This window comes from Isoalcanivorax pacificus W11-5, from assembly GCF_000299335.2.
Taxonomy (GTDB): Bacteria; Pseudomonadota; Gammaproteobacteria; order Pseudomonadales; family Alcanivoracaceae; genus Isoalcanivorax; species Isoalcanivorax pacificus.
This window is the reverse complement of record NZ_CP004387.1, coordinates 914716-972386: the sequence shown is the minus strand read 5'-3', so window position 1 is coordinate 972386 and position 57671 is coordinate 914716. Positions and strand designations below refer to the sequence as shown.

Annotated in this window: 53 protein-coding genes (2 of these 53 only partly in view); 29 read left to right on the top strand and 24 right to left on the bottom strand. The window is 64.8% G+C overall.

What is annotated here, in order from left to right; genetic code table 11:
* The 11 genes from S7S_RS04595 to S7S_RS04545 form a co-directional block, all read left to right on the top strand.
* A protein-coding gene (locus tag S7S_RS04595) for a calcium/sodium antiporter (RefSeq protein ID WP_008738288.1) crosses the window boundary here: on the top strand, positions 1 to 107 show its end. 835 nt of this gene lie to the left of the window's left edge; only the last 107 of its 942 coding nucleotides appear in the window; its start codon lies off the left edge, out of view; it ends in the stop codon at positions 105 to 107.
* 224 nt (positions 108 to 331) lie between these two features.
* The gene (locus S7S_RS04590; RefSeq protein WP_008738289.1) at positions 332 to 1303 is read left to right on the top strand and encodes a KpsF/GutQ family sugar-phosphate isomerase; all 972 of its coding nucleotides are present in this window, start codon (positions 332 to 334) and stop codon (positions 1301 to 1303) included.
* On the top strand, positions 1303 to 1842 hold the full coding sequence (locus S7S_RS04585) for a KdsC family phosphatase (protein WP_008738290.1): 540 nt from the start codon (positions 1303 to 1305) through the stop codon (positions 1840 to 1842). The genes S7S_RS04590 and S7S_RS04585 overlap by 1 nt, the downstream gene beginning before the upstream one ends.
* Positions 1839 to 2396 carry an LPS export ABC transporter periplasmic protein LptC gene (lptC, locus tag S7S_RS04580; protein ID WP_008738291.1) on the top strand — a complete coding sequence of 186 codons (558 nt, stop codon included), beginning with the start codon at positions 1839 to 1841 and terminating at the stop codon, positions 2394 to 2396. The genes S7S_RS04585 and lptC overlap by 4 nt, the downstream gene beginning before the upstream one ends.
* Positions 2377 to 2886 (top strand): lipopolysaccharide transport periplasmic protein LptA, encoded by a 510-nt coding sequence (gene lptA, locus S7S_RS04575; protein WP_008738292.1) that lies wholly within the window; start codon positions 2377 to 2379, stop codon positions 2884 to 2886. Before lptC ends, lptA begins: the two co-directional genes overlap by 20 nt.
* Positions 2883 to 3608, top strand: coding sequence for an LPS export ABC transporter ATP-binding protein (gene lptB / locus S7S_RS04570; protein ID WP_041025930.1), 726 nt, complete (start codon positions 2883 to 2885; stop codon positions 3606 to 3608). The genes lptA and lptB overlap by 4 nt, the downstream gene beginning before the upstream one ends.
* A gap of 229 nt (positions 3609 to 3837) precedes the next feature.
* The gene (locus tag S7S_RS04565; RefSeq protein ID WP_008738295.1) at positions 3838 to 5286 is read left to right on the top strand and encodes an RNA polymerase factor sigma-54; all 1449 of its coding nucleotides are present in this window, start codon (positions 3838 to 3840) and stop codon (positions 5284 to 5286) included.
* A gap of 97 nt (positions 5287 to 5383) precedes the next feature.
* Complete coding sequence (hpf, locus tag S7S_RS04560; protein ID WP_008738296.1) at positions 5384 to 5683, top strand: ribosome hibernation-promoting factor, HPF/YfiA family; 300 nt, start codon at positions 5384 to 5386, stop codon at positions 5681 to 5683.
* Positions 5684 to 5704: 21 nt separating this feature from the next.
* Positions 5705 to 6178, top strand: coding sequence for a PTS IIA-like nitrogen regulatory protein PtsN (gene ptsN, locus S7S_RS04555; protein WP_008738297.1), 474 nt, complete (start codon positions 5705 to 5707; stop codon positions 6176 to 6178).
* Positions 6179 to 6237: 59 nt separating this feature from the next.
* Positions 6238 to 7089, top strand: a complete 852-nt coding sequence (gene rapZ, locus S7S_RS04550) for an RNase adapter RapZ (protein WP_008738298.1) — start codon at positions 6238 to 6240, stop codon at positions 7087 to 7089.
* 48 nt (positions 7090 to 7137) lie between these two features.
* Positions 7138 to 7416 (top strand): HPr family phosphocarrier protein, encoded by a 279-nt coding sequence (locus S7S_RS04545; RefSeq protein ID WP_008738299.1) that lies wholly within the window; start codon positions 7138 to 7140, stop codon positions 7414 to 7416.
* 31 nt (positions 7417 to 7447) lie between these two features.
* Here S7S_RS04545 and S7S_RS18755 read toward each other — a convergent pair whose 3' ends face one another.
* Positions 7448 to 8254 (bottom strand): BPSS1780 family membrane protein, encoded by an 807-nt coding sequence (locus S7S_RS18755; RefSeq protein ID WP_008738300.1) that lies wholly within the window; start codon positions 8252 to 8254, stop codon positions 7448 to 7450.
* Between the two features lie 31 nt (positions 8255 to 8285).
* Positions 8286 to 9641: a metalloprotease PmbA gene (gene pmbA, locus S7S_RS04535; RefSeq protein ID WP_008738301.1), complete on the bottom strand. Its 1356-nt coding sequence runs from the start codon at positions 9639 to 9641 to the stop codon at positions 8286 to 8288.
* 62 nt (positions 9642 to 9703) lie between these two features.
* Between pmbA and yjgA the strand changes: the two genes are divergently transcribed.
* On the top strand, positions 9704 to 10243 hold the full coding sequence (gene yjgA / locus S7S_RS04530; protein ID WP_008738302.1) for a ribosome biogenesis factor YjgA: 540 nt from the start codon (positions 9704 to 9706) through the stop codon (positions 10241 to 10243).
* Positions 10244 to 10322: 79 nt separating this feature from the next.
* On the opposite strand, the gene S7S_RS04525 is transcribed toward yjgA, so the two are convergent.
* The 8 genes from S7S_RS04525 to S7S_RS04490 form a co-directional block, all read right to left on the bottom strand.
* Complete coding sequence (locus S7S_RS04525; RefSeq protein WP_008738304.1) at positions 10323 to 10784, bottom strand: cyclic nucleotide-binding domain-containing protein; 462 nt, start codon at positions 10782 to 10784, stop codon at positions 10323 to 10325.
* A 19-nt stretch (positions 10785 to 10803) separates the two neighbouring features.
* Positions 10804 to 12324, bottom strand: a complete 1521-nt coding sequence (gene tldD / locus S7S_RS04520; protein ID WP_008738307.1) for a metalloprotease TldD — start codon at positions 12322 to 12324, stop codon at positions 10804 to 10806.
* The gene (locus S7S_RS04515) at positions 12305 to 13150 is read right to left on the bottom strand and encodes a carbon-nitrogen hydrolase family protein (protein ID WP_008738309.1); all 846 of its coding nucleotides are present in this window, start codon (positions 13148 to 13150) and stop codon (positions 12305 to 12307) included. Before S7S_RS04515 ends, tldD begins: the two co-directional genes overlap by 20 nt.
* Before the next feature lie 20 nt (positions 13151 to 13170).
* Positions 13171 to 17130 carry a YhdP family protein gene (locus S7S_RS04510; protein ID WP_052269205.1) on the bottom strand — a complete coding sequence of 1320 codons (3960 nt, stop codon included), beginning with the start codon at positions 17128 to 17130 and terminating at the stop codon, positions 13171 to 13173.
* On the bottom strand, positions 17127 to 17723 hold the full coding sequence (locus S7S_RS04505) for a Maf family protein (protein WP_008738313.1): 597 nt from the start codon (positions 17721 to 17723) through the stop codon (positions 17127 to 17129). The genes S7S_RS04510 and S7S_RS04505 overlap by 4 nt, the downstream gene beginning before the upstream one ends.
* The gene (mreD, locus tag S7S_RS04500; protein ID WP_008738315.1) at positions 17724 to 18215 is read right to left on the bottom strand and encodes a rod shape-determining protein MreD; all 492 of its coding nucleotides are present in this window, start codon (positions 18213 to 18215) and stop codon (positions 17724 to 17726) included.
* The gene (mreC, locus tag S7S_RS04495; RefSeq protein WP_008738317.1) at positions 18215 to 19111 is read right to left on the bottom strand and encodes a rod shape-determining protein MreC; all 897 of its coding nucleotides are present in this window, start codon (positions 19109 to 19111) and stop codon (positions 18215 to 18217) included. The genes mreD and mreC overlap by 1 nt, the downstream gene beginning before the upstream one ends.
* A gap of 64 nt (positions 19112 to 19175) precedes the next feature.
* Positions 19176 to 20213: a rod shape-determining protein gene (locus tag S7S_RS04490; protein WP_008738320.1), complete on the bottom strand. Its 1038-nt coding sequence runs from the start codon at positions 20211 to 20213 to the stop codon at positions 19176 to 19178.
* A 236-nt stretch (positions 20214 to 20449) separates the two neighbouring features.
* On the opposite strand from S7S_RS04490, the gene gatC reads away from it, so the two are divergent.
* From gatC to S7S_RS04450, 8 genes are all read left to right on the top strand, one after another.
* A complete protein-coding gene (gene gatC / locus S7S_RS04485; protein ID WP_008738322.1) occupies positions 20450 to 20737 on the top strand; it encodes an Asp-tRNA(Asn)/Glu-tRNA(Gln) amidotransferase subunit GatC in 288 nt (95 codons plus the stop codon).
* A gap of 78 nt (positions 20738 to 20815) precedes the next feature.
* Positions 20816 to 22276: an Asp-tRNA(Asn)/Glu-tRNA(Gln) amidotransferase subunit GatA gene (gene gatA, locus S7S_RS04480; RefSeq protein ID WP_008738324.1), complete on the top strand. Its 1461-nt coding sequence runs from the start codon at positions 20816 to 20818 to the stop codon at positions 22274 to 22276.
* Positions 22273 to 23730 (top strand): Asp-tRNA(Asn)/Glu-tRNA(Gln) amidotransferase subunit GatB, encoded by a 1458-nt coding sequence (gene gatB, locus S7S_RS04475; RefSeq protein ID WP_008738326.1) that lies wholly within the window; start codon positions 22273 to 22275, stop codon positions 23728 to 23730. The genes gatA and gatB overlap by 4 nt, the downstream gene beginning before the upstream one ends.
* Positions 23731 to 23869: 139 nt before the next feature.
* Positions 23870 to 24694, top strand: coding sequence for a crotonase/enoyl-CoA hydratase family protein (locus tag S7S_RS04470; protein WP_008738329.1), 825 nt, complete (start codon positions 23870 to 23872; stop codon positions 24692 to 24694).
* Positions 24695 to 24870: 176 nt separating this feature from the next.
* Positions 24871 to 25653, top strand: a complete 783-nt coding sequence (locus tag S7S_RS04465; RefSeq protein WP_008738330.1) for a cyclic nucleotide-binding domain-containing protein — start codon at positions 24871 to 24873, stop codon at positions 25651 to 25653.
* Between the two features lie 14 nt (positions 25654 to 25667).
* Positions 25668 to 26477, top strand: coding sequence for a PhzF family phenazine biosynthesis protein (locus S7S_RS04460; RefSeq protein ID WP_008738331.1), 810 nt, complete (start codon positions 25668 to 25670; stop codon positions 26475 to 26477).
* A gap of 40 nt (positions 26478 to 26517) precedes the next feature.
* Entirely contained in the window at positions 26518 to 27063 is a 546-nt protein-coding gene (locus S7S_RS04455; protein WP_008738332.1) for a hypothetical protein, read from the top strand.
* 34 nt (positions 27064 to 27097) lie between these two features.
* Positions 27098 to 28204, top strand: a complete 1107-nt coding sequence (locus S7S_RS04450; protein WP_008738333.1) for an FAD-dependent oxidoreductase — start codon at positions 27098 to 27100, stop codon at positions 28202 to 28204.
* On the opposite strand, the gene S7S_RS04445 is transcribed toward S7S_RS04450, so the two are convergent.
* Positions 28185 to 29222 (bottom strand): phytanoyl-CoA dioxygenase family protein, encoded by a 1038-nt coding sequence (locus S7S_RS04445; RefSeq protein WP_008738334.1) that lies wholly within the window; start codon positions 29220 to 29222, stop codon positions 28185 to 28187. The genes S7S_RS04450 and S7S_RS04445 overlap by 20 nt on opposite strands.
* Here S7S_RS04445 and S7S_RS19540 point away from each other — a divergent pair.
* The 4 genes from S7S_RS19540 to mscK all read left to right on the top strand — a co-directional run bounded on the left by S7S_RS19540 (position 29221) and on the right by mscK (position 34514).
* On the top strand, positions 29221 to 29724 hold the full coding sequence (locus S7S_RS19540) for a hypothetical protein (RefSeq protein WP_144401589.1): 504 nt from the start codon (positions 29221 to 29223) through the stop codon (positions 29722 to 29724). The genes S7S_RS04445 and S7S_RS19540 overlap by 2 nt on opposite strands.
* Entirely contained in the window at positions 29721 to 30146 is a 426-nt protein-coding gene (locus tag S7S_RS04440) for a PA2779 family protein (protein ID WP_238582937.1), read from the top strand. The genes S7S_RS19540 and S7S_RS04440 overlap by 4 nt, the downstream gene beginning before the upstream one ends.
* A 19-nt stretch (positions 30147 to 30165) precedes the next feature.
* Positions 30166 to 31104 carry a PA2778 family cysteine peptidase gene (locus S7S_RS04435; RefSeq protein WP_008738343.1) on the top strand — a complete coding sequence of 313 codons (939 nt, stop codon included), beginning with the start codon at positions 30166 to 30168 and terminating at the stop codon, positions 31102 to 31104.
* A gap of 92 nt (positions 31105 to 31196) precedes the next feature.
* Positions 31197 to 34514: a mechanosensitive channel MscK gene (mscK, locus tag S7S_RS04430; RefSeq protein ID WP_008738344.1), complete on the top strand. Its 3318-nt coding sequence runs from the start codon at positions 31197 to 31199 to the stop codon at positions 34512 to 34514.
* Positions 34515 to 34531: 17 nt separating this feature from the next.
* Here mscK and S7S_RS04425 read toward each other — a convergent pair whose 3' ends face one another.
* The 8 genes from S7S_RS04425 to S7S_RS04390 form a co-directional block, all read right to left on the bottom strand.
* Positions 34532 to 35293 carry an ABC transporter permease gene (locus tag S7S_RS04425; RefSeq protein ID WP_008738345.1) on the bottom strand — a complete coding sequence of 254 codons (762 nt, stop codon included), beginning with the start codon at positions 35291 to 35293 and terminating at the stop codon, positions 34532 to 34534.
* Positions 35293 to 36237, bottom strand: a complete 945-nt coding sequence (locus S7S_RS04420; protein ID WP_008738346.1) for an ABC transporter ATP-binding protein — start codon at positions 36235 to 36237, stop codon at positions 35293 to 35295. The genes S7S_RS04425 and S7S_RS04420 overlap by 1 nt, the downstream gene beginning before the upstream one ends.
* Positions 36238 to 36252: 15 nt before the next feature.
* A complete protein-coding gene (locus S7S_RS04415; protein ID WP_008738353.1) occupies positions 36253 to 36708 on the bottom strand; it encodes an SgcJ/EcaC family oxidoreductase in 456 nt (151 codons plus the stop codon).
* Positions 36709 to 36969: 261 nt separating this feature from the next.
* Entirely contained in the window at positions 36970 to 37323 is a 354-nt protein-coding gene (locus tag S7S_RS04410) for a nuclear transport factor 2 family protein (protein WP_008738354.1), read from the bottom strand.
* Between the two features lie 185 nt (positions 37324 to 37508).
* Complete coding sequence (locus tag S7S_RS04405; RefSeq protein WP_008738356.1) at positions 37509 to 38153, bottom strand: hypothetical protein; 645 nt, start codon at positions 38151 to 38153, stop codon at positions 37509 to 37511.
* 57 nt (positions 38154 to 38210) lie between these two features.
* Positions 38211 to 40037, bottom strand: a complete 1827-nt coding sequence (locus S7S_RS04400) for an ABC transporter ATP-binding protein (RefSeq protein ID WP_008738359.1) — start codon at positions 40035 to 40037, stop codon at positions 38211 to 38213.
* A gap of 70 nt (positions 40038 to 40107) precedes the next feature.
* Positions 40108 to 42477, bottom strand: coding sequence for a penicillin-binding protein 1C (pbpC, locus tag S7S_RS04395; protein ID WP_035205227.1), 2370 nt, complete (start codon positions 42475 to 42477; stop codon positions 40108 to 40110).
* A gap of 47 nt (positions 42478 to 42524) precedes the next feature.
* Entirely contained in the window at positions 42525 to 48128 is a 5604-nt protein-coding gene (locus S7S_RS04390; RefSeq protein ID WP_008738365.1) for an alpha-2-macroglobulin family protein, read from the bottom strand.
* A gap of 44 nt (positions 48129 to 48172) precedes the next feature.
* Here S7S_RS04390 and uup point away from each other — a divergent pair, with 44 nt between their 5' ends.
* Both uup and S7S_RS04380 read left to right on the top strand, forming a co-directional pair.
* A complete protein-coding gene (uup, locus tag S7S_RS04385; RefSeq protein ID WP_008738367.1) occupies positions 48173 to 50056 on the top strand; it encodes an ATP-binding cassette ATPase Uup in 1884 nt (627 codons plus the stop codon).
* 80 nt (positions 50057 to 50136) lie between these two features.
* Positions 50137 to 51441 (top strand): succinylglutamate desuccinylase/aspartoacylase family protein, encoded by a 1305-nt coding sequence (locus S7S_RS04380; protein WP_008738369.1) that lies wholly within the window; start codon positions 50137 to 50139, stop codon positions 51439 to 51441.
* A 49-nt stretch (positions 51442 to 51490) separates the two neighbouring features.
* On the opposite strand, the gene S7S_RS04375 is transcribed toward S7S_RS04380, so the two are convergent.
* The 4 genes from S7S_RS04375 to S7S_RS04360 form a co-directional block, all read right to left on the bottom strand.
* Positions 51491 to 52024: a lipocalin family protein gene (locus S7S_RS04375; protein WP_035205202.1), complete on the bottom strand. Its 534-nt coding sequence runs from the start codon at positions 52022 to 52024 to the stop codon at positions 51491 to 51493.
* Positions 52025 to 52095: 71 nt separating this feature from the next.
* Positions 52096 to 52698 carry a malonic semialdehyde reductase gene (locus S7S_RS04370; protein WP_008738372.1) on the bottom strand — a complete coding sequence of 201 codons (603 nt, stop codon included), beginning with the start codon at positions 52696 to 52698 and terminating at the stop codon, positions 52096 to 52098.
* A 48-nt stretch (positions 52699 to 52746) separates the two neighbouring features.
* Positions 52747 to 53139, bottom strand: coding sequence for a DoxX family protein (locus S7S_RS04365; RefSeq protein ID WP_008738373.1), 393 nt, complete (start codon positions 53137 to 53139; stop codon positions 52747 to 52749).
* Between the two features lie 84 nt (positions 53140 to 53223).
* On the bottom strand, positions 53224 to 53925 hold the full coding sequence (locus S7S_RS04360; protein ID WP_008738374.1) for a pirin family protein: 702 nt from the start codon (positions 53923 to 53925) through the stop codon (positions 53224 to 53226).
* Positions 53926 to 54039: 114 nt separating this feature from the next.
* Between S7S_RS04360 and S7S_RS04355 the strand changes: the two genes are divergently transcribed.
* Positions 54040 to 54927, top strand: a complete 888-nt coding sequence (locus S7S_RS04355; protein WP_008738375.1) for a LysR substrate-binding domain-containing protein — start codon at positions 54040 to 54042, stop codon at positions 54925 to 54927.
* Positions 54928 to 55038: 111 nt separating this feature from the next.
* On the top strand, positions 55039 to 56367 hold the full coding sequence (locus tag S7S_RS04350; protein WP_008738376.1) for a hypothetical protein: 1329 nt from the start codon (positions 55039 to 55041) through the stop codon (positions 56365 to 56367).
* A gap of 558 nt (positions 56368 to 56925) precedes the next feature.
* On the opposite strand, the gene S7S_RS04345 is transcribed toward S7S_RS04350, so the two are convergent.
* Complete coding sequence (locus S7S_RS04345) at positions 56926 to 57504, bottom strand: HNH endonuclease (protein WP_035205204.1); 579 nt, start codon at positions 57502 to 57504, stop codon at positions 56926 to 56928.
* A 156-nt stretch (positions 57505 to 57660) separates the two neighbouring features.
* Here S7S_RS04345 and S7S_RS19535 point away from each other — a divergent pair, with 156 nt between their 5' ends.
* Positions 57661 to 57671: the 5' end (the start) of a hypothetical protein gene (locus tag S7S_RS19535; RefSeq protein WP_144401587.1), read on the top strand. Its footprint extends 229 nt past the window's final position; the window shows 11 of its 240 coding nt (coding positions 1-11); its start codon is at positions 57661 to 57663; the stop codon falls past the right edge of the window.

Genomic DNA, 57671 nt, shown 5'->3' with positions numbered 1-57671 from the left:
TGCTGGCGATGCTGCTGGCGCGGCGGCGCACCATGGGGCGAGTGACAGGGGGCGTGCTGCTGGCAGCCTATGGCGCTTACCTCGGCCTGCTGGTGATGCAGAGCTGATTGACGGATGCGTCCCGGCTTGCTGCCTCTCGACAGGTGCCCCTGGCCGGGCGCCTCCTGCTGGCGCCCCTAGCCGGGCGCCTCCTGCGGGCGCCTCATTTTGTAACACTTGTACGCCGGGCGCCCCTAGGCCGGTTTGCGCGCAGTGGGCACAATCTGACCCGATGGCAGCGTTGCGCATGGGCGCAGGCATGTATAATGCGCGCCCTTCCGCAGGAGACAACATGAGCAAACGCTTTCAGGATACCGCTCGCCGTGTGTTGCGCCTCGAAGCCGACGCTGTGGCTGAGCTGATCGACTCCATTGATGCCCATATCGACCGCGCCTGCGAGTTGATGCTGCACTGCAGCGGCCGGGTGATCGTCACCGGCATGGGCAAATCCGGACACATTGGCGACAAGATCGCTGCCACGCTGGCCAGTACCGGCACACCGTCTTTCTTTGTCCATCCGGCCGAAGCCTCCCACGGCGATCTGGGCATGATCACCCCCGACGATGTGGTGCTGGCGCTGTCCAATTCCGGCGAAACCAATGAAGTGCTGGCGATCCTGCCGGTGCTCAAGCGCCGTGGCATCCCGCTGATCAGCATCACCGGCCGGCCGGAGTCCACCCTTGCACGGCAGGCCGAAGTGCATATCCCGGTGACCGTGCGCGAGGAAGCCTGCCCGCACAACCTGGCCCCCACTTCCAGCACTACCGCCGCGCTCGCCATGGGCGATGCCCTGGCTATCGCGCTGCTGGAAGCGCGCGGTTTTTCCGCCGAGGACTTTGCCCTGTCACATCCGGGCGGCAGTCTCGGGCGGCGCCTGCTGCTGACCGTCGATGACGTGATGCACGCTGGCGAGCGCCTGCCCTGCGTGAGCCACGACACCCCGCTGCGCGATGCGCTGCTGGAAGTCAGCCAGAAAGGCCTGGGCATGACCGCCATCACCGACACCGACGGCCGTCTGGCCGGCATTTTCACCGACGGTGACCTGCGCCGGGTGCTCGACCAGCCGCAGGTTGATCTGCGCGAGAGCCCCATCAGCGCCGTGATGACCGCCGGCCCGGTGGTAATCCACACCGGCCACCTGGCCGCCGAGGCATTGAAAGTGATGGAACAGAAAAAGATCAACGGCCTGATCGTGGTCGACGAGGACGGGCGCCCGGTGGGTGCACTGAACATGCATGATCTGCTGCGCGCGGGAGTCGTCTGATGCACAGCGACGATAACGTGGGCATCGGCCCGGCCGCCCTGCGGGCGAAAGCACGGCGCCTGAAACTGATGGCGTTCGATGTGGACGGCATCATGACCAGCGGCGAGTTGCACTATGGCCCGGAAGGCGAGCGCGTGAAGATTTTCAACACGCTCGACGGCCACGGCCTCAAGCAGCTGGCCCGCGCCGGCGTGCAGCTTGCCATCATCACCGGCCGCAGCTCGCTGATGGTGGCCCGCCGCGCCAGCGACCTGGGCATCGAACACGTTATCCAGGGCCGTGAAGACAAGGGCGTGGCACTGCGCGCGCTGGCCGACCAGCTGGGCCTGGACGCCAGCCAGGTGGGCTACGCCGGCGACGATGAACCGGACGTGCCGGCACTGGAATGGGCCGCCGTGGCCTTCTCCGTGCCCAACGCCCATCAATGTGCGCAGCAGGTGGCCGATATGATCACCCGGCGCCGTGGCGGCGAAGGCGCCGTACGCGAAATGTGTGATTTCATCGTCTCCGCCCTGCCGCGCAGCGAGCCGGGCGCATGAGACGTCAGGGCCTGCTCAGCGCCACCGGCCTGATCCTGCTGGGGCTGATCGTCCTGATGACACTGCACGAGTGGGAAGACCGCGTACCGGAACTGCTCGGCTCGCAAGTGGACACGCCACTGGTGATCGCCGAGCAGATCAGCGCCCAGAGCTTCACCCCCGAAGGCCTGCTGGAGTACGACCTGCACGCCGAGGAACTGAAGGAGATGGACGGCCTGGGCGAAACCCTGCTCAAACGCCCGCGCCTGGCGCTGCACGATCCGGCACTGGCCTGGGAAGTGCTGTCCGAGGAAGGCCAGGTCACCGAACAGGGACGCCACATTCGCCTGCTCGGCAGCGTCAGCGCCCGCCACCACGGCGCGCAACCGATGCTGCTGGAGACCGGCGAACTGGTCTATCGCCCTGGCCAGGAGCAGATCAGCGCGCCGGGCGCGGTGCAGATCACCCATCCGTCGGGCAGTACCCGCGCGGGCGCCATGGAGGCCAACCTGGCCACGGGTGTCCTGAAACTGAGAGAACGAGTGGAAAGCCGTTATGAGATGCCTGCGTCCTGACCTGCTGCTGGCCTTGTTACTGCCCCTGGCCGCCTCCGCAGCGCCGCCGCAGGGCGAAGTCACAGTGACTGCCGACCGCGCCGAATTCCGCCAGCAGGACGGCATCGGCATCTATGAGGGCAACGCCGAACTGGTGCAGGGCAATCGCCGGGTCAATGCCGAGCGCATCGAACTGCGCCTGAAAGACGGCGCGCTACAGCGGGTCGAAGCCACCGGTACGCCGGTGCGCCTGCGCGAGGGTGACGCCCTGGACGCACGCGGTCGCACCCTCATTTATGATGTGGCCGCCCAGACGATCACCCTGACCGAAGATGCCTACATCCGTCACGAAGGCCGCACCTTCGAGGGCGCCAGCGTGCTCTACGACCTGGGCACCCGCAACGTGGAAGCCAGCGGCGGCGGTGACCAGCGCGTGCGCCTGGTGATCCCGGCCGGTGATACCCAGGGCAGCAGCGGCGACAACACACCCACGGAAGAGGGAACGCAGTGAATCTGCTCAGTGCCCACAACCTGGCAAAAAGCTACAAGGGACGCCGTGTCATCGAAGACGTCTCGTTACAGGTGGAAGCCGGCCAGGTGGTCGGCCTGCTCGGCCCGAACGGGGCCGGCAAGACCACCTGCTTTTATATGATCGTTGGCCTGGTGCCGCCGGACGCCGGCTACATCACCATCAACAGCGACAATATCACCGCCCTGCCGATGCACGGCCGCGCCCGGCGCGGCATCGGCTACCTGCCGCAGGAAGCCAGCATCTTCCGCCGCCTGTCCGTGGCCGACAACATCATGGCCATCCTGGAAACCCGCAAGGACCTGGACAAGCGTGCGCGCGAACAGCGCATGGAAGAGCTGTTGCAGGAATTCCACATCACCCACCTGCGCGACAGCCTGGGCATGAGCCTCTCCGGTGGCGAACGCCGCCGCGCCGAGATCGCCCGTGGCCTGGCCACCGATCCGCACTTCATCCTGCTGGATGAACCCTTCGCCGGTGTTGATCCGATCTCCGTGAACGACATCAAGGGCATCATCCGCCACCTGCGCGACCGTGGCATCGGCGTCCTGATCACCGACCACAACGTGCGCGAGACACTGGATATCTGCGACACCGCCTACATCGTCAGCGAAGGCCACATCATCGCCGCCGGCGATGCCGACACCATCCTGGCCAACCAGAAGGTGCGCGACGTTTACCTCGGCGCCGATTTCAGGCTTTGAAGCACGCCCGCCGGGCGTGCAGCCAGGGAGCTGCGAGCGGCGGGCTACGAGCTTTTGTTTTTGAGCCGGCAGCCCCCGCACACCTTCCGCACCACCCGCCAATGCACCACTTCGGTGCAAAATCAACGCCCTACCCCTTCCCCTTGTTTTTTTCAAGAATGGGCACGGAAATTGCTAGTTGCTATGCTGCCCCTCGTTTCGTACCACTTCGGGGGCAGTGCAAATCCGCATGAAACCGGGTCTGCAGATACAGATAGGTCAGCACCTGACCATGACGCCACAACTACAGCAGGCGATTCGCCTGTTGCAGTTGTCGACGCTTGACCTGCGCCAGGAGATCCAGGAAGCGGTGGACACCAACCCGCTGCTGGAACTGGAAGAGAACGACCCCTACGACCAGGACACCAGCGACGACACGGAGCTGGCCGAAGTCACGGGCGAAGACCCGGAGACCCTGGCCCAGCTCGACAGTGAAGTCGACACCGACTGGGAAGACCCGTACACCGAATCCTCCGGTGCGGGCGCCAGCGACGACGACATGGACGCCTGGGAAGAGCGCACCGCCGGCACCACCTCCCTCGATGAACACCTGCTCTGGCAACTCAACCTGGCCGTCATCAGCGACGCCGACCGCGCCATCGCCTACGCCATCATCGAATCCCTGGACGACCGTGGTTACCTGACCAGCACGCTGGAGGACATCGCCGAGGCCACCCGCCAGATGCTCGGCGACGACGCCCCCGACGACAGCTTCCCCGAAGAAGACGAAGTGATCGCCGTGCTGCACCGGGTACAGCAGTTCGATCCACCCGGCGTGGCCGCCCGCGACCTGGCCGAGTGCCTGGCCATCCAGTTGCGCCAGTTGCCCGAAGACACCCTCTGGCGCGAGCAGGCGCTGACCCTGACCCGTCACCTGCCACTGCTGGAAAGCCGCGAGTTCGCCACCCTGCGCCGGCACCTGGCTGTCAACGAAGACGAGATGATCGAGGTGATCCGTCTGTTGCGCAGCCTCAATCCACATCCCGGCGACAGCATCAGCAGCGGTGAACGCGACTACATCGTGCCGGACGTGATCGTGCGCCGGCGCGGCCGCCGCTGGCTGGTGGAACTGAATGGCGAGGCCCTGCCCAAAGTGCGCCTGAACAGCCACTACGCCAGCCTGGCCGGCAAGAGCCAGCGCGAAGAGGACAACAGCTACCTGCGCGCCCAGTTACAGGAAGCGCGCTGGTTCCTGAAAAGCCTGCAAAGTCGCAACGAGACACTGCTCAAGGTGGCCTCGCGCATCGTCGAGGTGCAGCAGGGCTTCTTCGAATACGGTGAAGAGGCCATGAAACCGCTGGTGCTGGCCGACATCGCCAGCGCCGTGGAGATGCACGAATCGACCATTTCCCGCGTCACCAGCCAGAAATACATGTTCACGCCACGGGGCATGTTTGAACTGAAATTCTTCTTTTCCAGCCATGTGGGAACGGACGGCGGCGGCGAATGTTCAAGTACCGCCATTCGTGCCATCATTAAGAAGCTGATTGCCGCCGAGAGTCCACGCAAGCCGCTGAGCGACAGCCGGCTTGCCAGCCTGCTCAACGAACAGGGGATTCAGGTGGCACGACGCACAGTCGCCAAGTACCGGGAGGCGATGAGAATTCCGGCGTCCAGCGAGCGCAAGCGGCTGGTGTAGCGCCTCAGGAGCGTCAGCGGTACCAAGCGCCTCAGGAACAGGCTACACTCCGGCCCCGCAGGACGGCGGATCACACAGCTTGTACAGGAGTCAGCCCATGCAGATCAATATCAGCGGCCATCACCTGGATATCACCGACGCCCTGCGTGAATACGTGAACGAGAAATTCAACCGCCTTGAGCGCCACTTCGACCACATCACCAGTATCCAGGTGATCCTGTCGCCGGAGCCGAAGACGCACAAGGCGGAGTCGACCATCCGCATCGCAGGCGGCGAGGTGTTCGCCACCGCCGAGGCGGAAGACATGTATGCCGCGATTGACATGCTGACTGACAAACTCGACCGACAGATCCTCAAACACAAGGAGAAGTCGGTCAACCGTAACCACGGCCACTAACCGACTCGATCAGGCACCATCATGCGCGTACGGGAACTGCTCACTCCGGAAAGAACCCACTATCACCTGCATGGCGCCAGCAAAAAGCGCCTGCTGGATCAGGTTGCCCAGCTTGCCGCACAGGGCAACCCGGAACTGGGGGAGCAACAGGTCTTCGAAGCCCTGATTGCCCGTGAGCGCCTTGGCAGTACCGGCATTGGGGAAGGCATCGCCATTCCCCATTGCCGTCTGGCTTCCTGCCAGCAGCCGGTCGGCATGCTGATCAGCCTCGACGAAGCGATCGATTTCGATGCCGTCGATGGCCGCCCGGTGGACCTGGTGTTCGTGCTGCTGGTCCCCGAAGACAACCCCGAACAACACCTCAAGACGCTCAGCCACCTCGCCGCCCTCTTTAACGAACAAAGCTTCCGCGACGGCCTGCGTGGCGCCAATTCCGCCAGCCATCTTTATCGCACCGCCGTCGATTCCGAGGCAGAACTGCAACTCGCTTCCTGATACCCTGACTGCCGTATGTCGTCAGCCGCCGCAGTGCGGCGTTCACGGGAGACTGCTGCATGAAACTGCTGATCCTCAGCGGCCGCTCCGGATCGGGCAAGACCACCGCGTTGCAGGCACTGGAAGACCTGGGCTTCTACTGTGTCGACAACCTGCCGCTGGGCCTGTTGCCGACGCTGGCCACGCAATTGCGCGAAGAAAACCACGATATCCAGCGCGTCGCCGTCGGCATTGACGCACGCAACCTGCGCAGCCAGCTCCCCTGCTTCGCCGAACTGCTGGCGCAGGTGAAAGCACAGGGCGTGGCGTGCGAAGTCATCTACCTCGACGCCGACCACGACACCCTGCTCAACCGTTTCAGCGCCACCCGCCGCCGGCACCCGCTGAGCGACCAGAACATGTCTCTCTCGGAAGCCATCGGACACGAAGGCGAATTGCTGGCCAGCATCCAGGGCGCCGCCGACCTGCTGGTGGACACCAGCCACCTGGACCCGCACAGCCTGCGCAACCTGATCCGCATGCGCGTGGCGCAACGTGAAGGCCGGCTGTCACTGCTGCTGGAATCGTTCGGTTTCAAGAACGGCGTGCCGCCGGATGCCGACCTGGTGTTCGACGCGCGCATGCTGCCCAACCCGCACTGGGACCCGGCGCTGCGGCCGTTCGACGGCCGCCAGCCTCCCATTATCGATTTCCTCGACGCCCAGCCCGACAGTGCGCAACTGCTGGACGACCTGGAACACTGGCTGCTGCGCTGGCTGCCGCGTTATGAAGCCAACGACCGCAGCTACATGACCGTGGCCATCGGCTGCACCGGTGGCCGCCACCGGTCCGTGTACCTGGTGGAACATCTGGCCGAACGTCTGCGCAAGGCCGGCTGGCCGGCCCAGGTACGGCACCTGCAACTGGAGTGACCGGCAACCGTTGCCCGTCCCGCTCATCCATTATTCAAGGAGCCCCAGGTGCCCGACGCCCTGCATGCCGAACTGCATATCATCAACCGCCTTGGCCTGCACGCCCGTGCGTCGGCCAAGGTGGTCAGCGTGGCGTCACGCTACAACGCCAGCATCCGCATACGGTTCAACAATCGGGAAGTGGATGCGAAAAACATGATGGGCCTGCTGACCCTGGCGGCCAGCTGCGGCAGTACCGTGGAAGTGATCGTGCAGGGCGAGCATGCCGCCGAAGCAATGGACGAATTGCGCGACCTGTTCGCGCGGCGTTTCGACGAGGAGCAATAACGGGAGGGAGTGGCTCCCTCCCGTTTTTCTTTCAGAGCGTGTCGGTGTAGATATCGCGGAACGAACTGTAATAGGTCACCACCAGCACCGGCAGCAGCACGATCAACCCCAGCCCCACCGGAATCATCGCCAGCACCAGCAACACCACCATGATCACGCTGTACCAGAGCATCGGCAGAATGTTGCGCAGGCAGCCGACCAGGCTGGCCTTGAGCGCCTGGCCCGGGCCGTAGTCGCCCATTACCACCAGCGCCGGCGCAAACCAGAAAGCCGCCATGACCGGGATCATCAGCGCCATCACAATCAGACCCAGCAATGCGATGTTCATCCACGCCATGTCCGGCGGCATGACACCCTGCTCCATGCCGGCAACACTGTCGGCCATGCCGGCAAGCGCATCGCCGAACATCAGATAGCCGATAACCCCGCCAATGATCAGCACACCGATGAACAGCCCGAGGTAAATCAGCCCCACCAGCAGCAGCGGTACAAAATGCGTACTGAACGGAGTGAAGATATCCCCCACCGTGGGGCCACGCTGTTCATCTGCCTTGTACAACAGCACCAGCAGCCCGGCAGACAGGAACGGCGCAATCAGAAAGCCGAGGAACATGCCCAGCAGCGGGACAAACTGCGCCGCCATCGACAACAACCAGGCCACCAGCAGCGCCAGCAAAATCGTACCCCAGGCACTCTTGAACACCCGCCAGGCGTCCGAGAACCAGCGCCAGCCGGCCCCGATATCACGGCTGCGCGGCGCATTGATCTGCAACAGTCGATCCCCGGCGGTGCCTTCCGGCATCAGATCGGCTGAAGGTTGTTGATATGGGTTGGTCATAAAAAACTCCGTTTTTTTGATGAAGCTGCTTTTATCTTCCTGCAATTTTCAGCGGTGCCAGCAGCAGGCTGCCGCAGTGGATGTGGCCGCGCTGGTCCACGTCGCTGCCAGAGGCCACCAGGGAGGCGAACATGTCACCGAGATGACCGGCGATGGTGAACTCTTCCAGCGGCTCGGAGATCTCGCCGTTTTCAACGCGGAAACCGGACGCGCCGCGTGAATAATCCCCCGTCACCAGATTCACTCCCTGCCCCATGACCTCGGTGACCAGAATGCCGTTGCCCATACGGCGGCACAATGCGGCCTGGTCTTCGTCACCGTGCGTGATGCGCAGGTTGCGCACGCCGCCACCGTTGCCGGTGGGTGCAAGCCCCAGGCGGCGGGCGGCGTACAGGCCCAGCGCATAGCGCACCAGCATGCCCTGTTCGACAAACGCCTGATCGCGGGTAGCGATGCCGTCACTGTCAAACGGCGCAGAGGCGGCACCGCCGCGCAGCCGTGGTTGCTCGGCGATAGTGACCCATTCCGGGAACACCTGGCTGTTAAGCCGGTCACGCAGGAACGACGCTTTCCGGTACAGGGCGCCGCCGCTGATCGCCGAGGTGAAATGCCCGATCAGCCCGCGCGCCACTTCCGGAGCGAACAGCACCGGATATTCCCCGGTAGCAGGGCGCGCGGCACCCAGCCGCGCGAGGGTGCGTGATGCGGCACGCTGGCCTACTTCCGCCGGCGCCATCAGCGCCGCCGGATCACGCTGGCTGTCGTACCAGTAATCACGCTGCATGGCGTCGTCCTGCTCGGCCACCAGCACACAGGAGCGGCTGTGGTGGGAACCGGCGTAGGCACCGAGAAAGCCGTTGCTGTTGGCGTAGACCCGCACGCTGACCGAACTGGACACCGAGGCGCCCTCGGAATTGACGATGCGTTCGTCGGTGCGCCCGGCAGCCTCGCATTGCTGCGCTTGCTCAATGGCGTCGGCGGGGGTCAGTGGCCATACATGGCACAAATCCAGGTCCGGGATGTCCTGGGCCAGCAGTTCCGGCTCCGCCAGGCCACTGTGCGGGTCCTCACCGGTCTGCCCGGCAATGGCCAGTGCCGCTGCCACAGTTTCGCGGATGCTGTCCTCGGAATCATCGCTGCTGCTGGCCGAGCCCTTGCGCTGGCCAACGAACAGGGTGACCGAGACGGCGCGGTCGCGGTGGAATTCCAGCGTTTCGATCTCGCCCAGGCGCACCGTCACCGACAGCCCCTGACCGGCGCTGATGCCGACCTCGGCGGCGGTGGCTCCCTGGCGCTCGGCCTCGGCCAGTACCCGCCGGGCACGCTCTCGCAGGGTATCAAGCTCACTTTCGTCAGGCTGGGCAAGGGTGGTCGCGGAGATGGACATTTCGTTCATGGGCATGGGCAAGTAAACTTGGCGGCCAGCGACCGCAGCAGAAAATGAAAGTTATGGACGAGTATAGCGACGACCTACTGCCCAGCAAATCCGAGCTCAAGCGCGAGGTCGACGCGTTACAGCAGGTCGGCGAGCAGTTGATGAACCTGAAACCGGCCGAACTGGCCCGGCTCCCCCTGAACGAACCCCTGCTGCGCGCCATCGACGAAAGCCGCCGCATCACTTCCCACGAGGCCCGGCGCCGGCACGCGCAATACGTCGGCAAGCTGATGCGCACCGCCGACGGCGACGCCATCCAGCAGGCCCTCGCCGCGCTCACCGATCCACTGCGCCACAAGCGCCTGCTGGACTGGATGGAACGGCTGGATGCCTGCGCCGACACCCGTGCCGCGCAACCGGTCCTCGACGAAATCATGACCACCTACGCCGCCGCCGATCGCCAGCACCTGCGCAACCTGCTGCGCAACTACCTGGCCAGCCGCGCTCCGGAAGGCGTCGAACCGGATAATGCGGCGAAAGAAAAATTCAAACGCGAGCGACGCAAGTTCTACAACTATCTCAATGAGCTTGAGCGTAACGCACCGCTCTATTGACGGCGCGCTTCATGACAACTGGTGGGTAGCGCCAGCGGCGCCACTCACCCGGTCCAGGCCCTGCAGGCCTGGCGGCACATCACCCCAACGGCAACATATACTGCGCCAGTTGCGCCGACGTGCGCCGCAAATTGCTGCTCAACAAACGCGCGATATTTTCCAGCACCACATTGGCCGCCCCTGGCGACCGCTTGCGCAGGTGCTCGAAGCCCTTGCGGGTCAGCACAATCACGGTGCTGTCTTCCGTGGCCTGCACCGATGCGGAGCGCGGTTCATGATCCACCAGCGCCATTTCGCCGAGTGAATCACCCGCGCGCAGATGCGCGATCACCACATCCTTGCCTTCCGCACCGCGCTTGCTGATTTCCAGCTTGCCACGCACCACAAAGCACATGAAATCGCTGTGATCACCTTCGCGGCAGACCACATCACCGCCGTTGAAGCGGTTGACGAATACGAGCTTTTCCACCTGCTGCAGATCTTCTTCGCTCATGCCATCGAACAGACGCATGCGCGCAAGGACTTCACCCACCTTCGACATGGTTACCTCAGAACAGGATTTACGCCGTGCCGCCCACCGTGAGCGCTTCAATGCGCAAGGTCGGCTGGCCAACACCCACCGGTACGGACTGGCCTTCCTTGCCGCACACACCGATGCCGGTATCCAGTGCAAGATCGTTGCCGACCATGGAAATCGCCTGCATCACTTCCGCACCACTGCCGATCAGCGTGGCACCGCGCACCGGCGCAACGATACGGCCTTTCTCGACCAGATAGGCTTCGCTGGTGGAAAACACGAAACGCCCGGAGGTGATATCGACCTGGCCGCCACCAAAGTTGACGGCATAGATACCGCGTTCCAGTGACGCCACGATGTCAGCCGGATCATCCTTGCCCGGCAGCATGTAGGTGTTGGTCATGCGCGGCATCGGCAAGTGTGCATAGGATTCGCGACGGCCGTTGCCGGTCAGGCGCTGCCCGGTCAGGCGCGCGTTGAGCTTGTCCTGCATGTGCCCGACCAGACGACCGTTTTCAATCAGCGTCGTGCAGGAGGTCGGCGTGCCTTCGTCGTCGACATTGAGAGAGCCCCGGCGCCCCAGCAGGGTGCCATCGTCAACCACGGTGCACAGGTTCGAGGCCACCTGCTCGCCCATGCGGCGCGCAAACATCGAGGTGCCCTTGCGGTTGAAGTCTCCTTCCAGGCCGTGACCGACAGCCTCATGCAACAACACGCCCGGCCAGCCGGGGCCGAGCACCACCGGCATGGTGCCGGCCGGCGCCGGCTGCGCCTCCAGGTTCACCAGCGCCTGGCGCACTGCATCGCGCACCCAGCCTTCGGCCCGGCCGCCGGCTTCGAGCCAGTCGTAATCAACCCGGCCGCCACCGCCGGACGAGCCGCGCTCGCGCCGGCCATTGCGCTCCGCCTGCACGGAAATGCCCAGCCGCACCAGTGGCCGCACATCCGCTGCCAGCGTGCCATCGGTCGCGGCCACCAGCATCACCTCATGCACCGCGTTCAGCGACACCGTGACTTCGGTCACCGCCGGGTCGAGGCTGCGCGCCAGCTTGTCGAGCCGTTCCAGGAAAGCCACTTTACGCTGTGCCGGCCAGGTGGCCAGCGGGTCAAAGGCGCCATACAGCGACGGTGCCGTCACCGCTTTCAACGCCGGTGCCGTGCCCTGGCCGCCGCTGCGGGCGATGGCGCGCGCAGCCCCTGTGGCCCGGTCCAGCGCCGGCAGCGCGATCTCGTCACTGTAGGCAAAGCCGGTGCGGTCACCACTGATGACGCGTACGCCGGTGCCGCGCTCAAGGTTATAGCTGGCGTCGCGTACCACGCCGTCTTCCAGCACCCAGCCTTCGTGGCGGCTGTGCTGGAAATACAGGTCGGCGTAATCCACCCCGGGGGCCAGCGTGGCACTGAGCAGGCGGTTCAGCGCGGTGTCGGTCAGTTGCGCGGGGGCCAGCAGTACCTGTTCGGCCACTTTCAGCGCATCCGCCGCAGACGGGGTGGGTGTCACATGCAGGGCCGCCGCGCTGTCGCGGGTGGCCAGGGAAGCAGGATCAGTTATCACGGATGTCATCAGGCAGACCTGTCAGCAATCTCTGGTGAGTGTGCACCGGAAGCCGGTGTCGTACATCGTCAATCTCGTTGTGCAGCACATCGCCGAGCAGCACGCCGGGGCCGTCGCCAAGCGTGGCCTGCACGCGCCCCCAGGGGTCCACCAGCATGCTGTGGCCGTAGCTGGCACGGCGTTCGCTGTGCTGGCCGCACTGGTTCACGCCAAGCACATAGCAGCCGGTTTCCACCGCCCGGGCGCGCAGCAGCAGTTCCCAGTGCGCAGCGCCGGTCACGGCGGTAAAGGCGCTCGGATACACCAGCAGGTTACTGCCGCGGTCCGCCAGTGCCCGCGCCAGGGATGGGAAGCGCAGGTCGTAACAGACCGCCATGCCCAGCGTGAACTGTTCCACCGGCACCGTCACCAGCCGGTCGCCCGGCTCGAACTGGCGTGATTCGCAGTAGCTGCCCTGGGCATCAGGCACCAGTGCGTCGAACAGGTGCAGTTTGTCATACCGGGCACGCAGGGTACCGTCCGGGCCGACCAGCAGCGAGGCGGCGCGGACACGGGGTGCCGGCACCGGCTCCCCGTCGGGCCGTACCGCCAGCGGCAGGCTGCCGCCGAGCAGCCAGATACCCTGTTCGCGGGCCTGCGTGGCGAGCCAGCCGGTCACGGTATCAATGCCGTGCCCGGCCAGCGCGCGGTAATCGCCGCCATAGCAGGCAAAGTTTTCCGGCAGGACCACCAGCCGGGCACCGCCCTCGACGGCCTCGGCAATGCGCGTACCCGCTTCGCGCAGGTTCTCCTGCACATCTGCTCCGGCGCAATACTGGATCGCGGCAAGACGCATGTGTACCTCTCGGGAGAGATTTATGGGCTCTGCGGTGATGTCTCAAGGCTGTCGACCCGCTCAGGGCTGTCGACCCGCTCAAGGCTGTCGACCCGCGAGCCCGCGCGTTCGAACATGCCCTGCACTTCCTCGACTTTCGGGTTGTCCCAGCTACCGGTCACGCGGTAGCCCATCGATGTCATCTTCTCCAGCCGGTCGCCCCACAGGCGCTCCACCACGAAGATACCGGCGCAGGCCGCCGGGCCGGCCAGGCAACCTGCATACAGGTTACTCGACAACGGCAGCGTCACTTCAATGCCGTAATCCATGGTCTGGGCATCCAGCGCCAGTGTCCCGGCGATGGCGAACTCCGCCGCCGGTGAACGGATGCGCAGGTTATCCGTGCTGATGCGCGGGCCATCAAAGCTGAATTGCCCACGAATGCGATCCGCCACCAGCCCTTCGCTGATCACATCGGAAAAATCCAGCCGCAGACGGCGGTTGATGGTGTTGCCGATGTTGATCAGGCCCAGCAGCCGCAGCGCCGAGGTGCGCCGGTCTGTGCTCGGCAGCAATGCGTTGGCGATGTCCACCGACAGCGCACCGCCCAGGCGACGGTAATCGAAATCCAGCGGCGAACCATGCCAAGTGACATCCACGCTGCCCGAGGCCTCCTGGCTTTCGATAAAGGATTCCAGCCCGAAATTGCCGAGCAGGGCAGCCAGGTTGCGGCTGTTGTAGGCACCCGTGAGCCCGCTGCGGGTGTTGCCATCCGCGCCTTCGCGCTGCCAGTCCAGTTCCCCGCTGAATGTCGTGTCCTGCCAGCGGCCACTGAGTGCCAGGATACGTGCCCCACCGTCGGTGGGCCGCACCTGTCCCTGCCACTGGCCGTAGTCGCGCCCCTGGATGGACACGTTGCGCAGGCTGATATCCGCCACCGGCACGCGCAGCGGGTCCAGCTGCTGCAGGGACAATTCATCCAGCCCACGCTCATCCGCCGGGACGGCATCCCCGAACGGCCACCGCAGCCGTTCGATATCGACCACCAGCGGTTGCTCGCCACGCAGCGTGTAATCACGCGGCAGAAACACTTCGCCGGCCAGCGGTGAACTGCCCAGCGCCAGGTGCCAGCCGGTTTCCAGTTGTTGCACCGACAGGCTGCCGTGCCCCAGGTCCTGGCCCTGCACCCGCAGGGCATTGGTATCCACCGCCAGGCTCAGAGGCGGCAACGGGGTGCCGCCATCACCGCCGGCGAATGGCCCCTCACCGGCAGCGATCATCAGCCCCCAGGGCACCGGGTCCAGGGTCGGCAGCCAGCCATCGATGCGCAGGCCGGTGTCCGGCAATGCCACACCCCGCGCGCCAAAGCGCAGCGCACCACGGCTGAGTGCGCCGCCCCGGTCCAGTTGCAGTTGTGCTGCCAGCAGGTCTGCCAGCAGCAGGTTGTAGCGCTGGACCCCGTCACGCACGGTCAGCACCAGTTGCGCGGCACGGCGCTCGCCGGCCGTCTTGCCCAGCGGCGACGGCAGCGCCGCGCTGACACCCTCCAGATCAGAATCCACCTGCAGCCGCACCGTGCCGCCACCGCGCGGCAGCGACAGCCCGGCACGGTAGCCCAGCGTGCCGTCCAGCGGTGCCAGCCAGGGTTTGTCCAGCCAGTTGCGCAGCACCGGCATCGGCACCGCACCCTGGGCGCTGATACGCAGCGCCTCGGCGTCGGTGCGCACACTGCCTTTCACCGGCGAGCCAAACAGCTCACCGGTCAGCGCCGGCAATTGCAGGCCACCGCGCAGGCTGAAACTGCCTGCGCCGGTGAGGCTGGTGGCCGCCAGCCGCCAGCCGCCGGAATGCAGGTTCACCTGGCTGGCACGCGCTTCCACCAGCACCTCGCGACGCGGGTCGCCGGCGCTCAGCGGCAAGTGCAGCAGCAGATGGCCAGCCAGGGCGCCGCCCCGGATATCCCAGTCGTTCAGCGTCTGCGGCACCTGTTCTTTCAGCGGCGTATCGCGGAGCAGGGTCTGCAGGTCCGTGGCCGGGCCGGACACTTCACCACTGATCACCAGCAGCGGCCGCGCTTGCGGCAGAATATCGACCACGTCGACGCTGGCATTCCGCACGTCGCTTTGCATATAGCGCGCCTGCAGGTCCCGGCCACTGATCTCCAGGCCGTTGATCAGCACCGTGCCCTCAATGCCCTGTACCGCCGGCCAGCCGTCCAGGAAATGCAGGCCCAGGTCACGCACCGTGAACGCCATCTGCTGGGTACGCTCCTGCTGGCGTGTCCGGTCATACCGCAGCGGGCCTTCGTAGAGAATGCGGCCCCGCTCCAGAGTGCCACCGATAAACGCCTGGCCAAGCCAGGCACTGAGGCCGTCGCTCATGCGTTCGCGGGGAATGTAGCGCGCGGCGCGGGCGGCGTTGCCATCCCGGATTTCCGCCCGCAGGCTGAGCTGCGGCACCTGCTCCGGCGCCAGCGCCAGGGACAGCAGCGCCTCGCCACTGGCGTCGGCGTTGTTGGCGCGCAGCACGCCGCTGCGAAGGATCAACCCGCCCTGTTCATCGCGTTGCCACTGCAACAGGCCACCCAGCGATGCCGCCAGCGGCTGCTCGAACAGGGCCGGCATATCCAGCACCAGCGAGGGGCTGCGCAGGCTCGCCACCCCTTGCCGGGGGGTGCCCGCGATCCAGCCGCTGACACCCTGAGCACCGGGCTGGCGGTCATTGGCCGCCACCGAAAGCGCCATGAAGCGGCCATTGAAGGCCGTAATGCGGGCGCCACTGCCGGCCAGATACAGCGCCGGCACCTGTCCGGACGGTGCCAGCGCCACCAGTTTTTCGCGCACGGTCGCTACGCTGGCGGGCAGCGGGAACGGCCAGGCCAGCAACTGTTCACGCAGCGCAGCGGCGTTCAGACTCTCCGCACGCAGGCGCCAGGCGGTATCGCGGCTGATGCGCCCGTCCCACCACAGTGCCAGCGGGCCGGCCCGCAACTCCCCGACCTGTTCGGTCTGGCCCCGTACTTCGTCGAGCATCAGTTGATACCCGTCTTCCACGCGGCGCACGGCAAAGCGCGCATTCAGCCGGTCGAGAATCCAGCTCTGCGGGTGCTCGTTGTGACGCAGCCTGACATCGCGCGTGGCCAGCACCGCGCTGGCCTCGGATACCGTGCCCTCGTGCAGCGCGCCCCAGAATTCCACCCGGCCGGCCGCCGCCTCCGGTTTGATCGGCAACGGCCAGCGTTCGGGCAGCCAGTATTCCAGTTGTGCGCCTTCGACCCGCAGGTAACCGTCGCCGCTCACCTCATTCAGCGCGTAGGCCTCTCCACGCAGCGTCAGCCGGGCATCAAGCCGGAACGGACGGTCCCGGGCCGAGAACCGCAGCGCCAGATGACGGCTGCGTCCTTCTTTTACCAGTGCCAGCGACGCATCTTCAGAGCGCAGCGGCGGCAGCCCCGGCCAGTCGACGCGGGCGCGGACATCATCCAGCACCAGCCGCTGCTGCCGGTAGACCAGATCAAGCAGGTCACGCACCCCTTCCGGGTTGTCGTTGTCACCGCCAAAGGCTTCCAGGCCCCGCAGATGGATACGGCCGTCCTCGTCACGCACCAGATGCAGGTCCAGGCCGGTAATCCAGAGCTGGTGCAGGCGCAGCTCACGCGCCAGCAGGGTGCGCCACAGGTCGATGCCCAGTTCCACATGGCGCAGCGTCAACGGCGCCCCATCGGCATCGGCGGCGGGCAGTTGCACATCCTGCAGGACAAACACGGGGGAAACGCCATCGAGGTAGCCACGCAGGCCACCGATGGTCACGGGGGTGCCGAGGCGGTCGGCCACCAGATTCTGCAACGGCTCGCGGAAATCCGGTGCCATGGTCATCAGCTGCCGTGCCAGCACCACATAGACAGCCAGCAACAGCAGCACCAGGGTGACCAGCCACCAGAGGTACGTGCGGAGTCGTTCAAATTGTCTGCGCAGCCGGTTGCGCGCAGGGGATCGGGTCACGCCGGGTCCTGCTGCCAGTAAGGAACATTCGCCCAGTGCAGCAGTGCACGGGTTTCCGCCAGGGGAAGCCCGACCACGCCGCTGTAGCTGCCGTGCAATGCGTCCACCAGCACCGCACCACAGCCCTGGATGCCATAGGCACCGGCCTTGTCAAAAGGTTCGCCGGTGGCCAGATAGGTGTCGATCTCCGCGCTGTCGAGGTCACGAAACCAGACCCGTGTGGTCGACAGCCGCGTCTGCTGGCCATCCGGCGTCAGCACCGACACCGCCGAGAGCACTTCATGCACGGTGCCGGAGAGCGCCTGCAGCATCTGCCGGGCGTCGTCACGGTCGGCGGGCTTGCCGAGAATCCGTTCGCCCAGCACCACCGAGGTGTCAGCGCCGAGCACCGCAGCCTGCGGCACGCCGTCCAGCGCGGCACGGCCGGCGATGGCCTTTTCGCGCGCCATGCGCTGCACATAGTCTGCCGGTGCTTCGCCCGCACGGGGAGTCTCATTAATACCGGGAAATACCAGGCGAGAGAACCGCACGCCAATCTGCGCCAGCAGTTCGGCACGTCGTGGCGAGGCGGAGGCAAGATACAGCGCGCGCACTCAACGCACCAAAAAGCGGCGACGGGTCCAGCGCAGCACGGCAAACACCGGGCGCCAGATCAGCGCCGACACCAGCGCCGGCAACAGCACCCAGACTGGCGGCAACAGCGCCCGCCCCACCGCATTCTGCACGATGTAGGCCAGCAGGCTGCCGGTGCCAATGAGCAGGAACACCACCACCGCCTGCTGAAGCGGCGGGAACACCCGCAGCCGCTTGTGCACCGCCAGCGCGATATAGGCGACCACCGCCAGGGCGACGGCATGCTGCCCGAGCACGCTGCCGGTCAACACATCTTGAAACAATCCAACCCCGAAACCCCAGAACACACCGATCCGCTGTGGCAGGGCAATGACCCAGTAGACCAGCACCAGGGTGAGCCATTCCGGCCGCCCGAGCGCCAGGGCATCCGGCAACGGCAGGATCGCCAGCAGGCCGGCCAGCAGAATGGTGACGAGGATGGCGCCGGTGCCGGACGCCTTGCGTTCACGCATCACGGCCTCTCTCCGGACTGGCCTTCGGCCATGATGGTGGGATCCTCAGACGACGATTGTGTCGGCGCCGGCACGTCACGCGGCGGGCCTTCCACCAGCAGCACATGGCTGGCGCGATCAATGCGTGCTGTCGGCCGTGCCTCCACCGTGGCGAATGACGCCGAGCGATCATGCTCCACACGTTCCACCTGCGCGACCGGATAGCCGCGCGGAAAACGCTGGTCCAGCCCCGTGCTCACCAGCAGATCGCCTTCCTGGATATCTGCGGTATCCGGCACAAACAACAATCGCACGCGGCCCGGCTGCCCGGAACCGGCGAGGATGGCACGCACGCCATTGCGGTTCACCTGCACCGACAACGCATGGCTGGCATCGGTGATCAACAGCACGCGCGCAGTGAACGGCCCCACTTCCACCACCTGGCCCAGCAGACCGCTGGCGTCCAGCACAGCCTGGCCACGATAGACGCCATCGTGCGTGCCTTTATTGATGACCAGTTCCTGACGCGACGGGTCCGGTTCAATGCCGATGATTTCCGCCGCCAGCACGCCGGAATCCAGTTGCGCCGACGAGTTGAGCAATTCACGCAGGCGCGTGTTTTCCGCTTCCAGCACGGCAAGCCGCTGCACGCGCTGTTGCAGGATCAGCAGTTGCCGGGTGAGCCGTTCGTTGTCGTCCATTAGATCGCCGCGCGAACGCGCCTGGCCGGACAGCCAGTTGCCGATTGCGCCGGGCATGTGCGCAAGGTAATGCACGGGAGCGGTGAGATAACCAATGCTGTGACGCACCGCATCCACACGGTCGGTGCGCTGATCCAGCAGCATCAGTGCCATGCCGATGACCAGTGCCACCAGCAGACGGTAGCCGGGATTGGGTGTTTCAGAAAAGAGATTCAACGACCGGCCTCCTGAATCCGTACAGCGGCGGCCTGCACGCGCTGGCCGCCGCGGCCGGGAGCGATCAGCTCAGCGCCAGCGTGTCGAAACCGCGCGTATCCATCAGCTCCAGCGCCTTGCCGCCGCCACGGGCGACGCAGGTCAGCGGGTCATCGGCGACGATTACCGGCAAGCCGGTTTCTTCGCTCAACAGCCGGTCGATATCACGCAGCAACGCACCGCCCCCGGTCACCACCAGCCCGCGCTCGGCGATGTCCGAGGCCAGTTCCGGTGGCGACGCCTCCAGTGCATTCTTTACTGCATTGACGATGCTGTTCAGCGGGTCTTTCAACGCTTCGAGAATTTCCTCGCTGTTCAGCGTGAAACTGCGCGGCACCCCTTCTGCGAGGTTGCGGCCACGCACGTCGATTTCGAGAATTTCGCCACCGAGATACGCGGTGCCGATTTCATGCTTGATGCGTTCGGCGGTGGATTCGCCGATCAGGCTGCCGTATTCCTTGCGCACAAACGACACAATGGCTTCATCGAAACGGTCACCGCCCACGCGCACGGATTCGGCGTAGACAATACCGTTGAGCGAAATGATCGCGATCTCGGTGGTGCCGCCACCGATATCCACCACCATCGAACCACTGGCTTCGTGTACCGGCAGGCCGGCACCGATGGCAGCCGCCATCGGTTCCTCGATCAGGAACACTTCACGGGCGCCGGCGCCATAGGCGGAATCCTGGATCGCACGGCGTTCCACCTGGGTGGATTTGCACGGCACACAGACCAGCACGCGCGGCGCCGGCGGGAAGAAGCCGCTTTCGTGCACTTTCTTGATAAAGTACTGCAGCATTTTTTCGGTGACTTCAAAGTCGGCGATGACGCCGTCTTTCATCGGACGGATGGCGGTGATGTTACCCGGCGTCCGGCCCAGCATGCGTTTCGCATCGGCACCGACTGCCGCCACACTCTTCTGGGCGCCATGGTGACGGATGGCAACCACCGACGGCTCGTCGAGCACAATGCCACGGCCGCGAACGTAAATGAGAGTATTTGCGGTGCCGAGGTCGATGGAAAGGTCGGTGGAAAACATCCCCCGAATACGCTTGATCAAGGACATCCTGGCCAGCTTCCTGAAATTTGGGGCGAGACGGGAATGCCGCACGGCGGCATCAGTGGCGCAACTCTAGCAATGGCGGGGGGTTTGGGCAAGCAGACGGATCCCGGCCGATATGGCCTCGATCGGGGCGAATGTGGTAGTTTTTGCGGTTTCCCCGGCACGGATCGTGACCCGTGCACGATTCGAATCAGGCGCCTCTTCTCAGGAGCCGCTTTTCAGGAGAAATTTTCATGGCCCTCGACCCTCAGGCCCTGGCACGCGTGGCCCATCTCGCGCGGCTGCACCTGGACCCGACCGACAGCGCTGCGCTGACCGACCGTCTCAACAGCATCCTGGACATGGTCAACCAGTTGCAGGACGCCAATGTGGGCGATGTCGCGCCGATGGCCCATCCCATGGACGTGGCCCAGACCCTGCGCGCCGACGTGGTGACCGAGGGGGATATCCGCGCCATCGTGCAGCCGCTGGCCCCGGCCACCGGGGACGGCTGCTACCTGGTGCCGCGCGTCATCGAGTGATGCGCCATCCGTGACACCTCCACCGCACCGCGCTGCCCCGATGCGCGCCGCCACTAAATAAAAGACGCTGGACACGACATGCACCGCAAGACCCTCACCGAACTACAGGCCGGCCTGGCCCGGGGCGACTATTCCGCCCGCGAGCTGGCCGAGCACTTTATCAAGCGAATTCAGTCACTTGACCCTGAACTGAACAGCTTTATCAGCATTACCGCCGAGCAGGCACTGGCGCAGGCCGACGCCGCTGACGCCGCGCGTGCGCGCGGCGAGGCCGGCCCGCTGACCGGCCTGCCGATCGCCCACAAGGACATCTTCTGCACCCGTGGCGTACGCACCAGCTGCGGCTCGCGCATGCTCGACAACTTCAACGCCCCGTATGACGCCACCGTGGTCGAGAAACTGCAGGCCGGCGGCGCCGTGGTGCTGGGCAAGACCAATATGGACGAGTTCGCCATGGGCTCCTCCAACGAAACCAGCTACTACGGCCCGGTGAAGAACCCGTGGGACCTCACCCGGGTCCCGGGTGGCTCTTCCGGCGGCTCCGCCGCTGCCGTCGCGGCCCGGCTGGTACCGGCTGCCACCGGCACCGACACTGGCGGCTCGATCCGCCAGCCGGCGGCCCTGACCGGTATCACCGGCCTGAAACCCACCTATGGCCGCGTCTCTCGCTGGGGCATGATCGCCTTCGCCTCCAGCCTGGATCAGGCCGGCCCGATGGCCACCAGCGCCGCCGACTGCGCGCTGCTGCTGTCGGCCATGGCCGGCCATGACCCGCGCGATTCCACCTGCGTCGACCGCCCGGTGGACGACTACAGCGCCGACCTGGACAAGCCACTCACCGGCCTGCGCATCGGCCTGCCGAAGGAATTCTTCCCGACCACCCTGGACGGCCGCATCGCCGACAGCACCCACGCCGCCCTCCGCGAGCTGGAAAAACAGGGCGCCACGCTGGTGGAGATCAGCCTGCCATCCGTGGACCTGTCGGTGCCGGCCTACTACGTGATCGCCCCGGCGGAAGCCTCCTCCAACCTGTCGCGCTTCGACGGCGTGCGCTACGGCTACCGCTGCAACGACCCGCAGGACCTGGAAGACATGTTCAAGCGCTCACGCTCGGAAGGCTTCGGTGCCGAGGTGAAACGCCGCATCCTGGTCGGCACCTACGCGCTGTCGCACGGCTACTACGACGCCTACTACCTGAAGGCGCAAAAAGTGCGCCGCCTGATCAGCGACGATTTCGCCCGTGCCTTCGAACAAGTCGATGTGATCATGGGCCCGACCTCGCCGGAACTGGCGTTCGGTCTGGGCGCCAAAAGTGATGATCCGGTCACCATGTACATGGCGGACGTCTTCACCATCGCCGTCAACCTGGCCGGCCTGCCGGCGCTGTCCATGCCGGCCGGCCTGATCGACGGCCTGCCGGTGGGCGTGCAGGTGATCGGCAACTATTTCCGCGAAGGCCAGATACTGAACGTGGCACACCGCTTCCAGCAGGCCACCGACTGGCATCAGCAACAGCCGGCCTTCGGAGGTGACGCATGAGCTGGGAAACCGTGATCGGGCTGGAAATCCACGTTCAGCTTTCCACGCAATCAAAAATTTTTTCCGGGTCATCCACGGCGTTCGGTGCGGAGCCGAACAGCCAGGCCAGCCTGGTGGACCTGGCGATGCCGGGCACGCTGCCGGTGACCAACCTGGAAGCGATTCGCAAGGCGGTGAAATTCGGCCTGGCAATTGATGCACACATTGCCAAGCGCTCCGTGTTCGAGCGAAAAAACTATTTCTACCCGGACCTGCCGAAAGGCTACCAGACCACCCAGCTGGCCGAGCCGATCGTCGGTGCCGGTGCGGTGGAGATTCAACTGGAAGACGGCACGCGCAAGACCGTGCGCATTCATCATGCCCATCTGGAAGAAGACGCAGGGAAGTCACTGCACGAAGACTTTTTTGACGAAAACGGCCAGGGCATGACCGGCATCGACCTCAACCGTGCCGGCACGCCACTGATTGAAATTGTCACCGAACCGGACATGCGCAGCGCCGAAGAAGCCGTCGCCTTTGCCCGCAAGCTGCACAGCCTGGTCACCTCCGTCGGCATCTGCGATGGTCACATGGCACAGGGCTCCATGCGTTTTGATGTGAACGTCTCGGTGCGCAAAAAGGGCGACGAGACACTCGGCACCCGCACCGAAACCAAGAACCTGAACTCGTTCAAGTTCATGGAAGCCGCGATCAGACTGGAAGTCGAACGGCAGATCGACCTGCTCGAAGACGGCGGCAAGGTGGTGCAGGAAACCCGCCTGTACAACGGCGACACCCACACCGCCCGCAGCATGCGCAGCAAGGAAGACGCCAACGACTACCGCTACTTCCCCTGCCCTGACCTGCTGCCGGTGATCATCACCGATGCAGACATCGAGGCGCTGCGCGCCGAACTGCCGGAACTGCCGGATGCCCGCCAGGCCCGCTTTATCGACCAGTACGGCCTGTCCGACTACGACGCCGGCATCCTCGCCGGCGACCGCGCCGTGGCCGACTACTTCGAAGCCGTGGTGACGACCTCCGGCGACGCCAAGCTGTCTGCCAACTGGGTCATCGGTGACGTGGCCGCGCGGCTGAACGCGGCGGACATCACCATCGACCAGTGCCCGGTCAGCGCCGCCTATCTCGGCCAGATGATCCAGCGCATCCTCGACGGCACGATTTCATCAAAAATTGCCAAGCAGGTATTTGACGCCTGCTGGCACGGCGAAGGCAGCCCCGACCAGATCATCGAAGCACGCGGCCTGAAACAGATGTCGGATTCCGGCGAACTGGAAAAGATCATCGACCAGGTGATTGCCGACAACGCCGCCCAGGCAGACGCCTTCCGCGCCGCCGACGAAGGCAAGCAGAAGAAGATGTTCGGCTTCTTCGTCGGCCAGGTGATGAAACTGACCCAGGGCAAGGCGAATCCGCAGCAGGTGAATGCGTTGTTGCAGGAGAGGTTGAAATAAAAAAAGCGGTCGGACGTCTGACGTCGGACGTCTGACGCTTAAAACAAATGAAGACAGGCAGTGGTGGGCGGGCGCCCGCCCTGTGTTTTGCGTCCGACGTCTGACGTCCGGCGTCAGACCACCCACCGAGGCCACCAACATGTCCGACACGCCCACCACCTTCCGGCAGCGCGTCACCCTCCAGCGCACCGACACCGGCATCGCCTATGTGCACCTGGCCCGCCCGGAAAAATACAACGGCCTGGACCTGGACATGCTCTACGCGCTGGTCGAGGCGGCCAAAAGCCTGCGCAAGGACCGCAGTGTGCGTGCCGTGATCCTGCAGGGCGAAGGCAAGGCGTTCTGTGCGGGCCTGGATTTCGCCAGCGTCATGAGCAAGCCGCTCGGCATCCTGCGCGCCTTCGTCAAATGGGGTGGCCGCAGCACCAACATCTTCCAGCAGGCGTGCTGGGCCTGGCGCACGCTGCCGGTGCCGGTGATCGCCGTCACCCACGGCCACTGCTTCGGCGGTGGCCTGCAGATCGCGCTGGCGGCGGATTTCCGCTTCACCACGCCGGACTGCGAATTCTCGGTGATGGAAATCAAGTGGGGCCTGATCCCGGACATGACCGGCAGCGTCACGCTGCGCGAACTGGTGCCACTGGACGTGGCCAAGGCACTGGCCATGACCGGCCGCATCATCGACGGTGAAGAAGCCCTGCACCTGAACCTGGTCACTGGCGTCAGCGACACCCCGCTGGCCGAGGCCGAGGCACTGGCGCAGGAACTGCTGACCCGTTCACCGGATGCACTGGCTGCCACCAAACAGTTGTTCCGCGACACCTGGCAGGCCCCGGAAGACGTCGCCTTCGATGTGGAAAGCAAACTCCAGTTCCGCCTGCTGCGCGGCAAGAATCAGCGCCGTGCGATGCAGGCCGCCCGCAAAAAAGAACCGGCCCGCTTCCTGCCACGCCAGTTCGGATAAACGGCCGGCGACAACAGCAGAAGTTCGACTCACTTCACGTTTCTCGCACACCGGATGCACTGCGTCCGGTGACCGTGTCTTTACTGACTTATCCCGCCGGCATACTCTGCCTGTGGGAACGCGCCCGGGGGGCTTGTCGGCGCGTTCGTTTTCCGGGGGAAAAACGGAGTCAATCAATGCTGTCCATCGTGGAACCTACCAGCGGTTTCTCCGCACTGGTCCGGCAGTACAAACGCCTGGCCCGTGAACTGATGCAAGATCTGCCACTCGACGGCGAACCACTGCACCTCGCCGCCACCGATAACGCCTTTGCCCATGGCATGGACCCGTCACGCACCTATCTGGTCAAGGGTGGCATGCTCGGCATGGAGTGCCAGCAGCGGCGGCTGCTGACCTGGGACGAGGGCGACCTGGTGTTACCGGACGCCTCCGGGGAAGGCATCCGTTATCACGCAGAAAGCGCCGTGCTGCTGCTCGGCTTCGATACCCTGGCACTGGTACGCACCCTGCTCGCCGATGAACAGCGCGCCCGGCTCTGGACACAACTGTTGATGACCCAGCAGGGCATGCTGGTGCGGCTGCTGGCCGCGCAGGTGGAAGAAGGCCCGCAGGCGACACCCGGCTTTGCCTATTTCCAGCCGGGCGATGCGATTATCCGCCAGGGCGACAACGCCGATTACGTGTTCAGCCTGTTCGAGGGTGACGCAGACGTGCTGGTGGACAACGTCGTTGTCGGCCATGTCGGCGAAGGCGAAGTGCTCGGCGCCCTGGCGCTGCTGACGCAATCACCGCGCACCGCCACCGTGCGGGCGAAAACCCGCTGCGCCGTGGTGAAGGTGCCGAAAGACCAGTTCCGGCAGCTGATCCGCTCCAATCCGTCGATGATCCACGGCCTGCTCACCGATATGGCGCGGCAGATCGTGCAGTTGAATAATCAGGTCGTCGCCCTGTCGGGCTGAACCGGAGCCAGAACGTGGACTATTACCACATAGACGCCTTTACCGATCAGCTGTTCGGCGGCAACCCCGCCGGTGTGGTGCCACTGGCAGCCTGGCTGCCGGACGCGCAGATGCAACGCATCGCAGCGGAAAACAACCTGTCCGAAACCGCTTTTTTTGCGCCGGAGCAGGATCACTATCGTATTCGCTGGTTCACCCCCGCAGTGGAAGTGGACCTGTGCGGCCACGCGACACTGGCCGCCGCCTGGGTGCTGTTCAACGCACTGGGGCACGCCGGCGACAGCGTGCGTTTCGCTTCCGCCAGCGGTGAGCTCACCGTCGTCCGCGACGGTGACTGGCTGACGCTGGACTTCCCTGCCCGGCCGCCCGAACCCGTCGCCCACAGCAACAGCGTGGCCACCGTGCTGAAGGCATTGGGCGCTACCGCCGACCCACTGTACGTCGGTGCCGCCCGCGATCTCGTGGTGCTGTTGCCGGACGAAGCCTGCGTCCGTGCACTGCAACCGGATTTTGCCCTGCTCGCCACAGTGCCGGACTGGTTCGCTGTCACCGTCACCGCGCCTGGCACGGAGAGTGATTTTGTCTGCCGCTTTTTCGCACCACGCCAGGGCCTCAACGAAGACCCGGTCACCGGCTCCGCTTTCTGCACCCTGATCCCGCTGTGGGCCGGGCGGCTCGGCCGCAGGCAGCTGGAGGCCCGGCAGATTTCCGCACGGGGCGGCGCTGTCCGCTGTGCTGTATCGGCGGAAGACCATCCTGCAAAGCGAGTACATATCAGCGGACAGGCAGTGTGCTATCTTCGGGGCCAGCTCAATGTCGGCTGAGCACCGCTATCGTTTTCCTATCTGACAGGGAGGTTTCCCCATGTTTCGCCTCGTGATTGCCAGCGCACTGTTCGCGCTGACCCTCGGCACCCACGCCGCTGATCTGACCCAGGACACCCTGGACCGCTGGATGGCTGCCGCCAAGGAAGGCCAGGAATGGTCCGACGCCCACCCGGAAGCTGACAAGATGGGCGGTTTCAACCCGCAAGAGGGTGGCTCGATGCGTGAGCAGATGATCCAGGCGGTGGAAGAACACCCGGAAGCCAGTCGCATTCTCCGGCGGCACGGTTTCAGCAGCAGCGAACAATGGGCCGACACCACGATCAAGATCATGAACGCCTACAGCGCACTGGCATTCGACGCCTCCGGCACCGATGCCCAGTCAATGCAGTCCGGCCTGGCAGACGCACTGGCCGAGCTGGAAAACAACCCGCATATTCCCGCCGAACAGAAACAGATGCTGCGCCAGCAACTGGCCCAGAGCCAGGCGCTCATGGGTGAGATCGGCAACAAGGCCCCGGAGGCCGACAAGGCGCTGGTGAAGCGCAACAAGGCCCGCCTGGACACCCTGTTCGAACAGGAATAATCCCATCCGCGCCGGCACTACCCCGGCCGGCCTGGTGCTGGCCGGCGGTGGTCATACCCACGCCCTGCTGCTCAGCCAGGGCCCATTACCCGGGCCGACGACCCTGGTGTCGCCGGCCCGCTTCACCCCCTACTCCGGCATGCTGCCCGGCGTGGTCGCGGGCCACTATCACAGCCGTGAAGCGCACATCGATCTGGCAGCGCTGTGCCAGCGCTGCGGCGTGACCTTCATCGAACAGGCCGCCACCGGCATTGATCGCACCGGCCGGCACCTGTTGCTGGACGATGGCCGCCGCCTGCCCTACCACCTGCTGAGCCTGGATATCGGCGCGCAACCGGCACTGGACACGGTGCCCGGCGCCCGCGAACACGCCATTGCCGTCAAGCCGGTGTCCGGTTTCCTTGCCCGCTGGCAGCATCTGCTGGCAACCCTGCCCCGGCAACCGCGGCCACTGCGCCTTGCCGTGGTCGGCGCCGGCGCCGGCGGCACGGAAATGGTCCTGGCAATTGCCCATGCGCTACGCCAGCAACGCCTGCCCGTACAACTGTCGCTGTTCAGTGCCGGCGGCCTGCTGCCCGGCTACCCGGCTGGCGTGCGCCGGCGCATGCAGCGTGCCCTGGATCACTATGGCATTGCCCTGCACACCAGCACACCGATACAGCGGGTGACCGCCAGTCACCTTTACGGCGAGCACGAACAGCCGTATCCCTGTGATTTCCTGCTCTGGTGCACGGGCGCCGTCGGCGCCGCCTGGCCAGGCGACAGCGGCCTTTCGGTCACCGACGCCGGTTTCGTGCGCGTGCAGGACACCCTGCAGAGCATCAACGACCACGCGGTGTTCGCCGCCGGCGACTGCGCCTGGCCGGAGCCCGGCCCGGTACCGCGCGCGGGGGTCTACGCAGTACGCCAGGCGCCGGTGCTGCGGCATAACCTGATCGCCGCCTGGCAAGACCGGCCTCTGCAGCACTGGCGCCCGCAGCAACGGTTCCTGTCGCTGCTGTCGGCCGGGGAGCGCTACGCTACCGGCAGCCGTGGCCGGCGACTGTCCGCCGGCGGCCGTTGGCTGTGGCATGTGAAGGACCGCATCGACCGCCGTTTCATGGCACGCTTTCCAGTCATGACTACTCCCCCAGCGGCGTAAAGTACTCATACATGTCCAGGGGCTTGATCCCGCCCGTCCGCCGCCCGTGATGTTGCGGCACGGCCTGCTCCGCAGGCGGATCGGCCCGCGTCGCGAGGAAACGTGGCCGCGGCGGCTGGCCGCAGTACGGCGCCACGGGTGCGTTATCGATGCTGTTGTAGACGAAAAAAAGATTCGAGCGCGGCCAGGGTGACATGTTGCGGTTCGACGCATGCAGCACATTGCATTCAAACAGCAACAGCGAACCGGCAGGCCCTTTCGGGGCACGGATGCCGCCATCCCGGGACAGCCTGGCCAGCGCCTGCTGCGGCGGCACGCCAAGCTGCTGCGCCTGCAATGACCGGCGCCAGTTGTGCGGCGGTGTGGTGCCCAGGCACGGGACAAAATACTGGTGCGAGCCGGGAATCAGCATCAACGGCCCATTGAATTCGTTGTTGTCGGTCAGCATCAGCGAGGCACTCACCGCGCGCATGCGCGGCATGCCGTCTTCCATGTGCCAGGTTTCAAAATCCGAGTGCCAGTCGAAACCACTGCCCTGGAAGCCATACTTGTCATTCACCCGCGACTGGTGGATATACACTTCACCCCCCAGCAACTGGCGCACCATGCCAAGAATGCGCGGATCGCGGGTCAGCCGGTCAAAACGCTCCGACAGTTCATGCATGGCAAATACCGAACGCAGTTCACCACTGTCCGGGTCGCGGATCACCTGATCCGAGTCCATCAACTCACTGTCTTGCGACAAGGCCAACAGCTCATCAAAAAAAGGTTCCACCCGTTCGCGGGAAAAAAAACCCTCGAACCACAAAAAACCGTCCCGTTCATAGTGAGACAGCGCCACTTCATCAAGCGGGCCGTCCCAGCGTTGCTGGTAACGGGCATGCACCACCGGCTCACGCCGGGGAAACATGGCCGGCAGATCAGCGGCGCGGGCAAAGCGTGAGGGATAAGGGTCCAGGGGCACCGGGCGGGACACATCGTCCATGACCGGCGCACCGGCGGTCGGGGTAGCTGACATGATCCGATCTCCTGTCTGTGAAAAAACGCACATAAACAGGCTGTTGAAAAACAGTCTGTGCTGGCGGCTCAATCAAGCCGTCAGCAAAATCAAACGCGATAAGCGATTGATTTTCCGTGCCCACCTTTGCGGACCTGTGCCGCAAAGGTGGCTTGAAAAAGTCTCAAAGAGACTTTTTCAACACCCTGAAAAGGACGATGCCGGTCAGTCAGGCGCTGGCGCTGTCAGTCAGCACTTACCCGACCGGCCATCATCAGCGGAGCCACCTTGCCACGCCACCTTCACGCGTGCAAACGCCGCCCGGCCAGGCGCCTTGCCGCCGCCGAAACACACTGCACAAAAAGCACCGCGCGCGCCGGATTTGACACTCTTTCACGCTTCGCCCGACCGTGCGCCATCGCGCAAAAAAATTGCAAAACCCCAACCGACAGGCCCGGCAGCGCAATACGGATGTGTTAATGTCCCAACCCATACCCCGAGCAACGAAAGGAAGCTGCCATGACGACCTCTTTCCGATCGCACTCCAGAACACGATCCGTTTTTGTCCGCATGCTGGCCGTCCTGTTTGTCACCATGCAGACACTGCTGGTCCCCGCCGCGCACGCTGCTGTCACAGGGGCCGGCCAGGGCATGATCGGCACAGCGGAAGTCCTGCAACAGGAAAGCCGTGCGGAAAACGAAGCCCGCATCCACGCCGCCCTTGCCCGTGACGATGCCAGCAGCACGCTGGAGCGTTTCGGCGTGGCGCCGGAACAGGTGGATGAACGCCTGGACCGCCTGAGCGACAGCGAACTGGCCAGCCTCGCCGATCAGGCCGAGGACCTGCCGGCCGGTGAAGGCGCACTGGGCGTGCTGGTGTTTATCCTGGTACTGCTGATCATTCTTGATCTGCTGGGTGTCACCAACGTTTTCCCCGCGATCTGACGTGACACCGCGTACCAGCATGACCACGAACAGAAAGAGCAGCCTGCGCGCTGCTCTTTTTTTGCCTGTCGCGTTGCTGCTCGGCGCCTGCCAGAGCCTGGCGCCACTGGACAGCCACATGCCGGCCGCACAGCAGGTGCCGGATGTGCCGTTTTTCCCGCAGGAAGAATATCAGTGCGGCCCGGCGGCGCTGGCCACCGTACTCGGCAGCGCCGGTGTCCGGGTCGATGATCAGGCCCTGGTGGATGAAGTGTGGCTGCCGGCACGTCGTGGCAGCCTGGCGATGGAACTGGTGGCCGCCGCCCGCGCCCGTGAACGCCTGGTGTACCCGGTCAACACGCCGGAGGCGCTGCTGCAGCAACTGGATGCCGGCCTGCCGGTGCTGGTGATGCAGAACCTGGCCTTCTCTTTCTACCCGCGCTGGCACTTTGCAGTGGTGACCGGGTATCGCGACCGGGGCGCCACCGTGCTGCTCAACACCGATACCCGCGAAGCCGAACCGGAGAACTGGAACCGCTTCGTGCGCACCTGGGCACGGGCGGACTACCAGGGCTGGGTCGTGACACCGCCGGGCACACTGCCGGCTGGCGCCCGGCCGGTGGCGCTGGTGCGCGCGCTGGAAGAGCTTGCGGGCACCGCCGGAGCCAGCGCCACCACGGCGTACTGGGACGCGGCGGGGGAACGCTTTCCGAACGACTACCTGGTGCAGTTCGCCCTCGGCAATCACCTCTGGGCGGTGGGCCGTGCGCAGCACGCCATCCACGCCTGGCGCGCGGCCACCCGGGCCCGGCCGTCCGAGTTCGCCGCCTGGCACAACCTGGCGCTGGCCCTGGCCGGCCAGGGCTGTGCCACCGATACCGCACTGGCCGGCGCCCGGCAAAGCACACACAGCGCCGAGCGCCTGCAGCAACTGGAACAGGCCGTCGCCGACACGCCGGCTCGCGAAAGCTGCCTTTAGCGGGCAGCCAAAACCTGTAACCGTTTGCACACTGGCAGCGCGGGCATTTTCTGCGATGATGGCCGAGGCTGCCTTTGTCACAGGATCCGACAATGAAACCAGGCTTTTCGCATCTGCTGTTGCTGCTCTGTGTATTCTTCACTTTCCCCGCCCACGCTGCGGACACCGACCTGCCCGGTATCGCCGATGTCCAGCGCCAGATCGACAACCTCGGCGATCCGCAATCGCTGGATGCGGACAAGGCGGCCCTGCGCGACGAACTGACGCAGACCCTGCAATGGCTCAACGAACTGGCAGACAACGAAAAACGCCAGCAGCAGGTCGCTGAACGGCTGGCCCGCGCGCCGACCGAGACATTGCGCATCAGCCGCGAGCTCAGCCGCTTTACGCCGAGCGATCCGGACGCCTTGCGGCGCGACTATGAAGCCCGCGACATCGACGCCCTGGTGGCAGAATTGCTCAGCCTGCTGGAACGGCAGGAACAGCTGCAGGAACAATTGTCCGACGCCACCAGCGATGTCAGCAGCAACCAGATGCTGCCGGAGCGGGCGCAGAACGCGATTGCCAGCACCCTGGACGAACTGGAAGCAGCCCGCAGCACGCTGATCCAGCTCAACGTGCGTGACGACGCCCTCGACAACACCGCCACCACCACCCGCCTGCGGGCGCAGATTGCGGCACTGAACAGCCGGCTGGAATTGCGCCGCATTGAATTGCAGGCCAATTCCGACCTGCAGACTCTGGCCAGCCAGCAGGCCGCGCTGCTGCAACGCCGCATCGATGACGACGACACCCGCCTGGGCGTCCTGCAATCGGTGCTGGAACAGAAGCGCCAGGTACGCACCCGCGCGGCCATTGAGGCCGCCAGCGAACAGATCGCCGCGCTGCCCGACAGCCCGCTGCTGCGTGACCAGCTCGCACAGAACCAGGCGCTGGCCGAACGGATACTGACCGTCACCGCACAGGTCAACGAGCAACTGCGCGTGAACCTGCAATTGCGCAACCAGCTCGACAAGGTACGGCAACTGGAACGGTCACTGACCGAACAGGTGGCTGCCCTGCAGGGCAGCCTGCTGCTGTCGCGCATCCTCTACCAGCAACAACGCCTGCTGCCACGGCTGGATGACAGTGGTGTGGCCACGCCGGATATCGCCGAGCTGCGTCTGGAACAGTTCCAGATCACCGATCAGCGCGAAGCGCTGCTGGATACCGGCGCCACCGCCAACCGCTTGCTCGCTGGTACTGCCGAGACAGACAACACCGATATCCGCGCCGCCCTGCTGTCGCTGCTGAACGTGCGCAAGGAACTGCTGCAACAGCTTGACCCGGAACTGTCGCGGCTGCTGACCCTGTCGATCAACGCCACCACCGTGCGTGCACAACTGGACGCGGCGCGGCGCACCGCCCGCGACACCATCCAGCAGCAGCTGTTCTGGATGCCCAGCAGCCGGCCGCTGAGCCTGAGCACCTTGCGCGAGTCCCCCGGCACGCTGGCGCGGGAGTGGCGCAATCTGTTGCACAACAGCTACTGGCAGCAGGCACTGGAACGCTTCCAGGCCCTCTGGCCGGTGGTCGCATTCGCCGCGCTGGTGGCACTGGTGCTGCTGTGGCGCCGGCGCAGCATCAAGACACGGCTCAAGGTGTTGCATCAGGACGTCGGTTTTCTGAAACAGGATTCGCAGCAACACACGCCGCTGGCCCTGTGGCTGACCCTGCTGCTTACCGCGCCGCTGCCGCTGGTACTGGTCACCCTGGGCCTGGTACTGCGCAGCGGGGACACCCCCGGCGCGGTGCTGATCGGCGCAGTGCTGATGAAAGTCTCGATGATTGTGCTGGTGTTCGGCACCCTGCTGCGGCTGCTGGGCAAGGACAGCGTGATCACGCGCCACTTCCGCTGGCCCGCCGATAACGTGCGCCTGTTGCGCCGGCAGACCCTGTTCACTGCACTGGCATTCCTGCCGCTGGGCATTGTCATCGCCATTGGCGAGCGTGCCCCGGAACTGCTCGCCGACGACATACTCGGCCTGCTGGTGGTGCTGGTCAGCGGGCCGTTGCTGGCGGTACTGCTGTGGCGGCTGGCCGAGCACTACCCGAGCAAACAGAAGGTGCGCCTGGTGCGCTACACCACCGTGGCCACGGTGGCACTGATACCGCTGATCCTGACTGTGCTCGGCGCGGTGGGGTACTACTACACGGCGGTGCAACTGGGCGGCCGGCTGGTGGATACCTTTTACCTGTTGCTGCTGTGGCTGCTGATCGGTGCCACGGTGCGGCGCGGCCTGACACTGGCGGCACGGCGCCTCGCCTACCGGCGCGCGCTGGCCCGGCGCGAGGAACAGCGCGAGCAGAAGGCAGCCGCCGAAGCCGGGGAGCAACCGGAAGTGGTGGAAGAACCGCCGATGGACCTGGAACTGGTCAATACCCAGTCGCTGCGTCTGGCCAACCTGTTCCTCCTGCTGGCCTTCGGCGTCGCCATCTACTGGGTGTGGGCGGATCTTATTGGCGCCATGTCCTACCTCGACAATGTGACGCTGTGGCAACAGACACTGGGGGAAGGCGCACAAGCGCGCGAGGTGAGCACCAGCCTCGGCGATGTGCTGTTCGCGCTGATCTTCCTGGTGGTCGCACTGATGATGGCGCGCAACCTGCCCGGCCTGCTGGAAGTGATGATCCTGTCGCGGCTGGCGCTGCGCCCCGGCAGCGCCTACGCCATCACCTCGCTGCTGGCCTATACCCTGACCGCCGTCGGCATCCTGGTCTCGCTGGGCTCCCTGGGCGTGTCCTGGTCCAAGCTGCAATGGCTGGTGGCGGCACTCGGTGTCGGCCTGGGTTTTGGCCTGCAGGAAGTGTTCGGGAATTTCGTCTCCGGCATCATCATCCTGTTCGAGCGCCCGGTACGCATCGGCGACCTGGTGACCATCGGCGACCTGTCCGGCACGGTCAACCGGATACGCATCCGCGCCACCACCATCCGCGATTTCGACAACAAGGAAATCATCATCCCGAACAAATCGTTCGTCACCGACCGGCTGATCAACTGGTCACTGAGCGACAGCGTGACACGGCTGGTGATCCAGGTCGGTTTCGCCTACGGCAGCGATCTGGAACTGGCACGCAAGGTGTTGTTGCAGGCCGCCAGCGAGAACCCGCGCGTCATGAAGACACCCGCGCCGCTGGCATTGTTCACGGCCTTCGGTGCCAGCTCACTGGATCACGAACTGCGGCTGCATGTGCATGAACTGAGTGACCGGGTACCGGCCGGCGATGAACTGCTGCGCCGCATTGACGCACTGTGCCGCGAGAACGGGCTGGAGATTGCATTCAATCAGCTGGATGTGTTCATCAAGAACAAGGTGGGCGAGGAGATCGCCATCCGTACACAGCAGGATGGCGGCCCCGCCCAGGTGTGAACAGGCCCCAGGTTGCGTCATTGTTTCAGGCGGTAGCCGGTGCGGAAAATCCACCAGATGACCAGCACGCAGGTCAGCATGAAGGCGAGCGTCATGCCGAAGCTGACCGCCACATCCACATCCGAGACGCCGTAGAAACTCCAGCGAAAGCCGCTGATCAGGTACACCACCGGGTTGAACAGCGTGATCTTCTGCCACAGCGGCGGCAGCATGCTGATTGAATAGAAAGTGCCCCCCAGGAAGGTCAGCGGCGTCACCACCATCAGCGGGATGATCTGCAGCTTTTCAAAGCCGTCGGCCCAGATGCCGATAATGAAACCGAACAGGCTGAAGGTGACCGCCGTGAGAATCAGGAACGCCACCATCCATACCGGATGCTGTATCTCGAACGGCACAAATAACCGCGCCGTCAGCAGGATCAGCAATCCCAGCATCACCGACTTGGTCGCCGCTGCACCGACATAGCCGATCACCACTTCCACATAGGATACCGGCGCTGACAGCACCTCATAGATGGTGCCCGCGTAGCGCGGCATGTAGATGCCGAATGACGCATTGGAAATGCTCTCGGTCAGCAGCATCAGCATGATCAGGCCCGGCACGATAAAGGCGCCGTAGCCGATGCCGTCAATTTCCACCATGCGCGAGCCGATGGCGGAACCGAACACGATGAAATACAGCGAGGTGGACAGTACCGGCGAGGCGATGCTCTGCATCAGTGTCCGGAACGTGCGGGCCATCTCGAACCGGTAAATGGCGCGGATCGCATAACGGTTCATCAGTGGGCCTCCTGTGCCGCGCGGCTGTCATGCACCAGGCTGACGAAGATTTCCTCCAGCGAGCTCTGGCTGGTCTTGAGGTCAAGAAAATCGATGCCCTGCTCGCCCAGCCTGCGCAACAGCGTGGCAATGCCGGTCTGTTCGCTCTGGGTATCAAAGGTATAGACCAGTTCACTGCCGTCCACCGACAGCGTCAGTGGCAACCCGGCCAGCGCCGACGGGATCGCCGCCAGCGGCTGTTGCAGATGCAGCGTGAGCTGCTTCTTGCCGAGCTGCTGCATCAGCACGTGCTTGTCCTCGACCAGTACGATGCGCCCCTTGTTGATCACACCGATGCGGTCGGCCATTTCCTCGGCTTCCTCGATGTAGTGCGTGGTGAGGATGATGGTCACGCCGTTCTCGCGCAGGCGCCGCACCATTTCCCACATGTCACGACGCAGTTCCACATCGACACCGGCGGTAGGTTCATCCAGGAACAGGATCGCGGGTTCGTGCGACAGTGCCTTGGCGATCATCACCCGGCGCTTCATGCCGCCGGACAGCGCCATGATGCGTTCATGCCGCTTGTCCCACAGCGACAGGTCGCGCAGGATGCGTTCCACCAGCGCCTTGTCCGCCGGCTTGCCAAACAGGCCACGGGAGAAATTCACCGTGGCCCAGACGGTCTCGAACATGTCGGTGGTCAGTTCCTGCGGCACCAGGCCGATCTTGCTGCGCGCCGCACGGAAGTCGCGGCGGATGTCATGGCCGTCCGCCAGCACCGTGCCGCTGCTGGCGTTGACGATGCCGCAAATGATGCTGATCAGCGTGGTCTTGCCGGCGCCATTGGGGCCGAGCAGGGCAAAGATTTCACCGCGATGAATGTCCAGGTTGATGTTCTGCAGGGCCTGAAAGCCCCCGGCGTAGGTCTTGGTCAGGTCATTGACCGAGATGATCGGCTGCACGCGTCCTCCTTATGATCATGCACTTTCCCGCAGCGCCTGCGGGGTCGGCAATTCGGTATTCTGCACTGCCGAGAGCCACCAGCGCCCGTCCCGCCGCACCATGACATACAGGCTACGGCAGGCCCGTGCACCGCTGAGCGGCTGGCCATGCTCATCCAACGGCTCCTGCACCAGGTGCACAAGCGCCGCATCCGGGGCCGGGAAACGGATGTATTCAATGCTGTAGCGGGCACGCAGTTCGCGCAACGGGCCGTCAAACAGACTCTTGCGTGCCTCAAAGATGCGATACCAGCCTTCCAGCACGACCCCGGCCGGATCTACCCAGACTGCATCGCGGGTGATGTCGCGGCAGACCCGCTCGGCGTCCTTGCGATTGAACGCCTGTTCCATCTCCAGCACAAACTGCGTCAGTTCCTGGGTATCGGTATGTTCAGAGGCCAGCCTGATACGGGCTTCCGGACGGTTCAACATACTCCCCTCCATCAATGTACGGATTGCCTGATCCTGTCAGATCCAGTCCCGATCGCCGCGCAGCCTGACATCAACCCCGCTTCAGGCCCACCACGCGCACGACCACAGCAAGACGCCCCTTCTGCGGGCGTCTTGCTGTGGTCGTTCGGGATGCCGGAAATTCGACAGAGTGACAGTCATACCATGAGTGACTGACGTGTCCTGTCAGGATATGTCAGCGACAGGCCACCACAGGCCGCTGTCCGCCAGGGTGCACACCCGTTACGCGTAATGCGCGTAGGCGCGGCACACCTGATGCCGTTCATTGAAGAAAAACACTTCGGCAGCCATGCCGGAGGTGCCGTGGTAATAGAGCGTCACACTGTCGGTGCCGACGAGAATGTCCTGCAATTCGAAATGCAGGTTGGGCAGCAGTTTCAGCGCCTTGCCCCAGTAGGCACCGACGGCGTCCTTGCCCTGCAGGGTGCCGGAGGGCTCATCGGCAATCTGCACGATACGCGGCGAGGACATGCTGAAATCCTCGCTGTAGTGGGACAGGATGCGCCCCAGGTCATGGCTGTTCCAGGCATCGATCCATTCGCGGGCAAAATGCTCCGCCTGCTCTCGTGTAATCATGGTCCCCTCTTCTCCCTTGCTGAAAAGCGTCGGACGTCTGACGTCGGACGCAAAAAACCATAGGCGTGGTACCCGAAGGTCCAGATGCCTGTCTCGGCACTTGTGCACACCCATGGCACAACTGACATCACCAGATGCTCCCCGGTTTTGCGTCCGACGTCAGACGTCCGACGTCAGACCTCTCGCTACCCCCCCGCAAAGACTTTCGCAGCATCCCCCATCAATGCCACCAGTGTCTGGCTGTTGAGTGTTTCCTCACGCAGCCGGTCGAACTTCTGTCGCAGCGTCAGCGCCTTGTCGAGCAGGCGGGCACTGGCGGCCTTGTCGTCGACATGGCGACGCACCAGCTTCTCGAACTCGCGCTCGCCACGTTCCATATTGTCCAGCATCAGCTCCAGCAACCGCACCGGCGCGATGCGCAGCAATTCGGTGTTGAGCGTGTACTCGGCGTGGTGGCCACGGCTTTTCAGAAAGTGTTCCAGCTCACGCTGCTCGACCGGGTCTTCCAGTGCCACCGAGACCTTGCCACCCTCGAAGGTGGCCAGCACATCCTGTGCCACCAGCCGCTGCACAATGCGGCCCAGCACCGCCTTGCTGTTGATGTCCTCGTACTTGAGCGCCGATTCCAGCCGCAGGGTGCGGATGCGGCGCTCGGGAATGCGCAGCCGCGCCGCCAGTGCATAGGCGGACAGGCCCCGGTACTCGCCCCGCTCACGCAGCAGGTGGAACACCAGCAGCTCTGTCTCGCGCTTGGTCATGCTGCCAAAACCGCCGGCCAGCCAGTGGCGCAGAAATTCCTCCGCGAATCCTTGCTGTTCCTCCGGGCTCACGTCCCCTCCTTGTCGTTATTCAGGGCCTGTCGACACTAGATCCACCTGCCGCTGGCCCTAGTCCGCCAGGAACCCTCCTGACTGGCGCTGCCAGAGCTGCGCATACACGCCACCGCGCGCCACCAGTTCATCATGGCTGCCCTGCTCGATGATACGGCCCTGGTCCATCACCACCAGCCGGTCCATCGCCGCGATGGTGGACAGCCGGTGGGCAATGGCGATCACTGTCTTGCCTTCCATCAACTGCGCCAGGTTTTCCTGGATCGCGGTCTCCACTTCAGAATCCAGTGCCGAGGTCGCCTCATCCAGTATCAGGATCGGCGCATCCTTGAGCACCACGCGGGCAATCGCCACCCGCTGGCGCTGGCCGCCGGACAACTTGACCCCGCGCTCGCCGACGTGCGCCGACAGCCCGGTGCGGCCCTTGATATCACTCAGCGCCGGAATGAATTCCCACGCGTGGGCGCGTTTCGCCGCATCGATGACCTGCTCTTCGGTGGCGTCCGGCCGCCCGTAGCGAATGTTGTCACGCACCGAGCGATGCAGCAGCGAGGTGTCCTGCGTGACCATGCCGATATTGGCGCGCAGCGACTCCTGTGTCACCTGGTCGATCGGCTGGCCATCGATCAGGATGCGGCCGCCCTGCACATCATGGAAGCGCAGCAGCAGGCTGACCAGCGTCGACTTGCCGGCACCGGAACGGCCCACCAGGCCGACTTTTTCACCGGCACGGATGGTCAGGTCCAGGTCATCAAACAGGCCCGCATCACGACCATAATGAAACGCGACATGCTCAAAGCGGATTTCACCGCGTGGCACATCCAGGGCCGTTGCGCCGGCTTTGTCCTGCACCGTGTGCGGCCGGGCAATCGTACCCAGGCCATCCTGCACGGTACCGATGTTCTCGAACAGCCCGGCTGTTTCCCACATCACCCACTGCGACATCCCCCACAGTCTCAGTACCAGGCCCAGCGCCACCGCCACAGCGCCGACGCTGACGTATTCCCCCAGCCACAACCACAATGCCAGCGCCGTCACCGAGAACAGCAGCAGCGAGTTGAGGCTGTAGAGCACGCCATTGAGCACCGTCACCAGGCGCATCTGCTGGTTGACCGTGGTCAGGAAGCCGTCCATGCCCTCGCGGGCATATGCCGCCTCACGGCGCGCGTGGGAAAACAGCTTCACGGTCTGGATGTTGGTGTAGCTGTCGACGATGCGACCGGTCATCACCGAGCGGGCATCTGCCTGTTTCTCCGCCACGCGGCCGAGCATCGGCACGAACACGCGCAGGAACAGGATGTAGCACACCAGCCAGATCACCAGTGGCGTCGCCAGCCGCCAGTCGGCGCTGCCGATGATCAGCAGGGTGCCGAGGAAATACACCGCCACATAGTTCAGCACGTCGATCAGCTTGATCACCGATTCGCGCACCGCCAGCGCGGTCTGCATCATCTTGGTGGCAATGCGGCCGGCGAATTCATCCTGATAGAAATCCATTGACTGGCCGAGCAGATAACGGTGCACCAGCCAGCGAATGCGCATCGGGTAATTGCCCATCAGCGTCTGGTGCAGCACCAGCGAATGCAGCACCACCGCCAGCGGCAGACCGACCAGCACCAGCGCCGCCATCCAGGCGAGATGAACACCCTCGCGGTCCAGGAAGGTGGCGCGATCCTGCAGCGACAGCCAGTCGACGATGTTGCCGAGGAAGCCGAACATCCACACTTCGATCAGCGCGATCACCGCCATCAGTACGGCACTGGCAATCAGGTACGGCCCGGCCCCACGGGTGTAGTGACGACAGAAGGCAAACAGGGTGGCCGGCGGCGTCTCCGGCGTTTCAGGGGGGAACGGCGGCAGCCGTTGTTCGAACCAGCGAAACATGAACAACCTATCCGGGCAGAAAACAGACAATGCGTCACCGGACGCAAAACGAAACCGGGATCATACGACCTCAATGCTGATTGAGGTCAACAGGCCTGTTCACGGCCTGGTCATCGCGGGCGAGGGCCTTCACCCATTGCGCGAGACGCTGGCCATGCTGATCGATCAGCACAATCTGGTGCCAGCCAGGTGTCAGCAACAACGCCCGCTCATGAAAGTGGCGTGTTTCACCGAGATAGGTGTCGTCCAGATGCCATTGCAGCCGCGCGCGCGGGTCGCGGTGCACGGCGCGGAACATCACCCGGCCCAGGCGGCCGTCCAGGTCCACCGGCAGCATCACCCGGGTGCCGTCCTGCGGGTACAGCAGCGCAATGGGGTGATCGTCGGTAAAGTCTGCCAGCCGTGCCAGGCAATCCTCGCGCCAGGGCGGCAGCGGCCGGTATTCCGGATGATGCCGGCGCCAGAAAAACTCCTGCGCCGCCGGCAGCAGGAATTGCGCGCGCGTCTGCATGCGCAGCGGATTTTCGCAGCCGGCGTGCACGCGGTAGCCGGCACTGTCCACATGAATGCGCCGGTAATGCGAGGAGACTTGTTCAAAATGACTGTCGCGCGGCGCCTTGACGACACGGGTCGGGCAGTCGCCCTGCGGCAGCAAACTGTCGTCGGCGCAGACAGCGATATCCTGCAATGCCCAGTGCGGGGTGCGCAGCCAGGGTGTCACACCGAGCAGGCTGAACACTTCCAGCATCACCGGCGCGGCAGCGGTGGTGCCGGTCAGCCCCGGCACGCCCTGTCCCTCGGCATTGCCGGCCCAGACGCCGACTGTGTACTCGCCGTTACTGCCAATTGCCCAGCCATCACGCAGCCCGAAACTGGTGCCGGTTTTCCAGGCAATCGGCTGGCTGGAAGCGTACTCGCGCCAGACACTGTCCTCGCCCGGCCGCACCACGTCGGTGAGCGCCTGCAGGGTCAGCCAGGCGGCGCCCTGGCCGATGACCGGGGGCAAGGGGGCGGGCGTTTCCTCCAGTAGCCATTGCGGCCGGCGTGGCCGCGCATCGATACCGTCGCGGGCGCTGATGACCAGGTTCATGTACAGGCCGGTCAACTCCCACAGTGTCGCTTCCGAGCCCCCGAGGATCAGCGTCAGGCCATAATCCGCCGGTGCCCGGAACAGGGTGGTCAGGCCCAGCGCCGTGAGCTGGTCATGAAAGCGCTCGACGCCATACTGGCGCAGCAGGCGCACCATCGGCACGTTCAGCGAACGCGCCAGTGCCGCCCTGGCGGACACCGCGCCGCGGTAATCGCGGTCGTAGTTCTCCGGGCTGTAGCCGGCAAACTGGGTCGGGATATCCGCCACCAGCGTCTGCGGCAGCAATTGCCCTTCCTGCAACATCAGCGCATACAGAAACGGTTTCAGCAGGCTGCCGTTGCTGCGTGGGCGCTGGATCAGGTCCAGCATGCCGCCTTCACGATTCACTTCTCCGGCCGCATGGTTACCGACGTAGGCACGCACCTGGCCATCGCGATGATCCAGCACCAGCACCGCCAGATCAGATATCCCTTCGCGGCCCAGCCGCTGGCCGTGGCGTGCGGCAATCTGCATCACGCCCTGTTGCAGGTCGCGGCTCAGGGTGGTGTGGAAAAAGCCATCACCATGCTGCTGTTGCAACGTCGCCAGAAGATGCGGCGCAAGACGCGGCAGCGGACGCGGCGAGGACGGCAACGGCTCGGCCAGGGCGAGGCGAAAATCCAGATCGCTCATGTCGCCCTGTGCGTGCAGCGCGGCCAGCAGCCGGTCCCGTTTTGCCTGCAGTGCCTCGCGGTTGCGGCCGGGGTGCAGCAACGCGGGGTTGTTCGGCAGCACCGCCAGCATGGCCGCCTCGGCCCAGCTCAGTTCCGCCGGCGGGCGGTCGAAGTAACGCCAGGCGGCGGCATTGAGGCCCACCACATTACCGCCAAACGGCGCGTGGCTGGCGTACAGCGCCAGCAGCGCCTCCTTGCTGTAATGCAGCTCCAGCCGCAGCGCCAGCCAAGCTTCATCCAGCTTGGCCGCCAGGGTGCGGGCATCATGGCCGGCAATCTGCCGCGCCAGTTGCATGGTCAGAGTGCTGCCGCCGCTGACCACGCGGCCATGGCGCAGGTTGTCGCGCGTGGCGCGGACAATCGCCAGCGGGTCCACACCGGGATGCCAGAAAAAGCGTTTGTCCTCGAAGGTCACCAGCGCGCGGGCAAAACGCGGGGGCGCTGTCTCCACCGGCGAGAAACGCCACTGCTCATCCGGCGCGATGGTCGCCGCCAGCAGGCGGCCATCACGGTCCAGCAACGCATGCGCATAGGGCGTGCCGAACAGGGGTGACGGCAATGGCCAGGCCAGCAGGCACAACAATGCCACCGCGACCAGCAGTAACAGGTGACGCTTGCGTGGACGGAACATGGCCATGCGGGAACGGCCACGGTGCCTCACACACCGTGGCCGCAGTCTCCTTGTTATCGGGCTTCCACCGTGACCCAGCGGCCAGCACTCTGTGCCTGCACACCCGCGTCGTACATGTTTTCCACCTGCCAGCCCGGCAGGTAGAAACGGCCGGCGAACGAGGCGTTCAGTGACAGCGTGACGGTGCGGCTTTCGCCCGCTTTCAGGCTGAAGTAACTGAGCACACGGTCATCGCGGATGTCCTGGTAGGTCAGCGCCTGCGGCGCCTCCGCACCGGCCATGCGATCGTTGCTGACCTGCCAGCCGCTGGGCAGGATCTGTGTCAGCGCCAGTTGTTGCTGCAGACGGCCACTGGTGTTGGTCACGGTGACCTCGGCGCGGATATCCGTGCCCTGTCCGAGCGTGTCGATGGCCAGTGGCTGGCCGTCCAGGCCGGTGAAGCGGGTCTGTAGTTGCAGGCCGTTGGCGCTGGCCTGTTCATGGCCCGCCGCCGGCACGCCGCGATTGCTGAGCACCACATACAGGCGTTGCGCGCTGTTATTACGGACCGCGAGCACACCCGGTTCAGGCGCGGGTGTCCGGGTGCTCAGCACCGCGCTCTCGCGCACGCTCACCCACTCGCCGTCACCCTGGCGCCAGGCGAAATCCAGGCCGTTCTGCTCACTCGCATCGAAATAACGGGACAGCGCCATCAGCGCCCAGGCCACCGACTGCGTGCTGTACCAGCGTTCGCCACCGAGTGATTCGGCAATCGCCTGCACCTGCGCCTCGGCATCGTCCTCGCGCTTCAGGCCATCGAGCACCGGCAACAGGATAGCGCGGTCGCGCAACGCCGAGCCGAAGGTTTCACCGGGCTGGTCATAATCACGCAGTGCCGTGCTGGCGTTGTCGGTCAGGGCTGCCGCCACGTCGAGCATGCCCATGGCCTGGTAGGCCGCCGCCAGTTGCCAGCGGGCAATGGCCGCCAGCCCCGGCGTTTCGCGCAGGCGGTTCATGGCGCCGGTTTCCGGCGCGCCGGCCCGCACCAGCGTGTACAGGCGATAGGCCTGCGCGAGTTGCGTGGCCTCGTTGCCGCTGAGATAACCGCGTGCCTGCTGGCGCTGGTGGTTGCGCCAGCGATCCAGCATGTCCGCCGGCACCGCGTAACCGAGCCGTTGTGCTTCCAGCAGGAAATGCCCTGCGTAAGTGGTGGCCCAGTCGTGCGCACCGCTGGCGCCCGGCCAGTAGGCAAAGCCGCCGTCCGCCAGTTGATAGCCGCGCAGGCGATCAATGGCGCGCTGCACGTTGGCAGCGGTATCCAGTTGCTGCGCTTCCGACAGCGCCATCAGCCCCGGCAGGTAAAGCTGCGGGAAGGCCGCAGACGTGACCTGCTCCAGGCAACCGTGCGGGTACTGGATGAGATATTGCAGACGCTGGCCCAGATGCAGTGGCGGCACGCTGCTGATTTCCAGCGTGGCACTGTTGGTGCCCGGCAGACCATGCGGGGTGAAGTCCTGTGTCCAGGTTTCGCCCGGCGGCAGCGTCGCCTGCCACTGTGTGACCGACGGCGGGTTCGGGCTGCGCACGGTCATGAAAATGGCTTCCTGCGTCTGCTCGCCACCGCCCTGCGCGTTGACACGGATTTCGCCGCTGCCGACTTCATCACCCACCGACAGGTCGAGCACGGTGATCGCCTCGCCCGGTGCGTCGAACGACACGGACGCGTCGCCCTGCGTCACCGTGAACAACGGATCCGCTTCCAGCGTCACCGCCACATCACGAATATCCGGCGACTGCACAAACAGGTTCACCGGCACCGACACCTGTTCGCCCGGGCCAAGCACACGCGGCAAAGTGGTCAGCAGCGCCAGCGGATCGCGCACGGTGACGGTCTTTTCCGCGCGGCCATAACGGCCATTGTCGCCGGCCACCAGCATCACGCGCACAGCGCCCAGGTATTGTGGCAGGGTCACCTCATGCTCGCGGGTTTCGCCGGCACCGAGTTCAAACGCACCGAGGAAACGCACCACGGGCGGGAAGCGCCGCTTGCGGCTGGCGTCGTCGTCCATGTCGGCGGCGTCACTGCCGCCGATGGCGATCAGCCGCTCCAGCGCGCCGGCGTAGGCGCCGGCCACTTCATCGAACAGGTCCCAGGTGCGCACGCCGAGGGCTTCGCGGCGGAAGAATGCTTTATGCAGGTCCGGCGTGCGGAAGTTGGTCAGGCCGAGCAGGCCCTCGTCGACCACCGCCAGCGTGTAGGTCATCGGCTTGCCGTCGTTTTCCTGCACGCGGATCGTGAACGGCTGTTGCGGCCGCACGGTGTCCGCCACCGTCAGTTGCGGGTGCAGGTGCGTCGCCGGGTCGCTGACCATCAGCGGCACCAGACCGAACAGACGCAGCGGGCGATCGTTCTCGCGCCCGGCGTGCGGTTGCAGCAGCGTCACACTGACGTACACGTTCGGCGCCATCTCGGCGGTCACCGGCACCTCGAAGCTGTGTTCACCGTCCCCGAGTTCCAGCCAGTACTGGTTCAGGATGCGGCTGCCGTTCTCGACACTGATCAGTGCACGGCCCTGTTCGGTTTCCGGCAGGCGCACGGTAGCGGTATCACCGACGGTGTATTCGGTCCGGTCGGTGTAGAGCGTCAGGCGGCTGGCGCCTTCGCCACGTTCTTCGCGGGCGCGGCCGGCCCAGCCGGGCCAGTCCATATAGAACACTTCACCGGCGCAGTGGCCGCCGTCCGGATCGCAGACGCTCAGCAGGTAGCGGCCCCACTCCGGGTAATTGATGCGCAGCGACCATTCGCCCTTGCCGTCGGCGTCGGTGCTGACCTTGCCTCGCTGAATCGCCAGGTGACCGGCGCTGCTGGCATAGCGCGCCAGCGCTTCACCACCCTGGTCCCACCACCAGCGCCATTCGATCTTGTACAGCGAGACTTCCAGGTCTTTCAGCGCCAGCGGCTCGCCCTGGCTGTCCAGCGCGGCGATACGCACGGCGTGGTCGGTGTCGGTCAGCAGCATATTCCGCGCCTGATCGCCCGCCGGCAGTTTCAGGCCGACATACTGCGGCCAGGGGTGGTAATCCACCGAGCGGCTCTGCACGCTGAACTGGCCGCCCTGTTCAAACACGCGGCTGGTAAAAGTGGCGCGCAGCATACCCGGGGCAGTGTTGTCGTGCAGCAGGGTGAGCGGGAAGCGTGCATAACCCTTGGCATCCAGGCGACCTTCGAACACCGTCTGTTCCGCGCTGGAAAAACTGCGCGCCGGATCGTCGAAACGGTAGTCGGTAAAACGGTTGAAGCGCGTCGGCCTGGCACTCAGGCGTGCTTTCACATCCGCCTTCAGATTGGCGGCGGTAGCGCCGGAAAGCCACTGGCCGAACAGGGTGCTGGCGCGCGGCATATCGTCAACGCGCAACGGTTCCTCACCCACGTCCAGGTTCACGCTCAGGCGGTTCGGCACCACGGTTTCGATACGCACCGGCGCGTCGAACAGCATGCCGCCGACACGCGCCAGCAAGCGCCATTGTCCGGTCGGTGCGTCCTCGTCGGTGTTCAGCGTAAAGGTGTAGAAATTGCCCACCGGCGCACTGCTGGTGCGGCTGGCCACGCGGTTGCCGCGCGGGTCGTAGAGTTCCAGCGTCACCGGGTGTTTTGCCGGCAGCACTTGCTCGCGGTCTTCCAGCACGAAGGTCAGGTGCATGTCGTCGCCGGGACGCCACACATCACGTTCGCCGTACAGATGCCCTTTCACGGCGTGCCGCACCTGCACCCCGCCGACATCGAACTGGCTGGTGGGCAAGGCCATGCCACGGGACAGTTTCAGATAACCCCGGTCCTCGTTGCGGCGCGCGGTCATGTAGAAGGCTGCGCCATCCAGTGGCAGCGTCAACATGCCGCTGGTGTCGGTGACGCCCTTGCCGATGCGCTGTTGCTGGTAGTTGAACACCTCGACTTCCACGCCGCCGGCCGGCTGGGCGTTGCGCAGGTGTGTGGTGACCACATGCAGGGTGTTGTCGCTGCCCTGCTTGGCCAGCAGGCCGAGATTCGAGGACAGCAGATTGCGCGTGGCGCTGACCGGGTTGTCGTAATCGTAAAGGTAGTAGGCCCGGCTACAGGGGTTGTGGCGCTCGGAGTACGCCACGTAACCGCTGTCATTGAACCAGTTTTCGATGCCGTCCCAGCCGCTGCCTTCCACCTGGCCCGGCGCCTCCCAGTTGTCCAGCGGACGGGCCGGGTCCTGCGTGGGCGTGCGGTCGGTGCATTCGAACAGCACCTGGTCACGGTCGATGCGCAGTTCAAGCTGGAACAGCGTGCCGGGTTCATCCACCACCAGGTCCGACACATCCAGCAGATAACGCTGCCAGCGGTCGCGCGGCACGTCAGTGAGCGGGAATTCGCGGCGCCACTGGTAACGGCCTACCTGTTGCAGCCCGTTGCCTTCGGTGAGGCTGTTCTGCTGGAAAAACTGGCCGATATTGTTGCGGTACACCTTCATCGCGGTGATCGTCACGGCACGCACATTGACCGCCTCGAACGGCACGGTCAGGCGATCATTTTCCGGCAGCACCACGCCCTTGCCGACAAACCGCACGCCCGGCTTGAGGCTGACAAACGTGAGCGCCTGCTCCCACGGCTCGCCAAGCCGGCCGCCCTGTTCGCTGCGTAGGCCCGGCTCCAGCCGCAGGCGGGTTTCGCCGGTAAAATTCTCCGGCGGGTAGATGCGCATCTGGCTGCCTTCGATGCGCGCGCTGGCATCCTTGCCATCCAGCCGCACCAGCCCGGCGAGGTTCTGCCGTGGCGCCAGCGGCGCACTGAAGCTCACGGCGATGTACTGCCGCTCGGCGGCGGTAATACGCACATCGGTGACACTGAATTCGTCCCGCGCCGGCACGCGCAGGGTGCGATCACCCTGCTGGTCTGTGCCGATCTCCGCGCCATGCCAGCGCAACACCACCTCGCTGGCCTGATCGCTCCGGCGGATATCCCCGATCAGGAAACTGTGCGTGCGGCCGGCGGCGTCGTGCTGCCAGGTGGCGGTCAGCACACGCTCGCCCTGATGCGCCTGCAGCACGTTCTGTATCGCCTCGGGCGAGGCCTGGTCCAGCGTGGTCAGTTCGCCGGCCAGTTGCATGGTGTCGTCGTCCACCGGGGCCAGGCCCTGCAGGCGCAGGTCCATGCTTTGCGGCAAGGCACTGACGCTGAACTGGTACGGCGTTTCCAGCGGCACGCCCGGCAGCATCGCCGGGTTCAGGCTGACCTGATAGGTCTGCCCGGCCTTGAGCGGAGACGCCAGCAGGATGACCAGTTCCTGTTCGCTGACAAACCGCGCCTCGGCCTCTATCTGCGGCGTGATCGTGACCAGTTTTTCCAGCGCTTTCTCAAGCTGGTCGGAACCGATCACCGGGCCACTGAAGCGTACCTGCAGCGGCCCGGCAGCGGGCACCCGGGCAGGGGAATGGCCCGCCAGGTAGGCGTCCCACGCGGCGTCAGGCGCGGCACGGGTCACCGGCGGCGCGTCCTGGGCAGGTTCGGGGGTGTCATCGCAGGCGGCAAGGGTCAGGAAGCAGAACAGGGCCAAAAGGCGAAAGGGCGACAAGCTCATGATGCAGGCATCCGGTCCGTAGGCTGTCGGGCAAACATAGCACACCGCCACGGCGGCGGTGTGTACCTGCGTCATGCTACACTCGCGCGCCTGAAATCCGACCGTCGACGGGAACCGCCATGCCCCTGCTTACCCTCCGCAACCTGCAACTCAGCTTCGGCGCTGCGCCGCTGCTGCACGATGTGTCGCTGACCATCGACAAGGGGGAGCGGCTGTGCCTGGTCGGCCGCAATGGCGCCGGCAAATCCACACTGATGAAGATCATCGCCGGCGAACTGCAACCGGACGACGGCAGCATCGAGCAGGCCCAGGGGCTGCGCGTGGCGCGGCTGGAACAGGACGTGCCCCGCGGCACCGAAGGCAGCGTGTTCGACGTGGTCGCCGGCGGGCTCGGCGAACTGGGCCGGCTGCTGGGGGAATATCACCAGCTCACCCTGCAACTGGGCGACGGCGACGACGCCACCCTGCAGCGCTTCGAGACGGTGCAGGCGGCCATCGACGCGCACAACGCGTGGGATATGTCGCAGCGCGTGGAAACCGTGCTCTCGCGCCTGACGCTGGATGGCGACACCGGCTTCGCCGGACTGTCCGGCGGCATGAAGCGCCGCGTGCTGCTGGCGCGCGCACTGGTGCAGGCGCCGGACATCCTGCTGCTGGACGAGCCCACCAACCACCTGGACATCGACGCCATCCGCTGGCTGGAAGAATTCCTGCGCAGCTTCAATGCCACACTGGTGTTCATCACCCACGACCGGGCCTTTATCCGCGCCCTGGCCACACGCATCATCGAGCTGGATCGCGGCCGGCTGACCAGCTGGCCCGGCGATTACCAGGCCTATCTGGACGGCAAGCAGGCGGCGCTGGACGCGGAAGAAAAAGCCAACGCCGAGTTCGACAAGAAACTGTCCCGCGAGGAAGCCTGGATTCGCCAGGGCATCAAGGCCCGGCGTACCCGCAACGAAGGCCGCGTGCGCGCACTGAAAGCCCTGCGCAATGAATTCGCCGCGCGCCGCAACCGCCAGGGCACGGCCAGCCTGACGGTGCAGGACGTGGCCCGTTCCGGCAAGCTGGTGATCGAGGCCGAGCACCTGAGCCAGCGCTATGACGACCGGCAGATCATTGACGACCTGTCGCTGACGATCCTGCGTGGTGATCGCATCGGCATCATCGGCGCCAACGGCTGCGGCAAGTCCACGCTGCTGAAAATCCTGCTTGGCCGGCTGACGCCGGACAGCGGCAGCGTGAAGCTGGGCACCAGTCTGGAAGTGGCCTACTTCGATCAGTTGCGCGACACCCTGGACGAAGAAAAATCGGTGCTGGAAAACGTCACCGAAGGCAGCGATATCCTCACCATCAACGGCCAGCCCAAACACGCCATCGGCTACCTGCAGGACTTTCTGTTCGAACCGGCGCGCGCCCGCCAGCCGGTCAAGTCACTGTCCGGCGGGGAACGCAACCGGCTGCTGCTGGCAAAACTGTTCACGCGGCCGTTCAATGTGCTGGTACTGGACGAACCGACCAACGACCTGGACGCTGAAACCCTGGACCTGCTCGAAGAACAGCTGATGCAGTACACCGGCACACTGTTGCTGGTCAGCCACGACCGGGAATTCATCGACAACGTGGTCACCAGTACGCTGGTGTTCGAACAGGGCCAGATCAACGAATACGTCGGCGGCTATCAGGACTGGCTGCGCCAGCGCGCCAGCGGCGAGCCGGTGGCGAAAGCCGGCAAGCCCGAGGACAAGAAGCCGGCACCGAAAGCCGCCGCGCCGAAAACTGTAAAAAAACTGTCCTACAGTGAACGGCTGGAGCTGGAAAAACTGCCCGCAGAAATCGAGCAACTGGAGCAGCAGATCGAAGCCGTGCAGGCCCGCATGAGCGCGCCGGAATTCTACCAGCAGGAGGCGTCGGCAATAGCCGCCGTCCAGCAGCAACTGGCGGATCTGGAGCGCACGCTGGAAACACGTTTCGCCCGCTGGGAAGCGCTCGACGCCCTGTAAAACCGGCCGCCACTCCAGGAACCGGCGCCGGTTTCACGTATCCAAGCCGCCGAATGCCGTTTTATCTGAGGAGCTGTGCCATGCCGTTGCGTCTTTCCTGTGCTCGCCCGCTGTCGCGCGCATTGCTGCCGGGCCTGCTGTGCCTGGCCGTCATGCCGGCGCTCGCCACCGAGGTGGAAGACGAAGACATCGCCAAGCCCGAGCAGGCACCGGCACCACAGGTGGTGGAAGAACCGGTGGTGATCGAGGAAGACGGCCGCCCTGCCCCCTTCACACTGCTCGGCGACAGCGTCGCGGCCGGCGGCATCGACACCCTGTACTGGTCGCCGGAGCAATCCTTCGCCTCCATCGCCACGCCGGTGCCGGTACTGGTGGCACACGGCAGCCAGCCCGGCCCGACCGTGTGCCTGACGGCAGCGATCCATGGCGACGAACTCAACGGCATCGAAATGGTGCGCCGGCTGATGTATCAACTGGAGCCGGCCACACTCACCGGCACCGTGGTCGGCATTCCGATTGTGAATCTGGATGGTTTCCGGCGCGGTGAACGCTATCTGGCCGACCGTCGTGACCTGAACCGTTATTTTCCCGGCGTACCGGATGGCAGCTCGGCGGCGCGCATCGCGCATTCGCTGTTCTCGGAAATCATTGTCCACTGCCAGTACCTGGTTGACCTGCATACCGGCTCGCTGCGGCGCGTGAACCATGCGCAGCTGCGCGGTGACATGACACACCCGGATATCGTCGAGTTCGCGCGCAAGTTCGGCGGCATCACCGTGCTGCACGGCAAGGCCGCCAGCGGCACCCTGCGCCGCGCTGCCACCGACGCCGGCATTCCCACCGTAACCATGGAAGCCGGCGGCCCGAACCGGCTGGAAGAAGAAGCGGTAGACAGTGGCGTGAAGGCGATTGAAACCGTGCTCGACAACCTCGGCATGCGCAAGACACGCCGCTTCTGGAGTTCGCCGCAACCGGTGTTCTATGAATCGCAATGGCTGCGCGCCAGCCAGGGCGGCATTCTCATGTCGCAGGTCAAACTCAACGACCAGGTACGACGCGGCCAGGTGCTCGGCACGGTGACCGATCCGGTCACCAACACCGGCAGTGCGATCATCGCGCCGTTCGACGGTCGCCTGCTCGGCATGGCGGAAAACCAGGTCGTGCACACGGGCTTCGCCGCCTACCACGTCGGTGTGGAAAAGGCGCCGGAGCAGGTGCAGGAAGAAGCGGCCCGGCAGGAAGCCGAGCAACAGGAAAGCGTTCAACCGGTCCAGGATGACGGAGGCACTGCGGAAGACATTGCCCCGGAAAGCACGACGCCGGAACAAACCGGCGAAGAGGCCCCCCCGGCGGACGTTGATACGGCGCCGTCCACCGACGGCTGAGAGAGGGGCCGGGGCAGGTCACGCCAAAGACGACACCCGCCCTGCCCTCTCACCAGCGTTGTGGCACTTTTCGCAGCGCACTCACGTCATAACCCTGACGCGCCAGAAACGCCACCAGCCGATCATAATCCGCCTCGCTGATGTCCGGCGTGCGCGCCATGATCCAGGCATAGTCGCGTTTTTCCCGGCCGATCACCGTCATGCGGTAATCCTCGTCCAGCCAGCTGATGCGAAAATCCGCCTTGAACGGCCAGAGAAACTGCATGCCCCAGAGTGCGTTGCCGTGCCCCTCGCGTACTGTCGCCACGGGTGTCATGGTCTTGCGTTCGCCGTCGAAGCCACCCTTGAGAAAGGTAAAGGTGGTGTCGATGCGACCGTCTTCGCGCAACTGATAACGCTCCACCGCATTCCAGGCATCACGTTCGAAAATCGTCGGAATGCTGGCGATCACGTACCAGTCGCCCATAAAACGCGGCAAGTCCACCTGTTGCGCCATCGCCACCGGCGGTAACGGCCGGCTCTGGCAACCAAGCATCAGCATCGCCAGCGCCAGCGCGCCGGAAGCAGCCATCCATCCAGGCATGAAACGTCCTCCACTGTGGGTGTCCGGGTACTGAACCCTATCCCCGGACAACACACTGTGAAGACAGCCGTTCAGAGAATCTCCGCCACCTCGTCAAACGCCGGGCGCGGACCACGCGGGTAGAGTTTTTCCGGTACTCCGTAGCCAATATTGATCAGCATGTTGGTGCGGTAGCCGGTGTCGGCAAAAAAAGCCTCATCCACTTTCGCCGCATCGAAACCGGACATCGGTCCGGCATCCAGCCCGAGTGCCCGCACCGCCATGATCAGATAGGCGGCCTGCAGACTGCTGTTGCGGAAGGCCGTGCTGTCACGCAGCGCATCGTTGCCGGCAAACATGTCTTTTGCACCCGGCGCGCCCGGAAACAGTGTCGGCAACTGTTCATGGAACGACGGATCACTGGCGACGATGATCGTGGCCGGCGCGGCCCGGGTCTTGGCCTGGTTACCCTCGGACAGCAACGGGATCAGCGTCTCCTTCGCCGCCGCGCTGACGATGAATTTCAGCCGCAGGGGAAACCCGTTCATGCTGGTCGGGCCCCACTTGGCCAGGTCGTAGATCTCGCGCAGTTGCGTCGCCGTGACCGGACGATCCTGCCAGTGCATGTGCGTGCGCGCCTCGGTAAACAGTTGCGCCAGTGTGGTGTGCGGCAGTGCCTGTGCGGTGTCACTCATGATTCACTCCTTGCAAAACAGGGCGGGCCTGCGCCCGCCGGTACGAACTTACCAGTGGCGGCCCAGCGTGCTGTCGATACTGAGACGGCCCGGTCCGCTGGCGGCGAGGACCAGCAGGCCACCGGCAATGGACAGGTTTTTCATGAACAGCAGTTGCTGGGTGTAGTCATTGAAGTCGGCGTGGAAAATCACTGCCGCCAGCACCGTGAACACGGCCAGGCCAATGGACGCGGTGCGGGTCAGGAAACCGAACACGATCGCCAGGCCACCGCCCAGCTCCGCCAGAATCACCAGCGGCAACAGCGCGCCGGGCACGCCGGCAGACGCCATGAACTGTTGCGTGCCTGCATAGCCGCCGATCTTGTCGTAGCCCGCCAGCACAAACATCAACGCCAGCAGCACGCGGCCAGCCAGTGCCATCCAGGGGGTAAACTTGTCCATCAGGTGTCTCCATCAAAGGGGTCAGAAAACGGGTCGGAAAACGGGTCGAAAAAAAAGCCCCGCCGTTGCCGGCGGGTGTCAGGGTCAGGGTAGATAGGGGGCCTGGTCCGGCAGGTCGAACAGCAGCGTTTCACTGTTGTCGCCCGCACTGCCCGCCAGTTGCGGCTGGCCATACACGGTGATCGCATCACCGGCACGCAGCACCTGGTCACCGACGCGGCGCTCGCCACGAATCTGGTGCAGGTAGAACAGCCGGCCGGCCGGCAGATCGCGGTTGCCCCAGACATCGCCACGCAGCAGCCAGAGGCGGGCATCCTGGAGAATCTCCAGGCTGCCGTCAGCGCCGTCCGGGCTGGCGATCAGCCATTCCGGCGCGTCACTGGCGTCCAGTTCCTGATAGCGCGGCGTACCGCCGGTGCGGTCCGGGCGCACCCAGATCTGCAGGAAATGCAGCGGGTCGGTTTCCGAGGCGTTGAATTCGCTGTGGCGAATTCCGCGTCCGGCACTCATCACCTGCACATTACCCGCCGGCAGCGTGGCCACGTTGCCCTCGCTGTCGCGGTGGGCAATGGTGCCTTCCAGCACATAGGTAATGATTTCCATGTCCTGGTGGCCGTGCGTGTCGAAGCCGGCACCGGGGCGCACGCGGTCCTCGTTGATCACCCGCAGCACCGAGACGCCCTGGTAACGCGGGTCGTAATAGTGGCCGAAGGAAAAGCTGTGGCGGCTGTCCAGCCAGCCCAGGTTCACACCACCGCGATCCCCCGCTTTCAGTATCGTTTGCATGGGTCTGTTCCTCCCTGCTGATTGATGAAAGCAAGATAAACCGCCTACCATCGCCAATAAACCGCCCAAACCTGAGCGATACGTTCAGAAAAACTGAACATAGGACACTGCCTCATGACCCTGAGCCTCGATGCCCTGCGTGTACTGGACGCCATCGCCCGCCGGGGCAGCTTCGCCGCCGCCGCGCAGGAACTGGACCGGGCCCCTTCGGCCATCAGCTACAGCATTCAGAAGCTGGAAGAAGACGCCGGGGTGCTGCTGTTCGACCGCTCCGGCCGCAAGGCACGGCTGACCGCTGCCGGCGAGCTGCTGCTGAACGGTGGCCGGCAACTGCTCAACCACGCCGAAAACCTGGGGCAGCAGGCACGCGCACTGGAAACCGGCTGGGAAAACCAGATCACCGTGGCGCTGGACGTGATCTTCCCGCCCGCACGGCTCTGGCCGCTGGTGCAGCGTTTCGATGGCGTGGCGCCGACCACCACACTGCGCATCATCAGCGAGGCCATCGGCGGCGGCTGGGAGGCGCTGGCCGAAGGCCGCGCCATGATCTGCATCGGCGGGCCTCCAGACAGCACGCCGCCAGGGGTGCGAGTGCAGGAGATGGGCCTGGCGCAGTTCATCTATGTCGCAAGCCCGGCCCATCCGGCCGCGCACAGCGGGCCACTGGACAGCCACCGGCTCAGCCGCTTCCGCGCCGTGGCGGTCGCCGACACCTCGCGCACGCACCCGGCCCGCACCATCCGCCTCACCCATTTGCAGCCGGCCCTGACCGTGAGCGATTTCCACAGCAAGGCCAGCGCGCTGGAAGCCGGCCTCGGTATCGGCACCCTGCCGCGCGGGCTGGCACAACCGCTGCTGGCCAGCGGTCGGCTGGTACAGCTTGAAGTGGACACGCCACCGGCACCGTTCCCGGTCTTCATGGGCTGGCGCGTGGACGGCGCCGGCAAGGGATTGCGCTGGCTGATCCGGCATCTGCCGGAGTATCTGCGCGAAGAACCCTGATGCTGACAGGGTGTTTGTCGACTGACCGCTACACAACCGTCCTGTCAGCACCGCGCCGAAGGGTTATAGAATCAGGGCAACCGCGATGTCCGGGCCCAGGGAGGGCGACTGATGACAACCCCGCTGCCGAAACGGTTTCCACTGAACCTGTATGACGAATTGCTGCTGCACCTGGACCAGCCCGCCTCACCGCTGGGCTTGCAGATGGAAATCCGGGTCAGCGGCCACCTGGACGAGGAACGCCTGATACAGGCCATCCGCAGCGCGGCCCGCAAGCACCCGATGAGCCGTGTGTCACTGGTGCCGCACGCCGCCGGTGATACCGGATACTTCTGGCAACTGCACGACGCACTGGAACAGGTGCCGCTGCGCATCATCCAGTGCTGCGACGAAGAAAGCCTGCATGAAGCCCGCAGCGCCCTGCACAGCCTGCCGATCCCGCTGGCCGAGGCACCGCCGTTCCGCTGTGCGCTGGCGCACTGCGGTGAGCGCGGTGACTTTTTCATGATCAACATGAACAGCACCGTCAGTGACCACATTGGCCTGTACCGCTTCATGCTCTCGGTGCTGCGCGCCTACGCCAATATCAGCGACCCGGTGTCCGGGCAGGATTTCCTGACCGCACGCCGGATCGGCCAGGAGCCGGACCAGAACCTGCTCAACGACGGCATCAGCCGCCTGACGCGGGTCATGGAAATGCTCGGCAGCACGCTGAATCCGCCGGCCCGCATCGCCGGGGACGGTGACGAAGCCGACCAGGCCGGCCTCGGCTTCATGCCGGTCCGTTTCAGCGCCGCCCAGACCCGGCGCCTGCAAACGCTGCGGCACGGTGGCGCCACCATCAACGATCTGCTGGTCACCACGCTGCATACGGCGATTGACCGCTGGAACACCGACCACGGCCAGAGCACCGGCCGGATCAGCATGGTAATGCCGATGAATACCCGTGGGGACGACTGGCGCGACGAGATCGCCAGCAACCTGTGCATGTGGGTGAATGTGGTGTCGCGGGCCAGCGAACGGGAGGATTTCGACAGCCTGCTCGCGGCCATCACCCGGCAGACCAGCAACCTGAAGGAAAGCGTGACCATGGCCGTGCTGGTGGACCTGATGCGGGAATTGCGCGCCCTGCCAGCCTGGATCCGACAGGCGGTACCGGCGTTGCTGCCGCTGACCGGCAACCGCATCGGCAGCACCACGGTGCTTGGCAACCTCGGCGCCATCCACTCGCCGCTGCCGGCCGACAGTGAGCTGGCACTGTCCGAGCTGTGGTTCTCACCGCCCTGTCGCATGCCCATGGGCCTGTCACTGGGCGCACTGACACTGGACGATCATCTGCATCTGTCGTTCCGCTACCACCGCCAGCAGTTCCGCCGGGAGAGCGCCTGGGCGTTCGCCGAGGTGTTCCTGGACATCCTGAACCAGCACCAGAGCCCCTGACAGGCAGGGCGCCCGGCGGTGCGTTAAGTTTACAACTGCATTGACTACCCCGCGCGGTGCCATGGTCAATTCAGCGAATGACTGTTCACCCAGTAAAGCTAGACTGGCCGCTCAGCTTCAGCATGGCTGAGGGCTCAGAGAGTGTCCCTCCTGAGTCCGGAGTGTATTCTCCGTGATAGCTCTCCCGAGCAAAAAATTCCGGCGCCCCTTTGGGGCGCCGTTTTTTTTGCTCGGTAGGGTGGGTAGAGCGAACGCGAAACCCACCGGGTCCATGTGCCGCACTGCTCGCACAAAACCAGCGGAACTACCCACCTCCGTCTAGCAGGCTGTTGAAAAACACCCTGCGCTGACGGCTCAATCAAGCCGTCAGCAAAATCAAGAGCGATAAGCGATTGATTTTCCGTGCCCACCTTTGCGGACCTGCGCCGCGAAGGTGGCTTGGAAAAGTCTCAAAGAGACTTTTTCAACACCCTGCTAGGGTAGTTTCGATGTTTTTGCGGGAGTGGACCATGGCTTGGACGTGGTGGGTTTCGCCGTTGGCTCTACCCACCCTACCCCTCAGGCTGCCGGCATGCCTTCCAGCCAGCGGCTCTGCCGCGAAAACTGGCTGCGCAGGAATTCCATCTGGTCACCACGGATACGGTGGCTGTTGATCAGCGCCAGGTACTCGGCCATGTTCGGCACGTACGGCAGCGCCAGCAGTTCCATGTTGCATTCCTCCAGCAACCGGCTGCCCTTGTGCTGGTTGCAGCGCCGGCAGGCGGCCACCACGTTCAGCCAGGTGTCCCGTCCACCGCGCGACGTCGGCACGATGTGATCACGGGTCAGCGACTGGTCACTGAACGGCTGGCCGCAATAAAGGCAGATGTTCTGGTCGCGGCGGAACAGGGCCCGGTTGGTCAGCGGCGGGCGGGTGCGGGGGTGCGGGTTGATGCGGCCGTCACAGGCAATGATGGAGTGCAGCTGCATCTCGGAGCGCTCGCCGGTGCAGCGTGAGATACCACCGCGCACCCGGTAGATGACGTCGCCCAGCGTCCAGGTCACCAGCCCCCGGGCATACAGACAGGCGGCATCCTGCCAATGGAGCCACTCCATTGGTGTACCGGCGATATCCAGCCTGAGAATCCGAGCGGACATAATGACTCCCGTTGCGACCCGATCATCGACACCGGCGGCAGTACCCGTGCCGGCACCTACCCGGCACGCACACAGCGCACAGCGACTTCTGTCCTGGCCGGTCTGTGTTTGCGTACCGCGATGCACAGCATCACAGCGCAAAAACATGACCACCGCATGGCAGTAAC

Coding starts and splice junctions, on each gene's coding strand:
- S7S_RS04590 (WP_008738289.1), top strand. CDS start 332: ATGAGCAAACGCTTTCAGGATACCGCTCGCCGTGTGTTGCGCCTCGAA.
- S7S_RS04585 (WP_008738290.1), top strand. CDS start 1,303: ATGCACAGCGACGATAACGTGGGCATCGGCCCGGCCGCCCTGCGGGCG.
- lptC (WP_008738291.1), top strand. CDS start 1,839: ATGAGACGTCAGGGCCTGCTCAGCGCCACCGGCCTGATCCTGCTGGGG.
- lptA (WP_008738292.1), top strand. CDS start 2,377: ATGAGATGCCTGCGTCCTGACCTGCTGCTGGCCTTGTTACTGCCCCTG.
- S7S_RS04565 (WP_008738295.1), top strand. CDS start 3,838: ATGAAACCGGGTCTGCAGATACAGATAGGTCAGCACCTGACCATGACG.
- hpf (WP_008738296.1), top strand. CDS start 5,384: ATGCAGATCAATATCAGCGGCCATCACCTGGATATCACCGACGCCCTG.
- ptsN (WP_008738297.1), top strand. CDS start 5,705: ATGCGCGTACGGGAACTGCTCACTCCGGAAAGAACCCACTATCACCTG.
- rapZ (WP_008738298.1), top strand. CDS start 6,238: ATGAAACTGCTGATCCTCAGCGGCCGCTCCGGATCGGGCAAGACCACC.
- S7S_RS18755 (WP_008738300.1), bottom strand. CDS start 8,254: ATGACCAACCCATATCAACAACCTTCAGCCGATCTGATGCCGGAAGGC.
- pmbA (WP_008738301.1), bottom strand. CDS start 9,641: ATGTCCATCTCCGCGACCACCCTTGCCCAGCCTGACGAAAGTGAGCTT.
- yjgA (WP_008738302.1), top strand. CDS start 9,704: ATGGACGAGTATAGCGACGACCTACTGCCCAGCAAATCCGAGCTCAAG.
- S7S_RS04525 (WP_008738304.1), bottom strand. CDS start 10,784: ATGTCGAAGGTGGGTGAAGTCCTTGCGCGCATGCGTCTGTTCGATGGC.
- tldD (WP_008738307.1), bottom strand. CDS start 12,324: ATGACATCCGTGATAACTGATCCTGCTTCCCTGGCCACCCGCGACAGC.
- S7S_RS04515 (WP_008738309.1), bottom strand. CDS start 13,150: ATGCGTCTTGCCGCGATCCAGTATTGCGCCGGAGCAGATGTGCAGGAG.
- mreD (WP_008738315.1), bottom strand. CDS start 18,215: ATGCGTGAACGCAAGGCGTCCGGCACCGGCGCCATCCTCGTCACCATT.
- gatC (WP_008738322.1), top strand. CDS start 20,450: ATGGCCCTCGACCCTCAGGCCCTGGCACGCGTGGCCCATCTCGCGCGG.
- gatA (WP_008738324.1), top strand. CDS start 20,816: ATGCACCGCAAGACCCTCACCGAACTACAGGCCGGCCTGGCCCGGGGC.
- gatB (WP_008738326.1), top strand. CDS start 22,273: ATGAGCTGGGAAACCGTGATCGGGCTGGAAATCCACGTTCAGCTTTCC.
- S7S_RS04470 (WP_008738329.1), top strand. CDS start 23,870: ATGTCCGACACGCCCACCACCTTCCGGCAGCGCGTCACCCTCCAGCGC.
- S7S_RS04465 (WP_008738330.1), top strand. CDS start 24,871: ATGCTGTCCATCGTGGAACCTACCAGCGGTTTCTCCGCACTGGTCCGG.
- S7S_RS04455 (WP_008738332.1), top strand. CDS start 26,518: ATGTTTCGCCTCGTGATTGCCAGCGCACTGTTCGCGCTGACCCTCGGC.
- S7S_RS19540 (WP_144401589.1), top strand. CDS start 29,221: ATGATCCGATCTCCTGTCTGTGAAAAAACGCACATAAACAGGCTGTTG.
- S7S_RS04445 (WP_008738334.1), bottom strand. CDS start 29,222: ATGTCAGCTACCCCGACCGCCGGTGCGCCGGTCATGGACGATGTGTCC.
- S7S_RS04440 (WP_238582937.1), top strand. CDS start 29,721: ATGACGACCTCTTTCCGATCGCACTCCAGAACACGATCCGTTTTTGTC.
- S7S_RS04435 (WP_008738343.1), top strand. CDS start 30,166: ATGACCACGAACAGAAAGAGCAGCCTGCGCGCTGCTCTTTTTTTGCCT.
- mscK (WP_008738344.1), top strand. CDS start 31,197: ATGAAACCAGGCTTTTCGCATCTGCTGTTGCTGCTCTGTGTATTCTTC.
- S7S_RS04425 (WP_008738345.1), bottom strand. CDS start 35,293: ATGAACCGTTATGCGATCCGCGCCATTTACCGGTTCGAGATGGCCCGC.
- S7S_RS04415 (WP_008738353.1), bottom strand. CDS start 36,708: ATGTTGAACCGTCCGGAAGCCCGTATCAGGCTGGCCTCTGAACATACC.
- S7S_RS04410 (WP_008738354.1), bottom strand. CDS start 37,323: ATGATTACACGAGAGCAGGCGGAGCATTTTGCCCGCGAATGGATCGAT.
- S7S_RS04400 (WP_008738359.1), bottom strand. CDS start 40,037: ATGTTTCGCTGGTTCGAACAACGGCTGCCGCCGTTCCCCCCTGAAACG.
- pbpC (WP_035205227.1), bottom strand. CDS start 42,477: ATGGCCATGTTCCGTCCACGCAAGCGTCACCTGTTACTGCTGGTCGCG.
- S7S_RS04390 (WP_008738365.1), bottom strand. CDS start 48,128: ATGACGCAGGTACACACCGCCGCCGTGGCGGTGTGCTATGTTTGCCCG.
- uup (WP_008738367.1), top strand. CDS start 48,173: ATGCCCCTGCTTACCCTCCGCAACCTGCAACTCAGCTTCGGCGCTGCG.
- S7S_RS04380 (WP_008738369.1), top strand. CDS start 50,137: ATGCCGTTGCGTCTTTCCTGTGCTCGCCCGCTGTCGCGCGCATTGCTG.
- S7S_RS04375 (WP_035205202.1), bottom strand. CDS start 52,024: ATGCCTGGATGGATGGCTGCTTCCGGCGCGCTGGCGCTGGCGATGCTG.
- S7S_RS04370 (WP_008738372.1), bottom strand. CDS start 52,698: ATGAGTGACACCGCACAGGCACTGCCGCACACCACACTGGCGCAACTG.
- S7S_RS04365 (WP_008738373.1), bottom strand. CDS start 53,139: ATGGACAAGTTTACCCCCTGGATGGCACTGGCTGGCCGCGTGCTGCTG.
- S7S_RS04360 (WP_008738374.1), bottom strand. CDS start 53,925: ATGCAAACGATACTGAAAGCGGGGGATCGCGGTGGTGTGAACCTGGGC.
- S7S_RS04355 (WP_008738375.1), top strand. CDS start 54,040: ATGACCCTGAGCCTCGATGCCCTGCGTGTACTGGACGCCATCGCCCGC.
- S7S_RS04350 (WP_008738376.1), top strand. CDS start 55,039: ATGACAACCCCGCTGCCGAAACGGTTTCCACTGAACCTGTATGACGAA.
- S7S_RS04345 (WP_035205204.1), bottom strand. CDS start 57,504: ATGTCCGCTCGGATTCTCAGGCTGGATATCGCCGGTACACCAATGGAG.